The 55,106-nt window shown below is 68.0% G+C and carries 52 protein-coding genes, 1 tRNA gene, 1 pseudogene and 2 riboswitches (2 of these 56 running past the window's edge); of the genes and pseudogenes, 22 read left to right on the top strand and 32 right to left on the bottom strand.

All coding sequences use genetic code 11. The features are described 5' to 3' along the window. The 6 genes from ACSFBC_RS14135 to ACSFBC_RS14110 all read right to left on the bottom strand — a co-directional run. Window positions 1-247, bottom strand: partial view of an SDR family oxidoreductase gene (locus tag ACSFBC_RS14135; protein ID WP_435510954.1) — the beginning only. The gene continues 539 nt to the left of window position 1, outside the view; only the first 247 of its 786 coding nucleotides appear in the window; the start codon lies at window positions 245-247; the stop codon falls past the left edge of the window. A 43-nt stretch (window positions 248-290) separates the two neighbouring features. Beyond that, window positions 291-3,188, bottom strand: a complete 2,898-nt coding sequence (gene gcvP / locus ACSFBC_RS14130; RefSeq protein ID WP_435510953.1) for an aminomethyl-transferring glycine dehydrogenase — start codon at window positions 3,186-3,188, stop codon at window positions 291-293. A 41-nt stretch (window positions 3,189-3,229) separates the two neighbouring features. Then, window positions 3,230-3,601, bottom strand: a complete 372-nt coding sequence (gene gcvH, locus ACSFBC_RS14125; RefSeq protein WP_435510952.1) for a glycine cleavage system protein GcvH — start codon at window positions 3,599-3,601, stop codon at window positions 3,230-3,232. Between the two features lie 63 nt (window positions 3,602-3,664). Then, on the bottom strand, window positions 3,665-4,837 hold the full coding sequence (gene gcvT / locus ACSFBC_RS14120) for a glycine cleavage system aminomethyltransferase GcvT (protein WP_435511181.1): 1,173 nt from the start codon (window positions 4,835-4,837) through the stop codon (window positions 3,665-3,667). Window positions 4,838-4,884: 47 nt separating this feature from the next. Next, window positions 4,885-4,997: riboswitch (glycine riboswitch) on the bottom strand. 20 nt (window positions 4,998-5,017) lie between these two features. Continuing rightward, window positions 5,018-5,092: riboswitch (glycine riboswitch) on the bottom strand. 39 nt (window positions 5,093-5,131) lie between these two features. Next, the gene (locus tag ACSFBC_RS14115; protein WP_435510951.1) at window positions 5,132-5,644 is read right to left on the bottom strand and encodes a hypothetical protein; all 513 of its coding nucleotides are present in this window, start codon (window positions 5,642-5,644) and stop codon (window positions 5,132-5,134) included. 86 nt (window positions 5,645-5,730) lie between these two features. Continuing rightward, window positions 5,731-6,921, bottom strand: a complete 1,191-nt coding sequence (locus tag ACSFBC_RS14110) for an MFS transporter (RefSeq protein ID WP_435510950.1) — start codon at window positions 6,919-6,921, stop codon at window positions 5,731-5,733. A gap of 126 nt (window positions 6,922-7,047) precedes the next feature. On the opposite strand from ACSFBC_RS14110, the gene ACSFBC_RS14105 reads away from it, so the two are divergent. Beyond that, the gene (locus tag ACSFBC_RS14105; protein WP_435511180.1) at window positions 7,048-7,824 is read left to right on the top strand and encodes an AraC family transcriptional regulator; all 777 of its coding nucleotides are present in this window, start codon (window positions 7,048-7,050) and stop codon (window positions 7,822-7,824) included. Here ACSFBC_RS14105 and ACSFBC_RS14100 read toward each other — a convergent pair. The 5 genes from ACSFBC_RS14100 to yjgA all read right to left on the bottom strand — a co-directional run bounded on the left by ACSFBC_RS14100 (window position 7,812) and on the right by yjgA (window position 12,043). Continuing rightward, window positions 7,812-9,089, bottom strand: coding sequence for a TRAP transporter large permease (locus tag ACSFBC_RS14100; protein ID WP_435510949.1), 1,278 nt, complete (start codon window positions 9,087-9,089; stop codon window positions 7,812-7,814). The genes ACSFBC_RS14105 and ACSFBC_RS14100 overlap by 13 nt on opposite strands. Beyond that, window positions 9,086-9,580: a TRAP transporter small permease gene (locus tag ACSFBC_RS14095; RefSeq protein WP_435510948.1), complete on the bottom strand. Its 495-nt coding sequence runs from the start codon at window positions 9,578-9,580 to the stop codon at window positions 9,086-9,088. The genes ACSFBC_RS14100 and ACSFBC_RS14095 overlap by 4 nt, the downstream gene beginning before the upstream one ends. An 83-nt stretch (window positions 9,581-9,663) precedes the next feature. Then, on the bottom strand, window positions 9,664-10,635 hold the full coding sequence (locus ACSFBC_RS14090; RefSeq protein WP_435510947.1) for a TRAP transporter substrate-binding protein: 972 nt from the start codon (window positions 10,633-10,635) through the stop codon (window positions 9,664-9,666). A gap of 140 nt (window positions 10,636-10,775) precedes the next feature. Beyond that, window positions 10,776-11,390, bottom strand: coding sequence for a molybdopterin adenylyltransferase (gene mog / locus ACSFBC_RS14085; protein ID WP_435510946.1), 615 nt, complete (start codon window positions 11,388-11,390; stop codon window positions 10,776-10,778). Beyond that, window positions 11,387-12,043, bottom strand: coding sequence for a ribosome biogenesis factor YjgA (gene yjgA, locus ACSFBC_RS14080; RefSeq protein WP_435510945.1), 657 nt, complete (start codon window positions 12,041-12,043; stop codon window positions 11,387-11,389). Before yjgA ends, mog begins: the two co-directional genes overlap by 4 nt. Before the next feature lie 70 nt (window positions 12,044-12,113). Between yjgA and pmbA the strand changes: the two genes are divergently transcribed. The 5 genes from pmbA (at window position 12,114) to ACSFBC_RS14055 (ending at window position 17,775) form a co-directional block, all read left to right on the top strand. Then, window positions 12,114-13,484, top strand: coding sequence for a metalloprotease PmbA (gene pmbA, locus ACSFBC_RS14075; RefSeq protein WP_435510944.1), 1,371 nt, complete (start codon window positions 12,114-12,116; stop codon window positions 13,482-13,484). Window positions 13,485-13,711: 227 nt separating this feature from the next. Continuing rightward, complete coding sequence (locus tag ACSFBC_RS14070; RefSeq protein ID WP_435510943.1) at window positions 13,712-14,551, top strand: SDR family oxidoreductase; 840 nt, start codon at window positions 13,712-13,714, stop codon at window positions 14,549-14,551. Beyond that, window positions 14,551-15,879: a flavin-containing monooxygenase gene (locus tag ACSFBC_RS14065; protein WP_435510942.1), complete on the top strand. Its 1,329-nt coding sequence runs from the start codon at window positions 14,551-14,553 to the stop codon at window positions 15,877-15,879. The genes ACSFBC_RS14070 and ACSFBC_RS14065 overlap by 1 nt, the downstream gene beginning before the upstream one ends. A 4-nt stretch (window positions 15,880-15,883) precedes the next feature. Further along, window positions 15,884-16,786, top strand: a complete 903-nt coding sequence (locus ACSFBC_RS14060; RefSeq protein WP_435510941.1) for a bile acid:sodium symporter family protein — start codon at window positions 15,884-15,886, stop codon at window positions 16,784-16,786. After that, complete coding sequence (locus tag ACSFBC_RS14055; protein ID WP_435510940.1) at window positions 16,783-17,775, top strand: SDR family oxidoreductase; 993 nt, start codon at window positions 16,783-16,785, stop codon at window positions 17,773-17,775. The genes ACSFBC_RS14060 and ACSFBC_RS14055 overlap by 4 nt, the downstream gene beginning before the upstream one ends. On the opposite strand, the gene ACSFBC_RS14050 is transcribed toward ACSFBC_RS14055, so the two are convergent. Next, window positions 17,765-18,667, bottom strand: coding sequence for a LysR family transcriptional regulator (locus tag ACSFBC_RS14050; RefSeq protein WP_435510939.1), 903 nt, complete (start codon window positions 18,665-18,667; stop codon window positions 17,765-17,767). The genes ACSFBC_RS14055 and ACSFBC_RS14050 overlap by 11 nt on opposite strands. A 92-nt stretch (window positions 18,668-18,759) precedes the next feature. On the opposite strand from ACSFBC_RS14050, the gene ACSFBC_RS14045 reads away from it, so the two are divergent. Next, complete coding sequence (locus ACSFBC_RS14045) at window positions 18,760-19,518, top strand: sulfite exporter TauE/SafE family protein (RefSeq protein WP_435510938.1); 759 nt, start codon at window positions 18,760-18,762, stop codon at window positions 19,516-19,518. 6 nt (window positions 19,519-19,524) lie between these two features. Here ACSFBC_RS14045 and ACSFBC_RS14040 read toward each other — a convergent pair whose 3' ends face one another. The 11 genes from ACSFBC_RS14040 to ACSFBC_RS13990 all read right to left on the bottom strand — a co-directional run bounded on the left by ACSFBC_RS14040 (window position 19,525) and on the right by ACSFBC_RS13990 (window position 29,424). Beyond that, the gene (locus ACSFBC_RS14040) at window positions 19,525-19,989 is read right to left on the bottom strand and encodes an NUDIX domain-containing protein (RefSeq protein ID WP_435510937.1); all 465 of its coding nucleotides are present in this window, start codon (window positions 19,987-19,989) and stop codon (window positions 19,525-19,527) included. Window positions 19,990-19,991: 2 nt separating this feature from the next. After that, window positions 19,992-20,441: a GatB/YqeY domain-containing protein gene (locus ACSFBC_RS14035; RefSeq protein WP_435510936.1), complete on the bottom strand. Its 450-nt coding sequence runs from the start codon at window positions 20,439-20,441 to the stop codon at window positions 19,992-19,994. A 111-nt stretch (window positions 20,442-20,552) separates the two neighbouring features. Then, window positions 20,553-20,765, bottom strand: coding sequence for a 30S ribosomal protein S21 (gene rpsU, locus ACSFBC_RS14030; RefSeq protein ID WP_068628364.1), 213 nt, complete (start codon window positions 20,763-20,765; stop codon window positions 20,553-20,555). Between the two features lie 247 nt (window positions 20,766-21,012). Further along, window positions 21,013-22,218, bottom strand: a complete 1,206-nt coding sequence (locus ACSFBC_RS14025) for a BaiN/RdsA family NAD(P)/FAD-dependent oxidoreductase (RefSeq protein WP_435510935.1) — start codon at window positions 22,216-22,218, stop codon at window positions 21,013-21,015. Next, window positions 22,215-23,015, bottom strand: coding sequence for a YaeF family permuted papain-like enzyme (locus ACSFBC_RS14020; protein WP_435510934.1), 801 nt, complete (start codon window positions 23,013-23,015; stop codon window positions 22,215-22,217). The genes ACSFBC_RS14025 and ACSFBC_RS14020 overlap by 4 nt, the downstream gene beginning before the upstream one ends. Next, on the bottom strand, window positions 23,012-23,155 hold the full coding sequence (locus tag ACSFBC_RS14015; protein ID WP_435510933.1) for a hypothetical protein: 144 nt from the start codon (window positions 23,153-23,155) through the stop codon (window positions 23,012-23,014). Before ACSFBC_RS14015 ends, ACSFBC_RS14020 begins: the two co-directional genes overlap by 4 nt. Before the next feature lie 94 nt (window positions 23,156-23,249). Beyond that, window positions 23,250-24,062: a uroporphyrinogen-III C-methyltransferase gene (gene cobA, locus ACSFBC_RS14010; protein WP_435510932.1), complete on the bottom strand. Its 813-nt coding sequence runs from the start codon at window positions 24,060-24,062 to the stop codon at window positions 23,250-23,252. Between the two features lie 61 nt (window positions 24,063-24,123). Then, window positions 24,124-25,029, bottom strand: a complete 906-nt coding sequence (gene ybiB, locus ACSFBC_RS14005) for a DNA-binding protein YbiB (RefSeq protein ID WP_435510931.1) — start codon at window positions 25,027-25,029, stop codon at window positions 24,124-24,126. A 113-nt stretch (window positions 25,030-25,142) separates the two neighbouring features. Then, on the bottom strand, window positions 25,143-27,566 hold the full coding sequence (locus ACSFBC_RS14000) for a DUF6351 family protein (RefSeq protein WP_435510930.1): 2,424 nt from the start codon (window positions 27,564-27,566) through the stop codon (window positions 25,143-25,145). Between the two features lie 140 nt (window positions 27,567-27,706). Next, window positions 27,707-28,342: a response regulator gene (locus tag ACSFBC_RS13995; RefSeq protein WP_435510929.1), complete on the bottom strand. Its 636-nt coding sequence runs from the start codon at window positions 28,340-28,342 to the stop codon at window positions 27,707-27,709. After that, window positions 28,339-29,424 carry a PAS domain-containing sensor histidine kinase gene (locus ACSFBC_RS13990; RefSeq protein WP_435510928.1) on the bottom strand — a complete coding sequence of 362 codons (1,086 nt, stop codon included), beginning with the start codon at window positions 29,422-29,424 and terminating at the stop codon, window positions 28,339-28,341. Before ACSFBC_RS13990 ends, ACSFBC_RS13995 begins: the two co-directional genes overlap by 4 nt. Before the next feature lie 204 nt (window positions 29,425-29,628). Here ACSFBC_RS13990 and ACSFBC_RS13985 point away from each other — a divergent pair, with 204 nt between their 5' ends. Continuing rightward, window positions 29,629-31,908, top strand: coding sequence for a DUF6351 family protein (locus tag ACSFBC_RS13985; RefSeq protein ID WP_435510927.1), 2,280 nt, complete (start codon window positions 29,629-29,631; stop codon window positions 31,906-31,908). Here ACSFBC_RS13985 and ACSFBC_RS13980 read toward each other — a convergent pair. The 6 genes and pseudogenes from ACSFBC_RS13980 to ACSFBC_RS13955 form a co-directional block, all read right to left on the bottom strand. Further along, a complete protein-coding gene (locus tag ACSFBC_RS13980; RefSeq protein WP_435510926.1) occupies window positions 31,902-34,712 on the bottom strand; it encodes a nitrate reductase in 2,811 nt (936 codons plus the stop codon). The two genes, ACSFBC_RS13985 and ACSFBC_RS13980, sit on opposite strands and share 7 nt — an antisense overlap. Window positions 34,713-34,783: 71 nt before the next feature. Then, window positions 34,784-36,010, bottom strand: a pseudogene (locus tag ACSFBC_RS13975) (NAD(P)/FAD-dependent oxidoreductase); the annotation flags it as partial. Between the two features lie 5 nt (window positions 36,011-36,015). After that, window positions 36,016-36,864, bottom strand: coding sequence for an ABC transporter ATP-binding protein (locus ACSFBC_RS13970; RefSeq protein WP_435510925.1), 849 nt, complete (start codon window positions 36,862-36,864; stop codon window positions 36,016-36,018). After that, entirely contained in the window at window positions 36,861-37,793 is a 933-nt protein-coding gene (gene ntrB / locus ACSFBC_RS13965; RefSeq protein ID WP_435510924.1) for a nitrate ABC transporter permease, read from the bottom strand. The genes ACSFBC_RS13970 and ntrB overlap by 4 nt, the downstream gene beginning before the upstream one ends. A 10-nt stretch (window positions 37,794-37,803) precedes the next feature. Then, a complete protein-coding gene (locus ACSFBC_RS13960; RefSeq protein WP_435510923.1) occupies window positions 37,804-39,048 on the bottom strand; it encodes a CmpA/NrtA family ABC transporter substrate-binding protein in 1,245 nt (414 codons plus the stop codon). Window positions 39,049-39,353: 305 nt separating this feature from the next. After that, a complete protein-coding gene (locus ACSFBC_RS13955) occupies window positions 39,354-40,607 on the bottom strand; it encodes a nitrate- and nitrite sensing domain-containing protein (protein ID WP_435510922.1) in 1,254 nt (417 codons plus the stop codon). Between the two features lie 93 nt (window positions 40,608-40,700). Between ACSFBC_RS13955 and tsaD the strand changes: the two genes are divergently transcribed. Beyond that, window positions 40,701-41,753, top strand: coding sequence for a tRNA (adenosine(37)-N6)-threonylcarbamoyltransferase complex transferase subunit TsaD (gene tsaD / locus ACSFBC_RS13950; protein WP_435510921.1), 1,053 nt, complete (start codon window positions 40,701-40,703; stop codon window positions 41,751-41,753). Between the two features lie 13 nt (window positions 41,754-41,766). Here the strand turns inward: tsaD and ACSFBC_RS13945 are convergent, their stop codons facing one another. The 3 genes from ACSFBC_RS13945 to ACSFBC_RS13935 all read right to left on the bottom strand — a co-directional run bounded on the left by ACSFBC_RS13945 (window position 41,767) and on the right by ACSFBC_RS13935 (window position 43,767). Continuing rightward, window positions 41,767-42,372 (bottom strand): phospholipase D family nuclease, encoded by a 606-nt coding sequence (locus tag ACSFBC_RS13945; protein ID WP_435510920.1) that lies wholly within the window; start codon window positions 42,370-42,372, stop codon window positions 41,767-41,769. Between the two features lie 85 nt (window positions 42,373-42,457). Next, window positions 42,458-43,114 (bottom strand): alpha/beta fold hydrolase, encoded by a 657-nt coding sequence (locus ACSFBC_RS13940; protein ID WP_435510919.1) that lies wholly within the window; start codon window positions 43,112-43,114, stop codon window positions 42,458-42,460. A gap of 278 nt (window positions 43,115-43,392) precedes the next feature. Continuing rightward, the gene (locus tag ACSFBC_RS13935; protein ID WP_435510918.1) at window positions 43,393-43,767 is read right to left on the bottom strand and encodes an Hsp20/alpha crystallin family protein; all 375 of its coding nucleotides are present in this window, start codon (window positions 43,765-43,767) and stop codon (window positions 43,393-43,395) included. Between the two features lie 116 nt (window positions 43,768-43,883). Between ACSFBC_RS13935 and ACSFBC_RS13930 the strand changes: the two genes are divergently transcribed. From ACSFBC_RS13930 to nuoE, 13 genes are all read left to right on the top strand, one after another. Beyond that, window positions 43,884-45,167, top strand: coding sequence for a branched-chain amino acid ABC transporter substrate-binding protein (locus tag ACSFBC_RS13930; protein ID WP_435510917.1), 1,284 nt, complete (start codon window positions 43,884-43,886; stop codon window positions 45,165-45,167). A gap of 19 nt (window positions 45,168-45,186) precedes the next feature. Further along, window positions 45,187-46,350, top strand: coding sequence for a pyridoxal phosphate-dependent aminotransferase (locus ACSFBC_RS13925; RefSeq protein ID WP_435510916.1), 1,164 nt, complete (start codon window positions 45,187-45,189; stop codon window positions 46,348-46,350). Window positions 46,351-46,581: 231 nt separating this feature from the next. Next, on the top strand, window positions 46,582-46,848 hold the full coding sequence (gene rpsO, locus ACSFBC_RS13920) for a 30S ribosomal protein S15 (protein WP_435510915.1): 267 nt from the start codon (window positions 46,582-46,584) through the stop codon (window positions 46,846-46,848). Window positions 46,849-47,065: 217 nt separating this feature from the next. Beyond that, complete coding sequence (gene pnp, locus ACSFBC_RS13915) at window positions 47,066-49,396, top strand: polyribonucleotide nucleotidyltransferase (protein ID WP_435510914.1); 2,331 nt, start codon at window positions 47,066-47,068, stop codon at window positions 49,394-49,396. 96 nt (window positions 49,397-49,492) lie between these two features. After that, complete coding sequence (locus ACSFBC_RS13910) at window positions 49,493-50,491, top strand: NAD(P)H-quinone oxidoreductase (RefSeq protein ID WP_435510913.1); 999 nt, start codon at window positions 49,493-49,495, stop codon at window positions 50,489-50,491. A gap of 20 nt (window positions 50,492-50,511) precedes the next feature. Further along, window positions 50,512-51,261: a triose-phosphate isomerase gene (gene tpiA, locus ACSFBC_RS13905; protein WP_435510912.1), complete on the top strand. Its 750-nt coding sequence runs from the start codon at window positions 50,512-50,514 to the stop codon at window positions 51,259-51,261. Window positions 51,262-51,293: 32 nt separating this feature from the next. Continuing rightward, window positions 51,294-51,701, top strand: a complete 408-nt coding sequence (gene secG, locus ACSFBC_RS13900) for a preprotein translocase subunit SecG (RefSeq protein ID WP_435510911.1) — start codon at window positions 51,294-51,296, stop codon at window positions 51,699-51,701. Window positions 51,702-51,817: 116 nt separating this feature from the next. Continuing rightward, a tRNA-Leu gene (locus tag ACSFBC_RS13895) sits at window positions 51,818-51,902 on the top strand. A gap of 65 nt (window positions 51,903-51,967) precedes the next feature. Continuing rightward, window positions 51,968-52,327 carry an NADH-quinone oxidoreductase subunit A gene (locus ACSFBC_RS13890; RefSeq protein ID WP_435510910.1) on the top strand — a complete coding sequence of 120 codons (360 nt, stop codon included), beginning with the start codon at window positions 51,968-51,970 and terminating at the stop codon, window positions 52,325-52,327. A gap of 26 nt (window positions 52,328-52,353) precedes the next feature. After that, window positions 52,354-52,836, top strand: coding sequence for a NuoB/complex I 20 kDa subunit family protein (locus ACSFBC_RS13885; RefSeq protein WP_140839331.1), 483 nt, complete (start codon window positions 52,354-52,356; stop codon window positions 52,834-52,836). Window positions 52,837-52,846: 10 nt separating this feature from the next. After that, complete coding sequence (locus tag ACSFBC_RS13880) at window positions 52,847-53,458, top strand: NADH-quinone oxidoreductase subunit C (protein ID WP_435510909.1); 612 nt, start codon at window positions 52,847-52,849, stop codon at window positions 53,456-53,458. A gap of 9 nt (window positions 53,459-53,467) precedes the next feature. After that, window positions 53,468-54,721: an NADH-quinone oxidoreductase subunit D gene (locus ACSFBC_RS13875; RefSeq protein WP_183026587.1), complete on the top strand. Its 1,254-nt coding sequence runs from the start codon at window positions 53,468-53,470 to the stop codon at window positions 54,719-54,721. Between the two features lie 111 nt (window positions 54,722-54,832). Further along, window positions 54,833-55,106, top strand: partial view of an NADH-quinone oxidoreductase subunit NuoE gene (gene nuoE / locus ACSFBC_RS13870; RefSeq protein WP_435510908.1) — the 5' portion only. 251 nt of this gene lie beyond the right edge of the window; the window shows 274 of its 525 coding nt (coding positions 1-274); it begins with the start codon at window positions 54,833-54,835; its stop codon lies off the right edge, out of view.

Here is a 55,106-nt window from a genome sequence, read left to right as displayed (position 1 = left end):
CCGCCGCGACCTTGTCGACCGCAGGCCGGTCGCCCACGTCGAGCGGCATGGCGCTGATGCGACCGGGCGGCGCGCCCTTGGCTTCGGCCTCGGCCACCGCGGCCTCGAGCTTGCCGGCATCGCGCCCGGAGATCACGACGCGGCAACCCGCCTTCGCGAGGTCGATCGCGCCGGCCAGGCCGATGCCGCTGCCGCCGCCCGTGACCCAGGCGATCTGTCCGTCGAGGGGCTGGTTCGTTTGACTCATCGATGTCTCCGTGTGAAAGGGAACAGCGATTGTGCCGCCCGCCTCAATCGGCCGCGTACGCCTCCACGGGCAGGCAGCTGCAGAACAGGTTACGGTCGCCGTAGACGTTGTCGACCCGGCCGATCGGCGACCAGTACTTGGCTTGGCGCAGCGCGGCCAGCGGGTAGGCGCCGAGTTCGCGCGCGTAGGGCCGTGCCCACTCGGTCGCCATCAGGCTGGCCGCCGTGTGCGGCGCGTGCTTGAGCGGGTTGTCGTCCTGCGGCCAGACGCCTTCCTCGATGCGCCGGATCTCGCCGCGGATCGCGATCATCGCGTCGACGAAGCGGTCGAGTTCGGCCAGCGGCTCGCTCTCGGTCGGTTCGACCATCAGCGTGCCGGGCACCGGGAAGCTCAGCGTGGGCGCGTGGAAGCCGTAGTCGATCAGGCGCTTGGCCACGTCCTCGGCGGTCACGCCGCTGGTTTCCTTGAGCGGGCGCAGGTCGAGGATGCACTCGTGCGCGACGTGCCCGTTGGGGCTGGCGTAGAGCGTGGGGTAGTGGTCCTTCAGGCGCGCGCTGATGTAGTTGGCCGAGAGGATCGCGGTTTCGGTGGCAGCCTGCAGGCCGTCGGCGCCCATCATGCGGCAGTACATCCAGCTGATCGGCAGCACGGCGGCGTTGCCCAGCGGTGCGGCGGACACGGCGCCCGGGCCTTCGGAACCGATGCCCGCGGTCGCATGGCCGGGCAGGAAGGGCACGAGGTCGTCGACCACGCACACCGGACCCACGCCCGGCCCACCGCCGCCGTGCGGGATGCAGAAGGTCTTGTGCAGGTTCAGGTGGCTCACGTCGCCGCCGAACTCGCCCGGTGCGGCCACGCCCACCAGTGCATTCATGTTGGCGCCGTCGACGTACACCCGGCCGCCGTGCGAATGCACCAGCGCGCAGAGTTCCTTCACGCGAGTCTCGAACACGCCGTGCGTGCTGGGGTAGGTGATCATCACCGCGGCCAGATGCTCACTGTGTTTTTCGCAGGCGCGCTTCAGGTCGTCGAGGTCGACGTTGCCCTGTGCGTCGCAGGCGGTCACCACCACCTGCATGCCCACCATCTGCGCGCTGGCCGGGTTGGTGCCGTGGGCCGACGAGGGGATCAGGCAGATGTTGCGGCCGCCCTGGCCCTTGGAGGCATGGAAGGCCTTGATCGCGAGCAGGCCCGCGTACTCGCCCTGCGAGCCCGCGTTGGGCTGCAGGCTGATGCCCGCATAGCCCGTGGCTTCGCAGAGCCAGGCGCGCAGTTGTTCGTCGAGCTCGGCATAGCCCTGCAGCTGGTCGGCGGGCGCGAAGGGATGGATGTTCGCGAACTCGGGCCAGGTGATCGGGATCATCTCGCTGGTCGCGTTGAGCTTCATCGTGCAACTGCCCAGCGGGATCATGCTGCGGTCGAGCGCGAGGTCCTTGTCCGAGAGGCTGCGGATGTAGCGCAGCATCGCGGTCTCGCTCTTGTGGGTGTTGAACACCGGGTGCGTGAGGAAGGCGCTGGTTCGGCGCAGGTCTTGCGGAATGCGCACCTCGGCGGTCTCGGCCAGCGTGTCGAAGCGCGGCATCGGCGTGCCGGGACGCACGAACAGCGCCCAGAGCGTCTCGACGTCGGCGCGCGTGTGGGTCTCGTCGAGCGAGATGCCCAGGTGCTGCTGCAGCCGGTGGCGCAGGTTCACGCCCGCGCTGCGGGCGCGTTCGAGGATCGCCGAGGTGCCGTCGCCGCTCTTCACCGTGAGCGAATCGAAGGCCGTGGCGTGGGCCAGCTCGAAGCCCATCTGCTCCAGGCCCGCGGCCAGCACACCCGTGAGCGCGGCCACGCGCTGCGCGATGCGCAAGAGGCCCGCGGGGCCGTGGTAGACCGCATACATGCTGGCCACCACGGCCGGCAGCACCTGCGCCGTGCAGATGTTCGAGGTGGCCTTCTCGCGCCGGATGTGCTGCTCGCGCGTCTGCAGCGCGAGGCGGTAGGCGGGGGCGCCATGCACGTCGACGCTCACGCCGACCAGCCGGCCCGGCAGCGAGCGCTTGAACGCGTCGCGGCAGGCCAGGTAGGCCGCGTGCGGCCCGCCGTTGCACATCGGCATGCCGAAGCGCTGGGTGGTGCCGCAGACGATGTCGGCATCCCACTCGCCGGGCGGCGTGAGCAGCGTGAGCGCCAGCAGGTCGGCCGCGACGCACAGGGCCGCGCCGCAGGCGTGCGCATGGCCGGCCAGCGGGCGCAGGTCGTGGACCTGGCCGGTGGTGGCCGGGTACTGCGCGAGCACACCGAAGAATTCGCAGCTCGCCATCAGGTGCGGCAGGGTTTCGGAGGCGGTGCTGACCTTGATCTCGATGCCCAGCGGCGCCGCGCGCGTGCGCAGCACCTCGATGGTCTGCGGATGGCAGTCGCCCGCCACCAGGAAGATGTTGCTTTTGCTCTTGACGCTGCGTTTGGCGAGCGTCATGGCCTCGGCCGCCGCGGTGGCCTCGTCGAGCATCGAGGCGTTGGCGATCGCCATGCCGGTCAGGTCGCAGACCATGGTCTGGAAGTTGACCAGCGCCTCCATGCGGCCCTGCGAGATCTCGGCCTGGTAGGGCGTGTAGGCGGTGTACCAGGCCGGGTTCTCGAGGACGTTGCGCAGGATCACGCCGGGCGTGTGCGTGCCGTAGTAGCCCTGGCCGATGAAGTTGCGCGCCACCTTGTTCTTCGCCGCCATCTTCTTCAGTTCGGCCAGCGCATCGGCCTCGCTCACCGCGGGCGGCAGCTGCATCGGCTTCGAGCGGCGGATGGCCGCGGGCACGATGCCGTCGATCAGCGCCTGGCGCGTGGCCGAGCCGATGACCGGCAGCATGCGCGCCTCGTCCGCCGCTTCGATGCCGATGTGGCGGGCGATGAACTCGTCGGCGGTGTCAAGTTCGTGCAGGGTGGGGAAGGTGGTCGACATGGCGGTGAAGAAAAGACGGGGACGAAGAAGCAGAAGCGGGATCAGCTTTCGGAAGCGAACTTGTCGTAGTCGGCCGCTTCGAGCAGCGCATCGAGCTGCGCGGGCTCGCTCAGCTTGACCTTGAAGAACCAGCCGCTGGCCAGCGGGTCGCTGTTGGCCAGCGAGGGGTCGGCACGCAGCGCCTCGTTGACTTCGACGATCTCGCCCGACACGGGCATGAACACGTCGGCCGCGGCCTTGACCGACTCGACGACGCCGGCGACTTCGCCCTGCGCGAAGGTCTTGCCGACTTCGGGCAGGTCGACGAAGACCACGTCGCCCAGCGCGTCCTGCGCGTGCACGGTGATGCCGACGGTGGCGGCATCGCCTTCGGCCGCGACCCATTCGTGGTCCTTGGTGTACTTGATGCTCATGGTGAAGAAACTCCTCGTGGAAAAAATGTTCAGGGGTGCAGAGCCTAGCCGGCGCCGCGGGGTTCAGCCGCGGTAGTAATGCGTCGGAACGAAGGGCAGGGTCGAGACCTCCATCGGCACCGGCTTGCCGCGCACGAGGGCCTGCACGCGCGTGCCGGGTTCGGCGAAGGCGGTGGCGACATAGCCCATGGCGATGCAGCGGTCGGCCGTGGGGCCGAGCAGGCCGCTGGTGACGGTGCCGATGGCGTGGCCTTCGAAGGACTGCAGCAGCGTGCCGTCGCGCACCGGGATGCGTTCGAGCGCGACCAGGCCCACGCGCTTGCGCTTCAGGGTGTCGTGGTCGGTGTGGCCTGCGGCGCCGGTCGTCGCGGCGGCCAGCTGGGCCAGGACCTTGTCGGCGCCCGGGAAGCCGCCCGCGCGCGCACCGCCTGTGCGGCGCACCTTCTGGATCGCCCAGTTGAGCGAGGCCTCGACCGGCGTGGTCGTGGTGTCGATGTCGTTGCCGTAGAGGCACAGGCCGGCCTCGAGTCGCAGCGAGTTGCGCGCGCCCAGGCCGATGGGCTGGACCTCGGGCTGGGCCAGCAGCAGGCGGGCCAGCGCATCGGCGTCTTTCGCGGCCACCGAGATCTCGAAGCCGTCCTCGCCGGTGTAGCCGCTGCGCGTGACGAAGGCCGGAATGCCGCCGATCTGCACCGCGCCGCCGGTCATGAACACGAAGCGCTCGATGCCCGGCGACAGCCGTGCCAGCGTGGCCGCGGCCTGCGGGCCCTGCAACGCGAGCAGCGCGTGGTCGGGCAGAGGCTGCACTTCGCAGCGCGCGCCGATCTGCTGCCGGATGTGGGCGATGTCGGCCACCTTGCAGGCGCCGTTGACGATCACGAACAGCGAATCGTGGCCTTCGTTGAAGAACATCAGGTCGTCGAGGATGCCGCCCTCGTCGTTCAGCAGCAGGCCGTAGCGCTGCTTGCCGGGTGCCAGGTCGACGACGTCGACGGGCATCAGGGTCTCGAAGGCGGCCGCGGCGTCGGGGCCGACCAGGCGCAACTGGCCCATGTGCGAGATGTCGAACAGGCCGGCGGCGGTGCGCGTGTGTTTGTGTTCGGCCATCAGGCCGGTGGGGTACTGCACCGGCATCGAATAGCCGGCGAAGGGCACCATGCGGGCGCCGAGTTCGACGTGCAGGTCGTGCAGCGGGGTCTGGAGAAGTTCGGTAGCGGGGGCGGAAGAAGTCACCAGGCGGCACTCCAAAGGGGCAGTCGAAATCCATGGCTGCAATGCCACGGGCCACCCCTGCTGTCCGCTTTACCTGAGAGATTCGCCCCACGATCGGGGGTTGCTCCTTCGGTGGGCCGCTGCGTCGTTTCCGGTACGGCGGCCTCTCTCCAGCAAGGAAACGCCGGTGGTCACCGGCGCCTCGTCAGTCCTTTTGCCTGAGCGTTCGGGAATCCCCTGCGCCTTCGGCGGCCCCGTCGCGCGGGGCTCTCTCCTGACCCCGCAAGTGTAGTGGATCGCCGGGAGCAGGGCGGCGCGTCAGTGAACGATTTCAACGAGCGGCAGCAGCCGGTCGATGCGCTCGCGCAGCGCGTCGGCACGTTCCGGGCCGGCGCTTTTCTCGACCTCGGCGAGCATCAGCGCGGCGATCTCCAGCATCGGCTCGCGCTCGCGGGCTTCGCGCAGCGCATTGCGGATCTGCTGCGCGAGCCCCGGGTCGCGGCGCACGAACATGCGTTCGCAGATGTCGAACAGGAACATGCGCGTGGTGGCCAGCGAGCGCTTGCCGTCGAAGGTGTCGGCGGCCGTGCCGAGCGGCAGCGGCACGGCGGTCGGCGCCGCCGAGACGGTGCCCGCTGCCTCCAGATAGCCCCGCTGCATCAGCGTCTGGATCGCCTGCGCGGCTTCGTCCCGGTTGGCGAACAGCGGGCTGAAGTCGCTCAGCGAGCGCCGGCCGTCGGCCATGAGCAGCAGCGCACGCTCGCGCTGGCTCAGCGTGCGACGCCCGCCATGCAGTTCGTCGCGCGCCTTGTCGGTCTTGGAGGGAAACATGGCAACCACAGCCTTCGGGGATCGAGGGCCGGAGCATGGCGCAGCGCGATGACATCCTCATGATTTTTCGGTGACAGCCAAAGGGTTCAGGCCGCGGCCGCTTCCACCGCCGGGACCATCGGCTGCATCGACCGGTTGCGCATCCGCAAGGCCAGCACCGTTGCGACGCACAGCACGCCCAGCACCACCGTCAGCGTGACGCCGAGTCCGCGTGCGTCCGACAGCATGCCGAACAGCGGCGACACCAGTCCGCCGACCGACAGCGCCAGCCCCAGCGTGATGCCGCTGGCCGTGGCGGGATTGCGCGGCAGGTAGTCCTGCGCCAGCGTGACCTGCGCCGCGAAGGGCAGGAACATGCACAGGCCGAGCAGCGCCGTGCAGGCCATGGCCCAGCCCGCGCTGGGCGCGAGCACCAGGCCGGCCAGCGCAGGCAGGGCGAGCAGGTAGCCGGTGCGGATCGTGCCCATGCGGCCGATGCGGTCGCCCAGCCAGCCACCGAGCAGCGTGCCGACGGCGCCTGCGGCGGTGAAAGCCGTCAAGGCGGCTGCGCCCTGGAAGCTCGTGCCGTGCAGGTCGCGCGTGATGCGCAGCGACAGCATCGACAGCACCGTGACGTAGGGAATCGACCAGCCGACGATGGTGGCCACCAGCAGGCCGAAGGCGCGCCAGTCGTTGTGCGGCTTGAGCACTTCGCTGCGGGTCTGGCGCGCGGCGGCTGCGGTGGCCGCCGAGGCGGCGCCGCGGCCGGCGTTGGCGACCAGCCACACCACCCCCATCGCCAGCGCCGGCAAGCCCAGCAGGTAGCTGCGCGACAGGCCGCCGCCGCCGACCACCGTGGCGGCCAGCACCGGCGCGAACGAGGCGCCGATGGTGCCGCCCACCGAGAACACGCTCATCGCCTTCTGCGACGCGCCGCCGGCCGCGCGTGCGGCCACGGTGGCGGGCGGGTGGTAGGCCGCGATGCCCAGGCCGCACAGCGCGATCGCGATCCAGGTCAGCAGGTAGTCGTGGCTGATGCCCGCCAGCACCACGCCCAGCGCCGCCACCAGGAAGCCCGTGGGCACCAGCCAGCTGCGGGGATGGCGGTCGGCGTACAGGCCGAACAGCGGCTGCACCACGCTCGACAGGCCGGTGGCGGCCAGCATCAGGCCGGCGGCCGCGGTGTAGCTGTAGCCCCGTTCCAGCACCATGAAGGGCAGCAGGGCGGGCACGAGGCCCTGGTAGAGGTCATTGACGGCATGGGTGCCGGTGAGCAGCCCGAGTCGGCGCTTGTTCATTCGATCGCTTCTTTCATGTGTGCCTGGAGGAAAAAGGCATCGTAGGAAGCGATGGAAGGATCATCTCGCTATGAATCGGCAAGAATCGTCGCGAAATGGACAAAGAATGACAAACCGATCCCGCCGCTGAATTTGCGGCCCGAAGAGGGCGAGTCGACCCCGCGCGCCGTCGCGGTGCTGGCGACCGACCCCGAGGGCGATGCCTTCATTCCGCCGCACACGCATCGGCGCGGCCAGCTGATCCACGCGATTTCGGGCGTGATGATCGTGAGCGCCGCCGCCGGCAGCTGGGTGGTGCCGACGGGGCGCGGCGTGTGGGTGCCGGGCGGCATGGAACACCAGATCCGGATGGCGGGCGCGGTGCGCATGCGCACCGTCTTCGTCGAACCCGGCATGCGGGCGGACCTGGGCCGCCAATGCCGCGTGATCCAGGTCGGCGAGCTGCTTCGTGCGCTGATCGTCACGGCCGCCTCGCTGCCGCTGGACTACGCGCCGGGCGGCCGCGACGAGCGCGTGATGGAGCTGATGCTCGACGAGATCGAGGCCGCGCCCGTGCTGTCGCTGCATGTGCCGATGCCGCGCCATGCGCGCCTGGCCGCGCTGTGCGAAGCGCTGGTGCGCGACCCGTCGCTGCCCGCCGCGCTCGACGACTGGGCGCAGCGGCTGCACATGAACCCCCGCACGCTGGCACGGCTGTTCCAGCGCGAGACGGGCATGAATTTCGGCGCCTGGTGCCGTCAGGCGCGGCTGCTGCTGAGCTTGCCGAAACTGGCGGCCGGCGCGTCGATCCTGGAGGTGGCGCTGTCGCACGGCTACGAGAGCCCCAGCGCGTTCACGGCGATGTTCCGGCGCACGCTCGGCGTGCCGCCGAGCGTGTACCTGCGCCGCGACTACCTGGCGTAGACCAGGTCGCGCAGGGCCAGCGAGACCCAGGGCACGTAGGTGATCACCATCAGGCAGGCGAGGATCACCAGCACGAACGGAATCAGGTGCTTCACGATGCGGTCGAGCGAGATGCGCGCCACCGTGCAGGCCGCGAACAGGTTCACGCCGAAGGGCGGCGTGATCATGCCGAGGGCCAGGTTGACCACCATGATCAGCCCGAAGTGCACCGGGTCGATGCCGAAGTGCACCGCCACCGGCGCGAGGATCGGCGCCAGCACGATGATGGCCGCGCTGGTCTCGATGAACATGCCGATGACGAACAGCGCCGCGTTCACGCCCAGCAGGAACATCGCAGGCGACTTGAGCACCTCCTGCAGCCAGTGGCCGATGGCGTCGGGCACGCCCGCGCGCGTGATCAGGAACGCGAACAGCCCTGCGTTGGCGATGATGAACATGATCACCGCCGACGACAGCACCGACTTGCGCAGGATCACGTACAGATCCTTGGGCTTGATCTCGCGGTAGATCACCACGCCCACGATCAGCGCGTAGAACACCGCCACCGCCGAGGCTTCGGTCGGCGTGAAGATGCCGCCGTAGATGCCGCCCAGGATGATCACCGGCATCAGCAGGGCCCAGCCGGCCTGCCACAGCGCGCGGCCGAAGGGCATGCGGCCTTCGCCGTCGGTCTTGCCCCAGCCCTTCCATTTGCAGTAGACCCAGACGAACAGCATCAGCGCGAGGCTGATCAGGATGCCCGGGCCGAAGCCCGCGATGAACAGTTCGCCGATCGACACTTCGGCGCTCACGCCGTAGAGGATCATCGGGATCGACGGCGGAATGATCACGCCCAGCTCCGCGCTGGTGGCCTGCAGGGCCGCCGCGTACGAGCGCGGGTAGCCGTGCTTGATGAGCGCCGGGATCAGGATCGCGCCGATCGCGAAAGTGGTCGCCACCGACGAGCCCGAGACCGCTGCGAAGATCATGCAGGTCAGCACGCAGGTCATCGGCAGGCCGCCCTGCACACCCCCCACGATGCTCTTGGCGAACTCGACGAGCCGGCGCGAGATGCCGCCGGTTTCCATCAGGTTGCCCGCGAGGATGAAGAAGGGAATCGCCGCCAGCGGAAACTTGTTGATCGAGTTGAAGATCTCCTTGGCGGAGATCAGCATGTTGGCGCCCGTCACCTGGATGCCCACCATCGACGCCAGGCCGATGGACACCGCCACCGAAACCGACAGTGCGAAACACAGCACCATCGTCATCACCATCACTGGCGTCATTGCGCAGTCTCCAGCTCGAGCCGCTTCGGATCGAGGAAATTGCCGGCGATGCCGAACAGGGAAAAGACGGCGCCGACCGGCAGCGCGAGATAGGCCCAGACCATCGACAGGCTCTCGAGCCCGGCCATGGTCTGCACGCGGCCACGCATCGCGTAGTCCCAGCCGTACCAGAGGATGATCAGCATCAGCGTCAGGGCCGCGATGCTCACGACGGCGTCGAGCACGCGGCGAAAACGCGGTGGGCTCCAGCGGTAGAGCACGTCCACGCTCACCATCGCACCCTGGCGGAAGGCCATGGGGATGCCGAGGAAGACCATCCAGATCAGGCTGACCCGGATCAGGATCTCGCTCCATTCGGCGGGTTGTTCGAGCACGAAGCGGGTGACGATCTGGAACACGCCCAGCGCCGAGGCGATCACCAGCATCAGGCAGGCGAGCACCATCGACGCAGTCGTCGTCCAGCGCTCCAATCCAAGGAATTTTTCTTTCATCTCAAAGCCGTTCGAGAAAACAAAAAAGCCCGCCGGTTGCACGGCGGGCATCGGACCATCCCGCGGGGATGGCGGCCCGAGCGTTACTTGACGTCGCGGATCTTGTCGAGGTTGGCCTTGCCGAACTGCTTCTCGAAGTCGGCATTCACCGGGGCCAGCATCGCGACGAACTTGGCCTTGTCGATGGTATCGATCACGGTCATGCCCTGGGCGCGGAGTTCCTTCACGCCGTTGGCATCGTCCTGGTCGACGCGGTCGCGGTTGGCCTTGACGGCCACCTTGGCGGCTTCGAGGAAGGCGGTCTTGTCGGCGGCGCCGAGCTTGTCGAAGGCGGCCTTGTTCATCACGAAGATGCAGGGCGAGTAGACATGGCCGGTCAGCGTCAGGTGCTTCTGCACCTGCGAGAACTTGGCCGACATGATCACCGGCAGCGGGTTCTCCTGGCCGTCGACCGTGCCCTGCTGCAGCGCGGTGAAGACCTCGGGGAAGGCCATGGGCGTGGTGATGATGCCCAGGCCCTTGTAGGCGGCGATGTGCACCGGGTTCTCCATGGTGCGCATCTTCAGACCCTTGAGGTCCTCGGGCGCCTTCACGTCGCGCTTGCTGTTGGTCATGTGGCGGAAGCCGTTCTCGGCCCATGCCAGCGCCTTGAAACCCTTGGCGTCGAACTTGCCGAGCATCTCCTGGCCGATCGGGCCGTCGAGCACGGCGCGCGCATGTGCCTTGTCGCGGAACAGGAAGGGCACGTCGAGGATCTTGGTCTCGGGCACGAAGTTGGGCACCGGGCCGGTCGACGAGAAGGCCAGTTCCTGCGTGCCGAGCTGCACCGCCTCGATCGACTCGCGTTCACCGCCGAGCGAGCCGTTGTAGAAGGTCTCGACCTTGTAGCGGCCATTGGTGCGGGTCGCGACTTCCTTGGCGAAGGTGTCGATCGCCACGCCCTGGTGCGAGTTCTGTGCCGTCGAAATGCTGATCTTCATCGTGGTCTGCGCGAATGCGGCGCAGGCCATGCCCATTCCCAGAACCAGGCCGGCGGCCAGTCGGGTCAACTTCATGCGATGTCTCCTGTGATTGAAAGACTGCAGGACGGGCGTTCCCGTGTGCAGACAGGCAACGACTATGCCGCACGTTGCTGCACTGCAGCGTCGGGATTTGTACGGGGAGGAGACACCTTTGCAGGCGCCTCGGCGACAACTCAGGCCGCGTGCGCGGGCCGGAGCGCCGACTTGGGCCGGAAGGCCTTGCACACCGCGTCGTCGGTTTCCAGGTACGGGCCGCCGATCAGGTCGATGCAGTAGGGCACGGCCGCGAAGATGCCGGGCACGGCCTGCGAGCCGTCGGCGTTCTTCAGGCCCTCGAGCGTCTCGGCGATGGCCTTGGGCTGGCCGGGCAGGTTGAGGATCAGGCTGCGGTCGCGGACCACCGCCACCTGGCGCGAGAGGATCGCGGTCGGCACGAAGCGCAGGCCGATCTGGCGCATCTGCTCGCCGAAGCCCGGCATTTCCTTGTGCGCCACGGCCAGCGTGGCCTCGGGCGTGACGTCGCGCAGCGCGGGGCCGGTGCCGCCGGTGGTCAGCACCAGCGAACAGCCGGTGTCGACCAGTCCAATCAGTGTGGCGCTGATGCCGGCCTGTTCGTCGGGGATCAGGCGGGCTTCGAATTCGATCGGGTTGCGCAGCGCGCGGCTCAACCAGTCTTTCAGTGCGGGCAGGCCCTTGTCCTCGTAGACCCCGCTCGAGGCGCGGTCGCTCACCGAGACGATGCCGATGCGCACCGGGTCGAAGGTCGCGAAAGCCGCGCTTGGGGTCATGCGTCGCGCGCCTGCGATTCCTCGCCGGCTTCGGTGGCACGGTCGTCGCCGCCGTGGGACGAGAGCTGGGCGCGCACCAGCTGGAAGATCTCGCGGTAGGCCTTGCCCTGGCGCGGCGCCTCGCCGGGCTTGCCGGCCTTGAGGTCCTTGCGGGCCTGGCGCACCAGCGCGCGCAGCTGCTGGCTGTCGGTGTCGGGGTGGGTCTCGATCCAGCCGCCCAACGAATCGTCGTCGGCGATCAGCTGGTCGCGCCAGCGCTCGGCTTCGTGCAGCAGGGCGCTTTCCTCGGCCGGGCCGTGGTGCTGTTCGTCCAATGCGGCACGCACGGCGTCGAGCACGCCTTCGTCCTGCAGGCGCATCAGCTTGCCGATGAACTGCATCTGGCGGCGCTTGCCTTCGAAATTGGTGATGCGGCGGGCCTCGATGACGGCGTCGCGCAGCTTTTCGCCGATCGGGAGCTTGTCGAACAGGCCGGCGCGCAGGGCGAGCAGGTCTTCGCCGAGCTTCTGCAGCTCGGCGCTTTCACGCTTGAGGTCGGTCTTGCTGGCGTCGTCGGTGCCCTTGAGCTCGCGTTTGAGCTCGAGATCGAGCTCGCTGCCTTCTGCAACGAACTCGCCACGGACGAAATAGCCTTTTTTGGGTTTGCGGGACATGCGTGAATCCTGGGCCGCAAAGGACCGCGCGATAAGAAAACTGGGGGGCGACAAGTATCATAGCCAACACATGACGACATCCTCCACGCGCCCCGCGTCCGGCTTTGCCTACAGCCGCTCCTTCTTCGAAGACCTGGTCGACACGGCCTTGGCCCATGCCAAGAAGCTCGGCGCCACCAACGCGGGGGCGGAAGCTTCCGAAGGCTGCGGCCTGAGCGTCTCGGTGCGCAAGGGCGAACTCGAGAACGTCGAGCGCAACCGCGACAAGTCGCTGGGCATCACGGTGTACGTCGGCAACCGCCGCGGCAACGCCAGCACCTCCGACTTTTCCGGCGCGGCCATCGAGCAGACCGTCCAGGCCGCCTACGACATCGCACGCTTCACCGCCGAAGACCCGGTCGCCGGCCTGCCCGACGAAGCCGACATCGTGCGTGAACAGCCCGACCTCGACCTGTTCCACCCCTGGGACATCGACAGCGAGCGCGCGGCGACGCTGGCGCTCGAATGCGAGGCCGCCGCCCTGTCGACCGACAAGCGCATCACCAACAGCGAAGGTGCGGGCGTCTCTGCGCAGCAGAGCCACTTCTTCAGCGCCCACACCCACGGCTTCCGGGGCGGCTACGCCAGCTCGCGCCACTCGATCTCGGTGGCGCCGATCGCTGGCAAGGGCAACGACATGCAGCGCGATGCCTGGTACAGCTCGATGCGCTCGGCCGACGAACTGGCCAGCCCGCAGGCGGTGGGCCGCTATGCAGCCGAACGCGCGCTGTCGCGCCTCAAGTCGCGCAAGATCAAGACCACCGAGTGCCCGGTGCTGTTCGAATCGCCGCTCGCGGCCGGCCTGCTGGGTGGCCTGGTGCAGGCCACCAGCGGCGGTGCGCTCTACCGCAAGAGCACCTTCCTGCTCGATTCGCTCGGCAAGCCGGTGCTGCCCAAGCACATCGACGTGTCCGAAGACCCGCACCTGCTGCGCGGCAAGGGCAGCGCCCCCTTCGACGACGAAGGCGTGACCACGCGGGCGCGCAAGGTGGTCGATGCCGGCCGGCTCGAGGGCTATTTCCTCAGCACCTATTCGGCACGCAAGCTGGGCATGAAGACCACCGGCAACGCCGGCGGTTCGCACAACCTGGTGCTGAGTTCTCGCCTGACCAAGGCTGGCGACGACCTCGACGAGATGCTGCGCAAGCTGGGCACCGGCCTGTTCGTGATCGAACTCATGGGCCAGGGCGTGAACTATGTGACCGGCGACTACTCGCGCGGCGCCAGCGGCTTCTGGGTCGAGAAGGGCCGCATCGCGTTCCCGGTGCAGGAGATCACGATCGCCGGCAACCTCAAGGACATGCTGATGGGCATCCAGGCCGTCGGTGCCGACGCCTACAACTACGGCGCCAAGACCACGGGCTCGCTGCTGATCAACCGCATGAAGATCGCCGGCTCCTGAGCCGGGCCGGGCGCCCCCGCCGACACGGCGCGCCGGGCATGCGCCGCATCGCCTAAGCAAACGCGCTCGCGTTGTTTGCGCATGCGCGCATCCGTGGTTCCATACGGGCGCCGCGCGATTCGCCCGCTTTGACGGGATGCCAGCAAGGGGAAATGCCGGGGGAGGCACTGGGTTGCCGCGGCTAAAGTGTTTCGGTCTTTGCCACCCGGCGCCCGCGCCGCCCGCCTGTGATTTCGCCTTCGCCGTCGTTTCGCAACGTAGTCCTCACGGGGGCCTGTGGGGGCCTGGGCCAGGCCCTCGCGCGCGAACTGGTCGGTGGCGGTGCGCGAGTGGCGCTGGTGGGCCTCGACGCCGGGCGGCTCGCGGCCCTGGCCGCGCTGGCCCCCGAGCGCTGCGCGACCTACACGCCCGACGTGTCGCAGGGCGAGGCCATGCAGGCGATGGCCGCCGACTGGATGGGCCGCCACGGCGTGCCCGACCTGGTGATCGCCAATGCGGGCGTCGCGGGCGGCTACGACACCGCGGAGGCCGACGATCTGGCGGTGCTGCGCCGCATGCTCGAGATCAACCTGCTGGGCGCAGCCACCACCTTCCAGCCATTTGTGGCGGCGATGCGCATGCGGGCGCAGCGCGGCGCGCTGGTCGGCGTGGCCAGCATCGCGGGCTGGCGCGGCATGCCGGGCAACGGCGCCTACTGCGCGAGCAAGGCCGGCCTGATCCGTTATCTCGAGAGCCTGCGCGCCGAACTGCGGGGCACGGCTGTCTCGGTGCACACCATCAGCCCCGGCTACATCCGCACCGCGCTTACGGCCGGCAACCGCTTCGCGATGCCGGGCCTGCTCGAAGCCGATGTGGCCGCACGGCAGTTGCTGGCAGGCGTGCGCGCGGGCCGCGAGCAGATCGTGCTGCCGCGCCGCATCGGCTGGCTTTCGCGCGCGCTGGACCTGCTGCCCGACACCCTGCACGACCGCGTGCTGCACGGCCAGCCGCGCAAGCCCCGCGTGGGCGAAGCCGGCGCCACCGCCATTCCCGGTCTCCCTGGTTTCTCGAAGGAACCACCGCTCTGATGTCCGCCACCGAACCGACCCATGAACAGATCGCGCTGATCGGCGCCGGCCCCTCGGGGCTGGCCGGGGCACGCAACCTCCAGAAACACGGTGTGCCCTTCCAGGGCTTCGAGGCCCACAGCGACGTCGGCGGCCTCTGGGACATCGACAACCCGCGCTCCACCGTCTACCACTCGGCCCACCTGATCTCGAGCAAGCGCACCACCGAGTTCACCGAGTTCCCGATGGCCGACAGCGTGGCCGACTACCCGAGCCACCGCGAACTGCGGCGCTACTTCAGCGATTTCGCCGACCGCTTCGAATTGCGCGAGCACTTCCGCTTCAACACGCGCGTGCTCAACGTCGAGCCGGTGAGCGATGCACCCGACACCCGCTGGCGCGTGAGCATCGACGCGGGCGACGGCCGGGTCGAGAGCGCCGAGTACAAGGGCGTGGTGATCGCCAACGGCACGCTGGCCGAGCCCAAGCGGCCAAAGTTCGACGGGCACTTCGACGGCGCGCTGCTGCACACCAGTGACTACAAGCACCCCGAATTGTTCAAGGGCAAGCGCGTGCTGATCGTGGGTGCCGGCAACTCGGGTTGCGACATCGCGGTCGATGCGGTGCACTACGCGCAGAGCGTCGACCTCTCGGTGCGGCGCGGCTACTACTTCGTGCCCAAGTACGTGTTCGGCAAACCCGCCGACACGCTGGGCGGCAAGCGGCCGCTGCCCGCGTGGCTCAAGCAGAAGGTCGACGCGACCGTGCTCAAGTGGTTCACCGGCGACCCGGTGCGCTTCGGCTTTCCCAAGCCCGACTACAAGATGTACGAGTCGCATCCGGTGGTGAACTCGCTGGTGCTGCACCACGTGGGCCACGGCGACATCGGCGTTCGCGCCGACATCGCGCGGCTCGACGGCCGCACGGTGCACTTCAAGGACGGCAGCGCGCGCGACTACGACCTGATCCTCGCGGCCACGGGCTATGCGCTGCACTATCCCTTCATCAAGCGCGAACTGCTCAACTGGCAGGGCATGGCGCCCCGGCTGTACCTCAACATCTTCTCGCCGCGCTTCGAGAACATCGCGGTGCTCGGCATGATCGAGGCCAGCGGCATCGGCTGGCAGGGGCGCTACGAGCAGGCCGAGCTGGTCGCGCGCTGGTTCCGTGCCCGCGCCGCGGACTCGCCCAAGACCTGCGCGCTGCGCACGGCGGCGCAGGGGCCGCCGCCCGATCTGTCGGGCGGCTTCAAGTACCTGCAGCTCGAACGCATGGCCTATTACGTCCACAAGGACAGCTACCGCGCGGCCGTGCGTGATGCATCGGCGTCGCTCGCCCTGTCGGAGTGACGCCATGCTGCCCGTCGACGAGATCCGCCTGAACTTCAACCCCGCCTCGCTGGTGCTGCTCAACGCGGTGCTGGGCTTCCTGATGTTCGGCATCGCACTGGACACCCGCATCGAAGACTTCAAGCGCGTGGCGCGCATGCCCGGCGCTATGGCCGTGGGCATCGGCGCGCAGTTCATCGTGTTGCCGGCCGTGACCTTCGCGCTCACGCTGCTGCTCCGGCCCGCGCCGAGCATCGCTTTGGGGATGATCCTCGTGGCCTGCTGCCCGCCGGGCAACATCTCGCAGATCCTCACGCACCGCGCGGGCGGCAACGTGGCGCTGTCGGTGTCGATGACCGCGATTTCCAACGCGCTCTCGATCGTGCTGATGCCGCTCAACTTCGCGTTCTGGGGCGGCCTGCATCCCACGGCCTCGACGCTGCTCAAGACCATCGCGCTCGACCCCTTCGACATGCTGGGCCACATCGTGATGATCATCGGCATCCCCTTCGTGCTGGGCGTGGCCTGCGCGCACCGCTTTCCGGCGCTGACCGCGCGCATCAAGAAGCCGGCGCGAATCCTGAGCTTCCTGGCGCTGATCATGTTCATCGTCGGCGCGATCGCCGGCAACTGGCGCTACTTCCTCGACTACGTGGGGCTGGTGCTGCTGGCCGTGGTGATCCACGACGCGCTGGCCTTCGGCACCGGCTACCTGTGCGCGCGGTTCTCGGGGCTGGGCGACTACGACCGGCGCGCGGTGGCGATCGAGGTCGGCATCCGCAACGCGGGGCTCGGGCTGGTGCTGATCTTCAGCTTCTTCGGCGGCCTGGGCGGCATGGCCGTGGTGGCCGGCGTCTGGGGCTTCTGGGACATCATCGCGGGCCTGGCGCTCGCGAGCTGGTGGGGGCGCAAGCCGGTGAAGCCATGAGCGATGCACAAGGATGGATGGCGCGGCGCGTGCTCGTGACGGGCGGCGACGGCTTCCTCGGTCGCGGCGTGCTGGCTGCGTTGGCGGGGTCCTCGCTCGAACGGCTGGTGGCGCTGGACGTGCGCGAAGTGCCCGCCGAGCGGCGGTTGACGGGCGTGGTCTATCGCGAGCAGGACGTGCGCGATGCCGGCATCGCCGACACGCTGGCTGCGCACGCCATCGACACCGTGGTGCATCTCGCCTCCATCGTCACGCCGGGCAAGGGCTCGAACCGGGCCTTCGAGCATTCGGTCGACGTGGGCGGTACGCGCAACGTGCTCGCGGCCTGCGTGGCGCAGGGCGTGCGGCACCTGGTGGTGTCGTCGAGCGGCGCGGCCTACGGCTACCACGCGGACAACCCGAACTGGATCACCGAGTCGCAGCCCCTGCGCGGCAACGTGGTGTTCGCCTATGCCGACCACAAGCGGCAGGTCGAAGAGGTGCTGGCCGAGGCCCGCGCGCGGCACCCGGCGCTCGCCCAGACGGTGCTGCGCATCGGCACCATCCTGGGTGAGCGGGTCGACAACCAGATCACCGCGCTGTTCGAAAAGAAGCGGTTGATCGCGATCCGCGGCAGCGCGAGCCCCTTCGTCTTCATCTGGGACGAGGACGTGACCGGCGCCATCGCGCATGCACTGCGGGGCGCACCGCCCGGTTGCTACAACCTCGCGGGCGACGGTGCGCTCGCACTCCACGAGATCGCCGCGCGATTGGGCAAGCGAGCGATCGACTGGCCGGCCGGCGTGCTCCAGGCCGCACTGGCGGTGGGCTCGGCGCTGGGCGTGAGCCGCTACGGGCCCGAGCAACTCGACTTCCTGCGCTACCGGCCGGTGCTGCTCAACAGCGCGCTCAAGCAGCGCTTCGGCTACGTGCCGCGCAAGACCAGCAGCGAGGCCTTCGATGCCTTCGTGGCGGCGCGTGCGCACCAGGGGCGGCCGGTCACGGCGTAGCGGCCGGCGGCGGCGCGATCAGGTGTTCGAGCATGCGCCGCGCATTGAGCGGCAACTCGTGCGACGAGCGCACGCAGGCCATCAGCGTGCGCGCCGCCCAGGGCTCGGCCAGCGCGGCATGGGCGATCTTCATCGTGCGCGCGCAGCGTTCGGCCGCGGCCTGCGGCACGACGCCCACGCCGATGCCGTAGGCCACCATCCGGCACACCGCCTCGAAGTGGCCCACGCGCACCCGGTACGCCAGGTGCTTGCCGAGCGCGCGCGCATGCAGCGTGACCAGTTGCGTGAGTGCGCTGTCGGCGGGCAGGCCGACGAATTCGCTGTCGACCACCTCGGCGAGTTGCACGCGCTTGCGCCGCGCGAGCGCATGGCCGGGTGGCATCACCAGCACCAGGTCGTCCCGGCGGAAGGGGTGGCACTCGAGGCCCTCGGTGTCGATCGCGTCCGAGACGATGCCGATGTCGCACAGGCCCGCGCGCAGCCCGTCGACGGCGTCGGGGCTGGGGCGTTCCTCGAGGTCGACCGAGATGCGCGGATGCTGCGCGAGAAAGCGGCTCAGCAGCTCGGGCAGGTGCTCGGTGAGCGCCGAGGTGCCGCACATGAGGCGCACATGGCCCTTGAGGCCCTGGCCGTACTCGCCGAGTTCGCCGCGCAGCCGGGCCATCTGCTGCAGCACCACGCGTGCATGGTGCAGCAGCGTGCGGCCGGCCTCCGTGGGGCGCACGCCCTGCGCATGGCGGGTGAGCAGCGGCGTGCCGAGCACCGCTTCCATGCCGCGCACGCGCTGGCTGGCCGAGGCCAGGGTCATGTGCGAGCGCTCGGCGCCGGCCGTCAGGCTGCCGGCCTCGACCACATGAAGAAAGAGCTGCAGGTCGGTCAGATCGAATCGCATGGGGGCTCCGGAAAGGGCCTCAGTCTGTGCCTGAGGCCGGGTGCGCAAGAGCCGCATTTTCAACCGCGGCACTGACCGGCACACTGCGCGGCATGACGATTCCGAACGAACTGGCCCTGGGCCACTGGGCCGCCACCGCCGCCGTGTTCCTGCTGGCCGGCGCGATCAAGGGCGTGGTCGGGCTCGGGCTGCCGACCGTGGCGATGGCGCTGCTCGCGCTGTGGATGGCGCCGGTGCGCGCGGCGGCATTGCTGATCGTGCCTTCGCTGCTCACCAACCTCTGGCAGACCGGGCCGCGCGCGAGCTTCGGGTCGGTGTGGCGGCGCATCGCCGGCATGCAGGCGGGCGTGGTCGCGGGCACGCTGGGCGGATCGCTGTACTTCGGCGTGCCGGCCGGGGCGTGGGCCTCGCTGGCCCTGGGCGTGGCGCTGATGGTCTATGCGCTCTGGGGGCTCACGGGCCGGCAGCTGCATGTGAGCCCGGCGCAGGCGCGTTGGCTGGGACCGCTGGTGGGCATCGCCACGGGCGTGGTGACCTCGCTGACCGGCGTGTTCGCGGTGCCGGCCGTGCCCTATCTGCAGGCGCTGGGTTTCGAGCGCGATTCGCTGATCCAGGCGATGGGCATTTCCTTCAGCACCTCGACCGTGGTGCTGGCCATCGGGCTGGCGGGCAACGGCGGCCTGCCGGTGGCCGCGCTGGGTGGTTCGTTCGCAATGCTGGTGCCGGCCATCGTCGGCATGGTGCTGGGCACCTGGCTGCGCCAGCGCCTCTCGGTGGCACTGTTCAAGCGCTGCTTCCTGATCGGGCTGGCGCTGCTGGGGCTCTACATGGCGGTGCGCGCCCTGGCCTGAAGCGCTTCAGGCGGTCTGCTGCAGCGCGGCGCGCACGCGTTCGATGGTCTGGCGGTAGGGCAGGGCGAAGCGCTCGATCGCCTCGTCGGCCGCGAGCCAGCGAAACGCGAACACCAGACCGTCTTCCTCGGGGCTGCCGCTGGCCGTGTGCTCGAAGGTCTCGGGCAGGGCGTGTTCGGCGCGCATCAGGAACAGGTGCCAGAGTTGCGCGTGGCGGTGGGTGTTGCCCTCGACGCCCGCCTCGCAACGGCGCGCCAGCGTGCCCAGCGACTCCAGCGCACCCGTGTGGGCGATGCCCGATTCCTCAAGCAGTTCGCGCCGCACCGCGGCCTCGGGCGACTCGCCGGGCTCGATCGTGCCCTTGGGCAGCTGGAACTGGCCATCCTCGGGATGGCGGAACACCAGCAGCCGGCCCCCTGCATCGACCAGGCAGGCGCAGGCCTTGGGAATCGGGGCGCGGCGGCTGGGCATGCTCAGGCGCCGGACAGTGCGGCCTTGACCGCGGCGCTGACCTGGCCCATGTCGGCCTTGCCTGCGAGTTGCGTCTTCACGGCGCCCATCACCTTGCCCATGTCGCCCGGGCCCTTGGCACCGAGCTGGGAGACGATGGCCTGCACGGCGGCCGTGACTTCCTCGGCGCTCATGCGCTGCGGCAGGTAGACCTCGAGCACCTTGATCTCGGCGGCTTCCTTGTCGGCCAGGTCGATCCGGCCGCCGGTGGTGAACGCGGCGATCGAGTCCTTGCGCTGCTTGACCATCTTGTCGACGATGGCCACGACCATGGTGTCGTCGAGCTCGATGCGTTCGTCGACTTCCTTCTGCTTGAGGGCGGCGAGCAGCAGGCGGATGGTGGCCAGGCGTTCGGAGTCCTTGGCCCGCATCGCGGTCTTCATGTCTTCGGTGATCTGTTCCTTGAGGCTCATGGCGTTCTTCCTTCTTGTGCTTGGGATGCGTTCGTCGTTCGGCAAAACAAAAAGCCGCGGCAGGTTTCCCCGGCGCGGCTCGTGGCTGCTGGCGTGGCCAGCCAGCGCTGCTTAGAACAGCTTCTTGGGAAGCTGCATGCTGCGCACGCGCTTGTAGTGGCGCTTGACCGCAGCAGCCTTCTTGCGCTTGCGTTCGGCCGTCGGCTTCTCGTAGAACTCGCGAGCGCGCAGGTCGGTCAGCAGGCCGAGCTTTTCGATGGTGCGCTTGAAGCGACGCAGGGCAACGTCGAAGGGCTCGTTTTCTTTAACGCGAATTGTGGTCATGAATGAATCGTTGAACTGAAGTTGGCTCGGGGAGATCGAGGCCCAAAGCCGGGGTTCCTCAACTGAAAGTCTTTTGCGGCCGTTGAGGGAGGGCCAAAGTTAGCCAGAGATTATAGCACTCCCCCCAGGCTCCGCGCACTTCGTGTCGCTGCTCCTACCCCCTCGCCGGGGGCGACACCGGAGGACCGGCGGAGCCGGATCCTCGGTGTCCCTGGAATGGAGGCACGCCGGAGCGCTTTTCGGGGGCTCAGAGCGCTTCGGCGCAGGCGTTGGCGCTGGCCCAGGCCCACTGGAAGTTGTAACCGCCGAGCCAGCCGGTCACGTCGACGGTTTCGCCGATGAAATGCAGGCCGGGTTGCTTCGACTCCAGCGTCTGCGAGGACAGGTCGCGGGTGTCGACGCCGCCGGCCGTCACCTCGGCCTTCTTGTAGCCCTCGGTGCCGTTGGGCGTGATCTGCCAGCGCGCGATGCGCTCGGCCAGCTGGGCCAGTGAACGGTCGGTCGCCTCGTTGACCGGGCGTTGCAGCGCGGGATCGTCGCCGACCCAGGCGTCGGCCAGGCGCGAGGGCACGAGGGTGGCGAGTTCGTTGGCGATGCGTTTGCGCGAACGGGTCTTGGCTTCGCCCAGTGATGCGGCGATGTCGGTGCCCGGGGCGAAATCGATGCGCAGCGGCGCGCCTTCGCGCCAGTAGCTGGAGATCTGCAGCACCGCCGGCCCCGACAGGCCGCGGTGGGTGAACAGCAGGTCCTCGAGGAAGACCATGCGCTCCTTCTTGGCGCCGGTTTCGATCTGCACCGGCAGCGCCAGGCCCGCCAGCGAGGCGTAGGGCGCCCAGCCCTCGCCGGCAAATGTCAGCGGCACCAGCGCGGGCCGCGGATCGATCACGCGCAGGCCGAACTGGCGCGCGATCCGGTAGCCGAAGTCGCTCGCGCCCAGTTGCGGGATCGAGAGCCCGCCGGTCGCGATGACCAGGCGCGGTGCCTCGACCGGGCCGCGGTCGGTGTCCAGGCGGTAGCGACCGCCGTCGTCCGGTGTGTGGGTCACCGCCCGCACCGCGCAGGGCTGCCAGCGCGTGACGCCGCCGGCCGTGCATTCGGCCAGCAGCATGTCGATGATCTGCTGCGAGGGCCCGTCGCAGAACAGCTGGCCCTTGTGCTTCTCGTGGTACGCGATGCCGTGGCGTTCGACCAGCGCGACGAACTGCTGCGGCGTGTAGCGCGACAGCGCCGAGCGGCAGAAGTTGGGGTTCTCGCCCACGAAGTGCTTCTGCGGCGCGCGCGGGTCGAGGTCGCGGTTGGTGAAGTTGCAGCGGCCCCCGCCCGAGATGCGGATCTTCTCGGCCACGCGTTCGCTGTGGTCGATGAGCAGCACGCGGCGGCCGCGCTGGCCGGCCTGCGCGGCGCAGAAGAGCCCCGCGGCGCCGGCGCCGATGATGATGGCGTCGAAGTTCAACGGGAGTCGGCGCCGTCGGCGGTGATCACCGGCGGCGGGTTGTATTTGAGATGGCCCACGTAACGCAGCGGTTGGGTGGCGGGAATCGAAGGCACGTCGCCCTCGCGCATGTGCAGCAGGTCGGCCGGGCTGACCCAGCGCGGATCGGCCGTGGTCACGGGCAGGCCGGCCTGGTTGTAGGCCTCGAGCACGAACTGCGAGCAGAAGAACTGGTCGTTGCGGCTGACGCCGAGCTGCACCATCGCGAAGCCGCGCAGGCAGAACTCGCGCGCCGGGCCCGGGATCAGCGGCAGTTCGCAGATCCGGCGGTTCAGCACGAAGGGCGCATTGAGCATCACGCCGACGGTGTTGTATTCGGTGCCGACCTGGGTCAGCGCCCAGGCGCGCAGCCGCTCGGCATGCGCGGCGTCCATGCCCGGATGGCGGAAGGCGACCACCATCTGCTCCTCCGCCACCACCTCCTCGATGCGGCGCGAACGCACGCCGTCGCCCACGGCTTCGGCGATCTGGCCGTCGCCCAGGTAAACCACCGCATGGCTCACCGGCGAGAAGGTGCCCAGCCGGATGCCGAAGGAGCCCAGCGTGGCGACCGAGGTCAGCAGGATGTCGCCCGGCTCGAGCACGGCCGGCGTGATGAGTTCGCCGCCGTTGCCCGGCGCGATGGCCGAGCTCTGCACGTTGAGCCGCGGCAGGCCGCCGTCGGGCGAGGCCTCGAAGCGCGAGGCGCAGCCGGCCGTCAGCAGCGCGGCTCCGAGGGTGACGAGCGTGAGGAGTGCGCCGACGCGCCGCGAGATCACCGGCTCAGCCTTCCGAAGAGGGGGTCGAGGAAGGCGTAGTGCGCCGCATACAGCGCGATGGAGCCCGTGACCAGGCCGCGGCCACGCTGCAACTGGCCGTGGCTTTCGGTGAATTCATTGAGTTTGTCGAGCTCCAGCATCTCGCCCCCGGGATTTGTTGTTGTGGGAAGAGGGCGGATTCTAGGGCGGCCTGCTTTGGGTCAGCCTCGCGCCGGACGCCCCGGCCGGGCGGGTTCAGCCGGCGTTGCGGTGCGGAGCCGCGTCGCTCTTCGTGTCTGCGATGCCAGCGGCCTGCAGCCCCTGCAGCCCCTGCAGCACATCGCCCACCACGATCACCGCCGGGCTGCCCAGGCCCGCCTCGGCCATGTCGAGCGACAGCCGCTCGAGCGTGGTCACGATGTGACGCTGCTTCGGCAGGCTCGCATGCTGGATCACGGCCACCGGCGTGGTCGCCGGCAGGCCTTGCAGCAGTTCGCGCTCGATGTGCGCGGCGCCCGCCACACCCATGTAGATCACCAGCGTGAGCCGCGCGTTGTGCGCGGTCGCGGCCAGGCCGCGCCAGTCGGTCGGGTCGTGGGCGTCGAGGCCGGTCTTGGCATGCCCGGTGACGAAGACCACGCCCTGCGCGCGGTCGCGGTGCGTCAGCGGCACGCCCAGCGCGGTCACGGCCGCCAGGCCGGCCGTGATGCCGTTGACCACGGTGCATTCGATGCCCGCTTCGCGAAGGTGCTCCACCTCTTCGCCGCCCCGGCCGAAGATGAAGGGATCGCCGCCCTTGAGCCGCACCACGGTCTCGCCTTCGCGCACCGCCGTGATCATGAGCTTCTCGATGAAGGCCTGGGGCGTGCTCTTGCAGCCGCCGCGCTTGCCGACGTGCACGATGCGCGCGCCCGGTCGCGCATGCGCCAGGATCGCGTCGTTCACCAGATCGTCGACGAACAGCACGGTCGCGGCCTGGATCGCCTTGACGGCCTTGAGCGTCAGCAGGTCGGGATCGCCGGGGCCGGCGCCGACCAGCGTGCAGCGGCCGGTGAGAAAGGGGTTCATTCGACAACCTCCGCGCAACGCGCTGCGGTGCGATCTTGTGGGGGGCGGCCTGGCACGGCGCTCATGCGTGGGCTGCCAGTTTCTTGATGTGTTCGACCTGTACCGCGATCGCCTCGGGCAGCGGCAGTTCGCCCGCCAGCACGCGCTGCGTGTAGCGCACGGTCGTCTCGATGTCGATCTCGGCCGGCAGGCCCGGCACCTCGGTCAGCGTGCCCGGCTGCTGGGCCTGCAGTTCCTGGCGTTCGCCGCGCAGGTAGCCGTCGATCTGCGCGGTGCGGCGCGGGTCCGAGACCACTTCGCCTTCGAGCCCGCGCGAGAGCAGGGCGGTGGTGCCGGTGAGCGTGAAGGTCTCGCCCATCACCGTGGCATAGGCCGGATGGGTGTAGCTGGCCACCACCACGCAGGGGCCCGTCGTGGGCCGCATCAGCTTGACCACGCTGTGGCCCGGGTTGCGCAGGCCGACCACGCGGCGCACGTCGAGCAGCCGCTTGAGGGCAGGGTTGAGCAGCGCGGTCGGCGCGAAGGCGACTTCGCCGTCGGCGATCGGCCGCACCGTGTCGAGCGCGTGCACGTCGAGCCCGGCCAGCACGTTCGAGGCCAGCACCCGGCTCGATTCGCTGGCGCTGCCATGCACCAACACGGGCAGGCCTTCGCGCGCCAGCAGCAGGGCCAGCAGGGGCGTGAGCACCGGCAGCTTGCGCGCGCCGTTGTAGCTGGGCAGCACGACCAGCGCGCGGCCCGGCACCGGAAAATGGTCGAGCCGTGCATGGGTGGCATCGAGAAAACCCGCCATCTCCTCGGGCGTCTCGCCCTTGATGCGCATGGCCAGGCAGAAGCCGCCCAGTTCGAGGTCGGTGACCGTGCCGTCGAGCACCTGGCCGAACAGATCGGCCGATTGCTCGCGCGTGAGCGGCCGGGCGCCTCGCGCGCCGCGGCCGATTTCCTTGATGTAGTGGCTGATTCCCATGGGTGTGGGGATTGTCCAGCAAGACTTATGCCGGATGGCGCAGTTGCTTATGCCCTTGTGCCCATGAAAAAAGCCACCGCGAGCGGTGGCTTCGGGCGAGGTTCAGGCCCCAATCAGGACGGTGCGCCCTGACCGGGCTTGCCGAAGTCGCAGACGCCTTCGGGAAAGATGGTCTGCAACTTCTGGATTTCCGTGGGCGTCGGCGCCCAGCTGCCATAGGTGCCGTCGCGCAGCGCCGTGTCCACTGGCTTGAGCGCGCACTTGAAGATGCCGCCCTCGATCGGCCCGCCCGCGACGGTGCGCGAGGTGCCGTACATCGGGAAGGCCTGCGTGCAGGCGCCGCGCGGCTGGGTGTCGAGCACGCCGGCCCACACGCCCGTGCCCTTGGCCATCAGCGCGCCGTCCTTGTCGAAGCAGCTGTCGACCGCGCGCTCGGGCCGGCTGGCCGCGACGCTCCGAGTCGGGGTGGCGCGGATGCGGGCCATCCATTCGTCCATCACCTCCAGCGCCATCGGCGTCTGGTCGAAGGTCGCGCTCGCGTCGCGCGTCTCGGTGAACCAGATCGCCTGATGGTCCGCATTGCCCATCTTGTGGCGGATGCGCTGGCGGATCGCGAAGGACTGGTGCACGTTGTGCATGTCGAGCTTGTGCTCCAGGTACGGATGCCAGTCGATGGTCGGGATGTCGGTCTTGCCGGTGAACACCAGGCCCGAGCGCTGCAATGCCTGGATGGCTTCCAGGTCGCCGTGCGTGCGCGGTGCCGGCACCGCGGGCGTGGCCGGGTTCCAGCCGTTCATGTTGCGGCTGCCCCAGGGGTCGAAGTAGCTGGCGTCGTTGACCACCTTCATCTGCTCCGCACTGCCGGTGCCGTTGTAGGGGAAGCCTTCCGACACCATCTCGCTCATGCGCTTCCAGCCGCCGACCTTGAAGTTGAGGTCGACGAATTCGGCCGGCGTGATCTTGCCGTCCTTCATCGACTGCAGGCCGTATTGCACGCCCACGTTGTCCCAGGTCGAGCGCGGGTAGCCGTCGGCACCGATGCCGTAGACGTTGCGCACGTCGTCGAAGTGGCTGAACGGGATGGTGCCGAAGGCCGCCATGTTCATGCGCGCCGCGCCCTTGGCCATGATGCCGTCGGCATCGAACTTCGGGTTCATCGCGCCAGCGGTCAGGCCTTGCCAGGCCTTGCGGCACTCGGTGGAGCCGGTGGCCATCCGGACGTTGGGCAGATAGCCCTGCAGACCGAAGTACGGATTCTTGACGCTCTCTTCGGCGTTCATGCCGACCAACAAGGTACGGTTCTTGATGTCATCGGTCCACCTGTTGTTGGCGCGGTCCGTGACGTCCATGTAGTACTCGAGCAGTTCGCAGTCGCCCACGTGCGGGATCTGGCCCACCATGTCGGGATAGGGCTGCACCGCGATGGCCGCGTCGATCAGGCCCGGGTGGTTCTGTGGATAGAGGTACTGCTGGATGCCGCCGCCCGAGGCGCCCAGGCCCACCGTGTAGCTGGGCACGCCGTAGCGCTTGACGAAGCCTTCCTTGGTCATCAGCGCGGTCTCGCCGCCGAGGATCATGTCGTAGTGCTCTCCCGTGCGGTTGCCGGTGGAGTAGGCGATGGCATAGCCCTTGCCGATGGCATCGACCAGGCCGGCGCGCTTGTCGGGGCCGCCCTGGTAGTGGCCGAAGCCCACGCCGCCCTGGAAGTGGTAGACCAGCTTCCGGTTCCACAGCGTGGTGTCGGGCTTCGTCGGGTCTTCGCCGAAGGGCGCGAGCATCACGTACTGGTAGATGAAGCGGTTGATCGTGCCGCGTTCCCAGCGCACGACGAAGTCGACCGTGCGGCCGTCGGTCAGCGTGGTCTTGGCGATGTTGGCCGGGCGCGATCCGTCGGTCGGCAGCGGCAGGTAATGGCTGTGCGTGGTGCCGCCCACGGGCATGTAGTAGTACTGCACGTAGGAATCGATCGAGCAGTGCTGGCTGTAGCCGATGGTGGCGCCGCCTGCGTCCTTGACCGCGTAGTACTTGGGGTCGGCGGTGTCGACCCGCGGCTCCTTGCCGAGCTCGGTCAGCACCGAGCAGACGAAGGGTTCCTGCTTGGGGCCGGCGAACATCGGGCCGGTGATCGGGTGGTTGGTCAACGTGAGCGTGTCGAGCTTGCCGCGCGTCTTGTGGCGCAGCGACAGCGTGTTGGCGCCGAGCTGCAGGCCGCTGACCACGCCTTCGAGCCGGTCGGCGCTCGCGGTCAGCGTGGGGCTGATCAAGGCGTCGTTGAGCCACAGCTCGAGCTGGCCCTGGTCGGCTGTCGATGCGAGCACGGCGATGCGTGCGTCGCCGCCCGACACCTGCTCGGGCCGGCTCGACAGCAACTGCAGCGCGATCGTCGTTTCGGCCGGTGGCGTGGTGATGGGGGGTGTCGTCGTCGGTGGCGTCACTGCCGAGCCGCCGCCGCCGTTGCTGTCGTCACTTCCGCCGCCGCAGGCAGCGATCACGATCGCGCCCGCCGTGCAGACCGCGATCCGCTTCCAAGAACTCATGTCTGTCTCCTCGATTGTTGTGCTGACGGGGCGCGGCCCTCAAGCCTGCAACCCGCAGTCATGCTAGGGAGGAGGTGCCGCCGCCACAAGTCAGACACCCGGGCATCGACTGTCAGATATCGATGACGGACGACAGGGCCTCAGTCCACCAGTCGGTGGTGCACCGCGTACTGCACCAGTTGGGCGTTCGAGCCCAGCGCCATCTTCTCGAGCAGGCGTCGGCGGTAGGTGCTGACCGTCTTGACGTTGATCGCGAGCCGCTCGGCAATGGCCGTGAGCGAATCGCCGCCCACGATCATGCGCAGGATCTCCGACTCGCGCGACGAGAGCCGCTCGTGCGGGCGCGGGTCGGGCGCCAGGCCCTGCGCGGTGTCCATCAGCGCCCGGGTGATCGCAGGCGCGACGAACTGCCGGCCCCGGCTCACGATGCGGATGGCCGCGATCAGGTCGACCGCCTCCATGTCCTTGGCCACGTAGCCGTGTGCCCCGTTGCGCAGCGCGCGCACCGCGTACTGCGGCTCGGAGTACATGCTCAGCATGACGATGCGCAGCGACTTGAAGCGTTCGAGGATCGGTCCGATCAGGTCGAGCCCGCTGCAACCGGGCATGTTGATGTCGAGCAGCAGCACGTCGATCGGCTGCGCCTCGAGGCAGGCCATGCCGCCATGCCAGTCGCCGGCTTCGGCGATCGCCGTGATCTCCGGCGCATCCTGCAGTACCTTGCGCAGGCCCGCGCGGAACATCGCATGGTCGTCGATGATCAGCAGGCGGGTCATGTGCGTACCAGCGGGTTCGAGACGATGGGGGCGTGCAGCGTCACGCGGGTGCCGGCATGCGGTGCCGAATCGATGGTCAGCGTGCCGCCGAGTTCGTAGGCGCGCTCGCGCATCGAGATCAGGCCGAGCGACTTGCGCATCGACGCGAGGTCGGGCTCGTCGACGTTGAAGCCCGTGCCGTCGTCCTCGATCTCCAGCCAGAAATCATGCGTGTCGCGCCTGAAGCGGATGGCCACGCCGGTGGCGTGCGCATGGCGCGCCACGTTGGTCAGCGCCTCCTGGAAGATGCGGAACACGCCGATCGAGCGCCAGCGCGGCAGGTCGATGTCGAACTCCGGCGGCTCCAGGCTCACGCGCAGTTCGGAGCGTTCGCGAAAGCGCTGCACATGGCCAGCGATGGCCGCGCCCAGGCCCAGGTGATCGAGCGCCTGCGGCCGCATCGACTCCGACAGCTCCCGCACGTTGTCGATGGCCTCGACCAGCAGTGCATTCAGGTCGGCCGCGATGCCGCGGATCGCGGTCGAGCGCGAACGGCGCGCGATGCGGCCCACGTCGAGCTTCATCGAGGTCAGCAGGCCGCCCAGCACGTCGTGCACCTCGCGCGCGTACTCGGCGCGCTGCTGTTCGCGCATGGTGTTCAGGCGCGAGGCCAGCTCGCGGTACTCGTAGCGCGACTCCAGCAGTTCGGCGTCGCGCTTGATCTGCTCGGTCACGTTGACGCCCACGCCCACCACCGCCGGCCGGCCGCGGAACTGCATCGACTGGCCATGCACGTCGATGTGGACCACGCTGCCGTCGCGGTGCAGGCCGTGCGTGACGAAGTGCATGCTGCGGACCTCGCCGGAGATGCGCCGTCGGTAGCGGTCCATCACCTCACCGACGTAGTAGACGGGCACGCAGTCGCGCAGCGGCTTGCCCACCACCTCGTCGGTCGAGTAGCCGGCCATGCCCGAGAAGGTGGCGTTGGTGTACTGGAAGTGCTCGTCCTGCAGGATGTAGATGCCTGCGACCGACTGTTCCACGATGCCGCGGAACGGGACGGACTGCACGTCGAAAGGCGCGGTGTCGGAGGGTTGTCTCATCTTTGTCGGCCCGCTTGTATCGCGTCTGTGCGCACGGGCTCCGGCTGCTGCCAACGTGGGAATTATGACGATGCGATGACAGTGGAGGCGAAGGAAAGCGTGCTCCGGCATCCGTGTTTCCCCGATGGGCCGCACCCGTTTATCTGACAGATATCGCACTGCTTTTCCCTACAGTCGCGCCTTTGCGATCTGCTGGAGAGCCGAATGACACCTTGCGCGCGCCCCCCGAAACGCTTCCTGCGGCCGTGGGCCCTGAGCCTGGCGGCCTTGTTGCTCGTGAGTTGCGGCGGCGGCAGCGGCAACAGCGCCGCCCCCGGCGGGGTGGTGCCCGGCGACGGCAATGGGAGCGGCAACGGCGGCGACCCCGTGACGCCGCCCGTCGTGGCCGCCCTGACGCTGAGCAGCCTTTCGAGCCGCCCCGACATGGTGACCGGCGGCGACGCACTGGTCGAGGTCGCGCTGCCCGAGGGTGTGGCGGCGGGCGACGTGCGCGTGAGGCGCAACGGCGAAGACGTCAGCGCCGCTTTCACCGCGCAGGCCGGCGGGCGTTCGCTGCGCGGGCTGGTGGCGGGTCTGGCGCAAGGCGAGAACACGCTGGCCGCGAGCGCGGGCGACAAGGCCGCCGGCACGCTGGTCCTGGTCAACCACCCCGTCACAGGGCCGGTGTTCTCGGGCGAGCACCTCAAACCCTTCGAATGCCGCACGGTCGAGTCGGCACTGGGCGCACCGCAGGACGCCGACTGCTCGGTTGCCGCGCGCTACGACTGGTTCTACTTCGATGCAGCCGGCACGCGCAAGCCATTGGCCGATCCGCTGGGCCCGCGCCCGGTCGACCTGGCCACCACGACCACGCAGGACGGCAAGACCGTGCCCTTCATCGTGCGCGTGGAGTCGGGCACGATCAACCGCTCGATCTACCGCATCGGCGTGCTCGACGACCCGACCGAGGCCGGGCGCTGGAACCCGGCCGGCTGGAACGGACGCATCGTGTTCCGCTTCGGCGAATCGACCGCGGCGCAGTACAACCAGGGCTCGAACAGCCTGAACGAGGTGTTCAAGGCCGATGCGACCGACCGGCAGAGCCTCTACGCGCTGGGCAAGGGCTATGCCTATGTGCTCTCCACGCTCAACATCAACAAGGTCAACGTCAACGACGTGCTGGCAGCCGAGACCGCGATGATGCTGCGCGAGCACATCGCCAAGCGCTACGGCCTGCCGCGCTGGATGGTAGGCATGGGCGGCTCGGGCGGTGCGATCCAGCAGATGCTGATCGCGCAGAACTACCCGGGCATCCTCGACGGCCTGATGCCCGATGCGGCCTTCCCCGACGTCTTCAGCACCGCACTCGCGGTGTCGGACTGCCGCTTGCTCCATACCTACTTCAGCAACGCGGCGAGCCCAGGCTTCCCGTTCAGCGATGCCACGCGCAAGGCGGTCGAAGGGCATCTCAAGAACACCTGCGCGAACTGGAGTGCGGGCAATGGCGATGCGGTGCTGGCCACCAGCGGCTCGGTCTCGCCGGCCTGCGGCCTGATCGATTCGACCAAGGTCTACCACCCGGTGAGCAACCGCGGCGGTGCGCGCTGCACCGTGTACGACATCAACGCCAAATCGCTGGGCGTCGACCCGGCCACCGGCATCGCGCGCCGTCCGCTCGACAACGTGGGCGTGGCCTACGGTCTGGACGCGTTGAGGAAGGGCCAGATCTCGGTGACCGAGTTCCTGGACCTCAACGAGAAGGTCGGCGGCTTCGACGCCGACGGCAACCTTTCGGCGCAGCGCACCGTGGCCGATGCCGAGGGGCTGGCTCGGGCCTACACGCTGGGCCGCATCGGCAGCGGCGGCGGCGGGCTGGCGACCGTGCCGATGCTGGGCCTGCATCCCTATGCCGAGCCGGGTGCCGACATCCACACGATCTACAACGACCTCAAGATCCGCGCGCAGCTGCAGCAGGCCAACGGCCGTTCGGACAACCAGGTGATCTGGCTGTTCCCGAACCCGCAGCTCGCGGCGCTGATCGGCATGCCGGGCCAGGTCGCGCCGCTGGGTGCGCTGCTGCGCGACACGCTGTTCGCGCGGCTGGACCTGATGGCCCAGTGGCTCGATGCGATCGGCGTCGACACCGCGCCGCTCACGGCCGACAAGGTGGCACGCCTCAAACCGGCGCAAGCGGTCGACGCGTGCTGGGACGTGCGCAACAGCGCGCGCGTCAACGAGACCGCGACCTACGATGGCGCCGGCACCTGCAACACGCTCTATCCCAAGACGCCGGCACCGCGCATGGTCGCCGGCGGGCCGCTGGCGGACAACGTGGTCAAGTGCCAGCTCAAGCCGCTGCGCGACGATGATTTCCTGACGGCGCCGGCGGCGTTCAGCCCGACCGAGAAGCTGAGGCTCGAAGCCATCTTCCCCGAGGGCGTCTGCGACTTCTCGAAGCCGGGCGTCGGCCAGGCGGCATTGAAAGGGACCTGGCTGCGCTATTGAACGACTTCGGCCGCTGCGGTCGGCAGGTGGAGGCGCACCATGCGGCGCAGCTCGGGCATGCAGGAACCGCACTGCGTGCCGCATTTCAGCGTGGTCTGCAGATGGGCCAGCCGCGCGTCGCCGGCGCCGCTGCAGCGTGAGAGCTCGGCGTGGATCGCGAGGTCGCTGACGTCGAAACAGTTGCACACGGGCTTGCCGCGCGACGTCATCGCCATCGGCGGCGTGGCGCCGGGTGACAGCAGCAGGCGGCCGTGCTGCTGCGCGGGCAGTTCCTCGCGCAGCAGCGTGCCGATCCAGGCACCGGCGCGCGTGTCACCGCCGAGCAGGAAGGCTTCGAGGCCCGCGCTGCCGTCGGCGCGCGGCACGAGCCGAGCGGCGCGGCGCTGGCCGCGCTGGCGGTCGAGGTAGCGCAGCGTGCGCGGGTCCTGCAGGCCCATCAGCATTTCGATCCGGTCGAGCAGCCCATCGTCCGGTGCGTTCGCGGCTGCCGCGCGGAACAGCAGGCCGCTGCGCGCGGTGCCTGCGCCGAAGGGCACGCAGCTCGCGAACGCGAACTTCGCCATCAGGGGCATGAGCGCGCGTCGCGTCGACAGCGCGCTGTCGCCGGGCAGCCAGGCCATCGCCAGCAGCGACCACGGCAACTCCGCGCGGTCGATGCGCACGGCCGCGTGCTTGAGTTCGGGCTGCTTCGAATCGGGGCAGAAGGCCGGCGTGCTGAGCGCATTCACGCCGGCCAGCCGCCGGCCCTGGTCGTCGTGTCCGCTCAGGGCTTCCTCGCCCCAGTGCATTGCGATGAAGCTCTGGCCGAGGCCGATGTCTGCGCTGCCCTGCGCGGGCAACACGATGACGCCGCGCCGGGACGCGACCCGCACCAGTTCGCCTTCGCCGATGTGGCCACGCGCCATGTCCTGCGGATGCATCTGCACCGCGGGCTCGGGCGCATGGCCGTACAGCCGGCCCAGCGTGCCGGTGCGGCTCATGCCGTGCCACTGGTCGCGCAGGCGTCCGGTGTTGAGCGAGAAGGGGAAGGCTGCATCGGGGGCTTCGGCGACGGGCTGGTAGGCCGCGTCGAAGAAACGGGCGCGGCCGTCCGGGGTGGGGAACACGCCGTCTTCGTAGAGGCGTGCGAGGCCCGTCGACCGGCCTTCCGGCAGCGGCCATTGCTGCGGACCTTTTTCGTCGAGCATCGCCCAGCTCAGGCCGGTGATGTCGAGGTCGCGGCCGCGCGTGCTCTCGCGATGTTCGTTCCAGATCGCTTCGGCGCCCTCGGCGCTGTCGAGCGCGTAGGGGAAGAGGGCGCGTGCGCTGCGCGCGGGCAGGTGCGCTTCGAGCCGCTGCGCGAAGTCGACCACGGCCGACCAGTCGTGCCGCGTCGCGCCGGGCGCCGGCACGGCCGGGCGCACGCGCGAGATGCGGCGTTCGCTGTTGGTCACGGTGCCGACCTTCTCGCCCCAGGTGGTGGCCGGCAGCAGCAAGTCGGCGAAGGCGCAGGTCGCGGTGGTGGCGAAGGCTTCCTGCACGATGACGAATTCGCAGCGCTCCAATGCGCGCCGCACCGTGGCCTGGTCGGGCATCGACTGCGCGGGGTTGGTGCAGGCGATCCACAGCGCGCGGATCTCGCCGTCTGCCGCGGCCTGGAACATCTCGACCGCGGTCCGGCCCGGCGTGGCCGGCACGTCCGGCACGCCCCACAGTGCCGCGACCTCCGCACGGTGCGCCGGGTTCGCCAGATCGCGGTGCGCGCCCAGCAGGTTGGCCATGCCGCCGACCTCGCGGCCGCCCATCGCGTTGGGCTGGCCCGTGAGCGAGAAGGGGCCGGCGCCGGGCCGGCCGATCTGTGCCGTGGCCAGGTGCAGGTTGATCAGCGCCGCGTTCTTCGCGGTGCCCGAGGACGACTGGTTGAGCCCCTGGCAATACAGGCTCAGCGTCGCGGCCGAGGTGGCGAACAGGCGCGCGGTCTCGTGCAGGTCCTTCGCGTCGATGCCGCAGACCTGGGCGACGCGATCGGGCGTGCAGTCGCGCACCCTGCGTTCCAGCGCTTCGAAGCCCGTGGTGTGGGCGGCGATGTAGCGGGGTTGGGTCCAGCCCTCGCGCAGCATCAGGTGCAACAGGCCGTGGAACAGCATCACGTCGGTACCGGGCCGGATCGCGAGGTGCAGGTCGGCGAGCTCGCAGGTGTCGGTGCGGCGCGGGTCGACCACGACGATCTTCATCGCCGGGTTGGCACGCTTCGCATCCTCGATGCGGCGGAACGCGACGGGGTGGGCCCAGGCCGTGTTGCTGCCCACGATGAACAGGCACTGCGCCGCGTCGAAGTCCTCGTAGCAGGCGGGCGGCGCATCTGCGCCCAGTGTCTTCTTGTAGCCCGCGACCGCGCTGCTCATGCACAGGCGCGAGTTGGTGTCGATGTTGTTGGTGCCGATCAGGCCCTTGGCCAGCTTGTTGAAGACGTAGTAGTCCTCGGTCAGAAGCTGGCCCGAGATATAGAAGCCGACCGCGTCGGGGCCGTGGTCGCGGATGACTTGGGCGAACTTGTCGGCGGCCGTGGTCAGCGCTTCGTTCCAGCCGATGTTCGCGGGTGCTGCGTTGCGCCTTGCGCGTTGCATCGGCTTCAGCAGACGGGTCTGCACCGTGACTTCGGCGGTCGCGGTGAGATGCAGTGTCGAACCCTTGGTGCACAGGCGCCCGAAGTTGGCCGGATGCGTGGGGTCGCCGCGCACGCCGGTGATTTGCGCGCCCTCGGATTCGATGATCACGCCGCAGCCGACGCCGCAGTAGGGGCAGGTGGATCTGGTTTCAGCCATGTTGTCTTGACTCCCTCTCCCCTCGGGGAGAGGGAAAAGAAGAGGCGCGACTGCCCACGTCAGCCATGCACTTCCCCGAACATCAGCCGATCCCGGATCCCCTGCACATCGCTCGCCTCGCGCAGCAGCCGCAGGTACCAGCCGCCGTCCGCCGTGTCGCCGTAGAGGCAGGCGCCGACCAGCTTGTGGTCCTTGATCACCAGCTTCTTGTAGACGCCGCTCAAGGGGTCGCTCAGCACGATGGCCTCGGTGCCTTCGCCGCCCATGAAGTCGCCCGCGCTGAACAACTCGATGCCGGTCACCTTGAGCTTGGTGGAAACGAGCGAACCCATGTAGCGGCCGTAGCCCATCTCGGCCAGGTGGTTGGCGGCCACGCGCCCCTGCTCGAACAGCGGCGCGACCAGGCCGTAGGCGATGCCGCGGTGGGCTGCGCATTCGCCGACCGCGTAGATGCGCGCATCGGTCACGGTCTGCAGCGTGTCGGTCACCACGATGCCGCGATCGCAATGCAGGCGCATCGATTCGGCCAGCTGCACGTTGGGTCGGATGCCCACGGCCATCACCACCAGGTCGGCGGGCGCCTCGGTGCCGTCTTTGAAACGCACGGCCGTCACGCGGCCGTCGGCGTCGCCCACGAGCTCCTGCGTGTGGGCGTTGAGCCGGAACTTCAGGCCGCGGGCTTCCAGCGAGCGGCGCAGCAGGCCAGCCGCCACGTCGTCGAGCTGGCGGTCCATGAGCCACGCGTGGACATGCACCACCGTGACCTGCATGCCGCGCAGCATCAGGCCGTTGGCCGCTTCGAGCCCGAGCAGCCCGCCGCCGATCACGACCGCATGCGTGTGCGTCTTCGCGGTGTCGATCATGGCCTGGGTGTCGGCGATGTCGCGGTAGGCGATCACGCCGGCCAGATCCTTGCCCGGCACCGGCAGCATGAAGGGATGGGAGCCGGTGCACAGCAGCAGGCGGTCGTACGGCGCCTCGGTGCCGTCATCGGCACGCACGATGCGTTTCACGCGGTCGATCGCGACCACCTTGCGGCCCGCGTGCACGGTGATGCCGTTCGCCGCGTACCACGACCATGGGTTGAGCACGATCTCGTCGAGCGTCTGCTCGCCCGCGAGCACCGGCGACAGCATGATGCGGTTGTAGTTGGGATGGGGCTCGGCGCCGAACACCGTGATGTCGTAGAGCGACGGGTCGATCCTGATCAGCTCCTCGAGCGTTCGCACGCCGGCCATGCCGTTGCCGACAAGCACCAGCTTCTGCTTCTGCCTGGCGTTGGTCACGCGCATGTCCATGGTGTTCAGGCCGCCTTTTCGACGTGCGCCTGCCGCGTGTACAGAAAGTCGATCACCGCCTTGCGGTAGTGCACGTAGTCGCGGTCCTCGGCGAGCGCGACGCGGTTGCGCGGGCGCGGCAGCTTCACCGCCAGCACCTCGCCGATGGTGGCCGAGGGGCCGTTGGTCATCATCACGATCCTGTCGGCGAGCAGCACGGCCTCGTCGACGTCGTGCGTGACCATCACCACCGTGCTCTGCGTCTTCTGCACGATCGCCAGCAGCTCGTCCTGCAGCCGGGCGCGGGTCAACGCATCGAGCGCGCCGAAGGGCTCGTCCATCAAGAGCACCTTGGGCTCCATCGCGAGTGCCCGCGCGATGCCCACGCGCTGCTTCATGCCGCCCGAGATTTCGCCCGGCCGCTTGTGCGTGGCGGGCGTGAGGCCGACCAGCGCCAGCGCGGCATCGGTGCGCGCCTTGAGTTGCGCCTTCGATTCGGTGGCGGCGAACACGCGCTCCACGCCGAGGAAGACGTTCTCGTAGCAGGTGAGCCAGGGCAGCAGCGAGTGGTTCTGGAACACCACCGCACGCTCCGGGCCGGGGCCGGCGATTTCCTTGTTGGCGCACAGCAGCGTGCCTTGGGTCGGCTTCGTCAGGCCGGCGATCAGGTTGAGCAGCGTCGACTTGCCGCAGCCCGAGTGACCGATCAGCGCCACGAACTCGCCCTTGGCGACCGTGAGGTGGATGTCGCGCAGCGCCTGGAAGCTGCCCTTGGGCGTCTTGAAGGTTTGCTCGACATCGCTGATCTCGATGTACTTGGGAACAGCCCGATCGTCCTGAGCCTGTCGAAGGGCCTGAGCTTGTCGAACGATCATGACTTCACCTCTTCGAACGTGAATGCAGTGGCGACGCGGATCAGCGCGAACTCGAGCACCAGCCCGACCACACCGATCACGAAGATCGCGATGATGATGTTGGCGACGTTGAGGTTGTTCCACTCGTCCCAGACCCAGAAGCCGATGCCGACGCCGCCGGTGAGCATTTCGGCCGCGACGATCACCAGCCAGGCGGTGCCCACGGCCAGGCGCACGCCGGTCAGCATGTAGGGCAGCACGGCGGGGAACAGGATCTTGGTCAGGATCTTCCATTCGCTGAGGTTCAGCACACGGGCCACGTTCATGTAGTCGCTCGGCACGCGCTGCACGCCGACCGCGGTGTTGATCACCATCGGCCAGATCGAGCAGATGAAGATGGTCCAGATGGCGGCCGGGTTGGCACCCTTGAACACCAGCAGGCCGATCGGCAGCCAGGCCAGCGGCGAGACCGGCCGCAGCAGGCTGATCAGCGGGTTGAACATGCGCGCGAGGAACTCGAAGCGGCCGATCGCGAAACCCGCCGGGATGCCCACCAGTGCCGCGAGGCCGAAGCCCATGGCCACGCGCTGCAGCGACGACAGCACGTTCCAGCCCACGCCCTGGTCGTTCGGACCCTTGCTGTAGAACGGGTCGGCGAACACGGTCAGCGCCTGCTTGCCCGTGACCAGCGGCGAGGGAAAGCCGGTGGTGCTGTTCACGGCGATCAGCTCCCAGACCAGCAGCAGCAGGCCGAAGCCGACCAGCGGCGGCAGCACGCGCATCCAGAAGGCGCGCAGGTCGAGGGGAAGTTTCTGCGCCCTCTCCTTTTTGGGCAGGGGGCTGGGGTGAGGGGCAGCCTCGGCGCGGGACAGACCCTCGCCCCGGCCCTCTCCCGCACGCGGGAGAGGGAGAGACACATCGGTGGGCGAATGAAAGACGGCACTGACCATGGTGTTCTCCTCAGGCATGCAACTTGAACGATTCGGCGTACTTCTTCGGCTCCTTGCCGTCCCACACCACGCCGTCCATCAGCTTGCTGCTGCGCATCGGCGAGGCGGGCACGGGCGTCTTGCTGGCCGTGGCGGCCTGCTTGTAGATGTCGATGCGGTTGATGTCGGTGGCGACCTTGAGATAGTCCGGGTGTTCCTTGAGCAGGCCCCAGCGCTTGTGCTGCGTGAGGAACCACATGCCGTCCGACAGGTAGGGGAAGTTCACCGCGCCGTCGTTGTAGAACTTCATGTGGTTCGGGTCGTCCCAGTTCTTGCCCATGCCGTTGGTGTAGCGGCCCAGGATGCGCTGGTTGATGGCGTCGACGCTGGTGTTGACGTAGCTCTTGTCGGCGATCGTCTCGGCCATCTTGTTCTTGTTCTGCAGGCCGGTGTCGATCCACTTGCCGGCCTCGAGGATCGCGGCGGTCACGGCGCGTGCGGTGTTGGGGTACTTCTTCACGAAGTCGGCGGTGCAGCCCAGCACCTTCTCGGGGTGGTCCTTCCAGATGTCCTGCGTGGTGACGGCCGTCACCCCGATGCCGTCCATGATCGCGCGCTGGTTCCAGGGCTCGCCCACGCAGTAGCCGTCCATGTTGCCGATGCGCATGTTGGCCACCATCTGCGGCGGCGGCACCACGATGTTCTTCACGTCCTTGAACGGGTCGATGCCGGCCGAGGCCAGCCAGTAGTAGAGCCACATCGCATGGGTGCCGGTGGGGAAGGTCTGAGCGAAGGTGTAGTCGCCTTTTTCCTTGGCGATCAGCTTGGCCAGCGAGGGCGCGTCGACGGCGCCCTTGTCGGCCAGCTTCTTCGAGAGCGTGATCGCCTGGCCGTTGTTGTTCAGGGTCATGAGCACCGCCATGTCCTTCTTCGGACCGCTCACGCCCAGGTGCACGCCATAGACCAGGCCGTAGAGCACGTGGGCCATGTCGAGGTCGCCGTTGACCAGCTTGTCGCGCACGCCGGCCCAGCTGGCCTCCTTGCTCGGCACGATCTTCACGCCGTACTTTCTGTCGATGCCCAGCACCGAGGCCATCACCACGCTCGCGCAGTCGGTCAGCGGGATGAAGCCGATCTTCACTTCCTCCTTCTCCGGCTTGTCGGAGCCCTGGGCATAGGCCAGCGCACGCAGCGCCGGGTCGATGCCGGCGGCACCGAGTGCGGCGGCCTGCAACACGCGGCGGCGGCTCAACTTCGTTTTCAGCAGATCGGACATGGGGCGAACTCCGGAAGGAAGGAAGAAAGACAGAGACGAAAACAAAAAAGGCGTCCGCATCGCGCAGGGAAAGCTCGAAAAAACGAGCCCCTGCGGGATACGGACGCCTTTGTCCGAGACGGTGGGTGGCATCCGCCGTTGGGTGCCACCTGCCTGTAGACCCTGGGGTCTGTGTCCAATGCCACGCAAACGCCGTGCCAGGTGGTGTTCGCCGGTCTGCAGAGGGAGGCGGGGCTTGGGCGGCGCGCGGCCGCCATGGCGGCAGGCACGGTTCCAGTGCACTGCACCATTTCAGGGGGGGAGGCTCAGCCCTCCAGATACTCCGCCATGGCCAGCACCGACTCGGCCACGTCGATCAGCCGGCGGTTCTGGTTCATCGCGGTCTGGCGCAGCATCTTGTGCGCCTCTTCCTCGCTGAGCCGGCGGTGCGCCATCAGCAGGCCCTTGGCGCGCTCGATCACCTTGCGCTCGTTGAGCGAGGCACGCACGGTGTCGAGTTCGTCGCTCATGGCTTGCAACCGCTGCGACTGGTCCTGCACCATGTCGAGGATCGAGCGTTCGAGCTGGCGACCGTAGGCCGGCGCGCCCTCGGCCGTGCCGGCCGCCGCTTCGTCGAAGAAGGCGGTTGGAGGCAAGGGCGGCTGTGTCGAGAGCTGCGCCTGCAGCGTCTCGTGGGCCTGCAGTTCGGCGCGCGCATGGGCCGTCTTGGCATCGCACAGCTGGTGCAGGTCGGTGGTCAGTCGCTCCTCGACGGTCTGCATCGCGTCGATGCGCCGGGTGCAGCAGTCGAACCAGACGGCGCTCTGCTCCGGGTCCAGTGCCATGCCGGCCGGGGCCGCGCAGGCGATGCGGCGCAGCCGCTCCAGTTCGGCCGTCTGCGCGGGCGGCAGGCCGGCCAGCCACTGCGCCTCGAGTGCCGGGCCGGCGAAACCGGAGAACACCTGGAAGCAGCGTTCCTGGGAGTCGATCAGGTGCAGCCAGCGTTGCTGGCGCTCGGCCTCGTTGCGGCCCGATGCAAAGGCCGCGCCCCCGCAGGCGCGTTCCTGGCCCGCGAATTCCTTCCCCTGCATGAAATTGAACAGCGCCGCGAGCAGGCGCGAGATCTCGGGATCGGTGGCGCCGTCGGCGGCCTCGAACACCACGGCCAGCAGCCCTGCCACCAACTTGACGAAGGCGGCCGTGGCCTGTTCGGGCGAGAGCTTGAGGCTGCCGATGCGCTGGCGCAGGCCGGGCAGGGCGTCGAGCCCGGGCAGCACCGCGGCGATGCGGCTGAACAGGCGCGTGCCGTTGTTCAGGCGGCGCGGGTCGGCTTCGAGCAGGTCGAAACACGCGCGCACCTGTTGTTCCAACCGCTGGCATTCGGCCACCTGGGTCGACAGTTCGACGGCGAAGCGGCGCCCGCTCGAACCCAGCAGCACGTTGGACAGGCCCCGCTCGCGCTGAAGCGCGTGGACCAGCCGCGCGATCGCCGCGACCAGCGCGCTGGTGCGGCCGAGCTGGTCGAGCGCGTCGATCTCGCAACGCAGGGCGGCAATCAAGAAACTCAGTCCGGATTTCATCGTGGGCAGGGTCTGGGCGGTCGCAGGGAGGGTCTCGGAAGGGCATGCAGCAACAACCGTGCCTCGGATGCGGGCGCCCCCTACACTCGACCCATGCTCGTACTTGGAATCGAATCGTCCTGCGACGAAACCGGCGTGGCGCTGGTGGAAACGCAGGGAACCGCACTGCCGCGCCTCTGCGCCCACGCGCTGCACAGCCAGATCACCATGCACCAGGCCTATGGCGGCGTGGTGCCCGAACTGGCCAGCCGTGACCACATCCGGCGCGTGCTGCCGCTGGCGCAGAGCGTGTTCGACGAAGCCGGCAAGCGGCTGGCCGACGTCGACGTCGTGGCCTACACCCGCGGCCCCGGCCTGGCCGGTGCGCTGCTGGTCGGCGCGGGCGTGGCTTGCGCGCTGGGCGCGGCGCTGGGCAAGCCGGTGCTGGGCGTGCACCACCTCGAGGGGCATCTGCTGTCGCCCTTCCTGAGCGCCGATGCGCCCGAATTTCCCTTCGTGGCGCTGCTGGTGTCGGGCGGCCATACCCAACTGATGCGGGTCGACGGCGTCGGCCGCTACGAGATGCTCGGCGAAACCATCGACGACGCGGCCGGCGAGGCCTTCGACAAGTCGGCCAAGCTCATGGGCCTGCCGTATCCGGGCGGCCCCTGGCTCGCCAAGCTGGCGGAGCAGGGCGATCCCGCGGCCTTCAAGCTGCCGCGGCCGCTGCTGCACAGCGGCGACCTCGACTTCTCCTTTGCCGGCCTCAAGACCGCGGTGATGACGCAGGCCCGAAAGCTCGGCGACGACCTCGCGGCCCGCAAGGCCGATCTGGCCGCGGCGACGCAGGCCGCCATCGTCGAGGTGCTGCTGAAGAAGAGCATGGCGGCGCTCACGCAGACCGGTCTGAAGCGGCTGGTGGTGGCCGGCGGCGTGGGCGCCAACCGCGACCTGCGCGCGCAGTTGAACGCGGCCTGCGCCAGGCGCGGCGTGCGCGTGCACTACCCCGAACTGCACCTGTGCACCGACAACGGCGCCATGATCGCGATGGCCGCGGCGATGCGCTTGCAGTCCGGCATGCAGCAGCCGACCGAGGTCTATGCCTTCGACGTCAAGCCGCGCTGGCCGTTGGACAGCCTGGTGCGGGCGCCCGAAGCCGCCGTCTAGACGGACGCCGCCGTCACGGTTTGTCTTCGCCTTCTGCGCCGCTGCGCTTGTCGATGCGCATGCCGGGCCGGTAGCGTTCCGACTCCTGCTGCAGTCGCTCGAACTCTTGCGCGTAGGTGGCCGCGAGCTGCGGCCAGCGCCTGAAGAGATTGAAGTTCTCGGCGTTCTGCTGGGCGCCGGCGCGGGTGAAGTTCATCGAGCCGAAGCCCACGGTGTCGGCGTCGATCAGCACGAACTTGTGATGCATGACCGGGTAGCGCGCATTGATCCACAGCGGCACACCCTGGTTGTGGAAGTAGGTGGCGCTCGAGTACCTGAGCGTGACCTGCGAACTGTCGAGCAGCACCCGCACGTCGAGGCCGCGCGCATGGGCCTGGTCCACGGCCTTGGCGATGGTCGAGGAAGTGAAGAAGTAGCCGGCGATCCAGATCCGTCGGCGCGCCTCGCCCAAGGCACGCGCGATGGCGCGATCGGTTTGGGCGTCGGGCGAGAAGAAGACTTCGGCGCTCGCGCCGGAGGAGGGCGCGGGCAAGGGAATCGCGCTGCCCTTGGCATGGGCCGGCGCGGCCACTGCCGCTGCAAGAAGAAGGACCAGAGCGAGGCCTTGGAGGCGCTTCATTTTTTCGTTCCCTGAAAGGTGCGGCAGCACCTCTGCGCTGCCCGGCGTGCATTGTCGGGCAGACGCGCGCTGCGCGGCGGCAGGTTCAGGCGAACGCGGGCAGGGCTTCGATTTCTTCGTGCTGGGGGTGCTTGGGCAGTGGCAGCACGTCGAGCATGCTGCGCCACAGCCGCGACCACTGCGGCCAGTCGTGCCCGCCCTCGGTGGTGAACACCTGGCTCTGCGGCAGCACCTCGGCCAGCAACTGGTGGTTGGGCGCGAAGCGGTCGGCCAAGCCGTAGCCCAGGAAGAGCGGCGGCAGGGTGGCGGCGCGCTCGGGGGCGGCGTACTGCTGCAACCAGGGCCAGAGTTTGCGGTCGACTTCCTCGTCGGAAGGCGTCTCCGGCGCCTTCCAAACCTTGAGGCCGCCGGCCTTCTGGATCTCGGCGCCGATGGGGCGGCGCCCCAGGTAGGGGGCCAGCACGACGATGCCGTCGACCAGGCCGGGTTGCGCCAGTTCATGGGTCAGCGCGCCGAAACCGCCGATCGAGATGCCCACCAGCCATATCTTTCGGTAGCCGCCCTGGCGCGCTGGCGCGAGCACGTCATCGTGCAATCGCTGCACGAAGCTCTGGTCGTAGTAATAGGAAACGTTGGCATCGACCAGCATCACATCGGCCGCCACATCGTGGGCGCGCACGGCGCTCAGAAAGCCCTCTCGTTCGAACGCTTCCGGTTCGAGAAAGGCACCGGGCAGAAACACCAGAAGCGTGTCCGAGCGGCTGCCAGAGCGAGCGGCGTGCAAATGTGTGTCCAACAGTGACCCCTTGTATCGGGGTCCGCTGAAGGAAGGAGGTCAGCGGATCCGCGACTTCAAAATAGTAGAAAGGTTCTATAAAACATGCACTTACCGCGATGTTTTACATTCATTTCACATTGAAGCATAAAAAAAAGACCGCGAAATGCGGTCTTTTTGCGGAACGGCCTGAATCGTCTTTGGAGTGCCAGCTTGAACGCGTGCCCCCAAAGTGCCGAATGTCGTCAGTTGATGGTCAGCGAGTGCACATTGCGCACCGGAGCCAGCTTGCCGAGCTTGAGCGAGAGCACGCCGTTTTCGAGTTTGGCTTCGCTGGTGGCGGCATCGATTTCCTGCGGCAGTTCGTAGGCGGCCTTGAACTGGCGCTTGGCTTCGGCCTTGCTTTCGATGCGGACCACCGAGGCTTCGATGCCGATGCTGAGGTCGTCGCGCGACAGGCCGGGCACGTCGAGTGTGAGGGTCCAGCTGGTGTCGTCCTGCTCGACGTTGAGCGAGCGTTGCGGGCCGCTCACGAGCGCGTCGTTGACGAAGCGTTCGAAGTTGCGATCGAGGCTGCGCGGAACGAAGCGGGCGGTGCGGACGGCGGGTGCGAAGAACATGGTGAAACTCCTGATGTACACGACGGGACAAGAAGGTGTGTCCCTTACACTGCGCGGCCTTTGACATGCGTGCCGCTTGCTTCCCATCTAGGCATGGGGCCAGGCGTTTCAAGAGAATGAACTCGAGCTTTATTTGGCGCCGCCAGGCCTTGAAATTCGCCGCCTCGGCGCTATGCGCGGCGGCCCTGCCGTCGGTGGCCAGGACCGCGCCCGAGGGCCCGATCCGGCTGGCCCTGATCGAAAGCATGAGCGGGCCTTTCGCCAACACCGGCGAGGCCGTGTTCCGCAACATCCTCTGGGCGGTCGAGCGGGTGAACGCCCGCGGCGGCGTGAAGCTGCCAGGCGGCGCGCGCCTGCTGGAGCTGGTGCGCTACGACAGCAAGGGCCAAAACGAAGAGGCTTTGTCGGCCCTGCGTGCCGCGATCGACGACGGCGCGCGCATCGTGCTGCAGGGCAACTCCTCGGCCACGGCCGCGGCACTGGTGGACGCGATCGACAAGAACAACGAGCGCGACCCGAAACGTCGCGTGCTGTTCCTCAACTACTCGGCGGTCGATCCGGTGCTGACCAACGAGCGCTGCAGCTTCTGGCACTTCCGCTTCGATGCGCATGCCGACATGCGCGTGACGGCGCTGATGGATGTGGTGAAGGACGAGGCTTCGTTGCAGCGCGTCTACCTGATCGGGCAGGACTACAGCTTCGGCCAGGCGGTGCTGCGCGAATCGAGGCGCCAGCTCGGCCTGCTGCGCCCCGACGTGCAGATCGTCGGCGACGAGCTGCATCCGATGGGCCGGGTGAAGGACTTCGCTCCCTATGCCAGCAAGATCCTTGCAAGCGGCGCGCAGGCGGTGGTCACCGGCAACTGGGGCAACGACCTCACGCTGCTGGTCAAGGCCGCACGCGAGGCGGGCTTCAGCGGCAGCTTCTACACCTTCTACGGCAACGCGCTGGGCGCGCCCGCGGCCATCGGCGATGCGGGCATCGGCCGGGTGATCGCGGTGGCCGACTGGCTGCCGAACGTGCAGACCGCGGCTTCGGAGGATTTCTACCGGGCCTTCCGCCAACGCTTTCCCAAACCGGCCGAAGACTACGTCCACATGCGCATGCAGTTGCTGGTCGAGGCGCTGGCACAGGCCATCGAGCGCGCTGGCAGTGTCGAGACCGTCGCCGTGGCGCGGGCCATGGAACGCGCCGACGTGTCGCTGGCCGGCCAGCATGGCCGCATGCGCGCGGCCGACCACCAGTTCCAGCAGCAGCTGGTGGTGGGTGTGATGGACCGCCAGGGCGTGCCGGGCGTGAAGTTCGACGTCGAAGGTTCGGGCTACGGCTTTCGCGTGGTGAAGACCGTCGCGGCCGAGCGCGCCGAAATGCCTACCATCTGCAAGATGCAACGGCCCTGAAGGGCAGGAGAAACAAGACATGCGCCAAGCCATCCACGACCTCGAGGCCTCCAGGATCCGCGAGGTCGCCAACGCCGGCCTGGGCCGCGACGACGTGCTCGCCTTCTGGTTCGGCGAAAGCGACGAGGTCACGCCCGAGGTCGTGCGTCAGGCCGCGATCGACTCGCTGCAGAACGGCGAGACCTTCTACGCCCACAACCTGGGCCTGCCCGCGTTGCGCGAAGCCATCGCGCGCTACACCAGCAGCCTGCATCCCGCGGTGGGCGCCTCACGCATCGCCGTGACCTCGGGCGGCGTCAGCGCGCTGATGCTGGCGGTGCAGGCGCTGGTCGATGCCGGCGACGAGGTGGTGGCGGTCACGCCGGTGTGGCCCAACCTGGTCGCACAGCCCGCGATCATGGGCGCGACCGTGCGCACCGTGCCGCTCGAGCCGGTGGGCGGCGAGTGGACGCTGAACCTCGACACGCTGCGCGCCGCCATCACGCCGCGCACGAAGCTGCTGATCGTCAACGCGCCCAACAACCCGACCGGCTGGACGCTGACGCGCGACGAGCAGGCGGCCATCCTCGCGCACTGCCGCGACACCGGCACCTGGATCCTGGCCGACGAGGTCTATGAGCGCCTGTACTTCGAGCCGACCGCCAAGGCTTGCGCGCCCAGCTTCCTGGACGTGGCGACGCCCGACGACCGGCTGGTCGTGGCCCACAGCTTCTCCAAGAGCTTCCTCATGACCGGCTGGCGCCTGGGCTGGCTGGTGATGCCGCCGTCGATGGTCGAGGGCATGGGCAAGCTGATCGAGTTCAACACCTCCTGCACCAGCGTCTTCACGCAGCGCGCCGGTATCGCGGCCATCGAGCACGGCCCCGACATCACGCCCCGCGTCGTGGCCCACCTCAAGGCCTGCCGCGACGTGCTCGTGCCCCTGCTCGCCGAGATCCCCGGCGTGCAGGTGGTGGCGGCCAAGGGCGGCATGTACGCCTTCTTCAAGCTCGACGGCTTCGACGATTCCCTGGCGGTCGCCAAGCGCCTGGTCACCGAAGCCGGCCTCGGCCTGGCCCCCGGCAACGCCTTCGCCCCCGAAGCGCAAGGCTGGCTGCGCTGGTGTTTCGCGTCCAAGGACCCCCAGCGCCTGGTCGAAGGCGTCACCCGCCTCAAGACCTGGCTGCAAAAAAACCGCCCCTGACCCGGTCCCCATAGCGAGGCCGAAGGCGAGCGTCTGTTCGTGGGATGCCGCGGAACCGGCTCCGCCGGGCCGCAGGCATCGCCCCCGCGAGGGGGAGGGCAAGCGACACGAAGTGCGCGCCGCCTCGGGGGCGGGCTATAATCCCCCGGCTTTGCATGCCGCAAGGCGCACGGTGCGTGCAGTTCCAGCGCACACCGCAAGTCAAACATCCCGGAACACAAGGAAATCAACATGATCGCAGCCTCCATCAAGGCCGAAGTCGTCAAAGACAATGCCCGCGCCGCCAACGACACGGGCAGCCCGGAAGTGCAAGTTGCACTGCTGACCGCTCGCATCAACGAGCTGACCCCCCACTTCAAGACGCACGCCAAGGACCACCACGGTCGCCGCGGTCTGCTGCGCATGGTGAGCCGTCGCCGCAAGCTGCTGGACTACCTCAAGTCCCGCGATGCCGAACGCTACACCGCGCTGATCGCCAAGCTGGGTCTGCGCAAGTAATCCGGATCGCATGAAAAAAACGCCTGGGTTAGTCCGCTAGCTCAGGCGTTTTTTACTTCGCGATCAAGTTTCGGAGTGCCAAAACAGAGCGAAGCTGTGTCATTCCAATGGAGTTCGAAGCCGAACTTCACTGGAATGGCATCGTGTTCTGAGAGGCGCTCCAACCCTGCGGGTCCTGTCAATCCGACCGGTCGCCGCGCCACAACAGGAGCAAAACATGAGCCTCTTCAACAAAGTCACCAAGTCCTTCCAGTGGGGCGACAAGACCGTCGTCCTGGAAACCGGTGAGATCGCCCGCCAGGCCAGCGGTGCCGTCAAGGTCGACATCGACGGGACCGTCGTGCTCGCCACGGTCGTGGCTTCCAAGTCGGCCAAGGCCGGCCAGGACTTCTTCCCGCTGACCGTCGACTACATCGAGAAGACCTACGCCGCAGGCAAGATCCCCGGCAGCTTCTTCAAGCGCGAAGCCAAGCCCAGCGAACACGAAACCCTGACCAGCCGCCTGATCGACCGTCCGATCCGCCCGCTGTTCCCCGAAGGTTTCCTGAACGAAGTGCATGTGGTCATCCACACGCTGTCGCTCAACCCCGAAGTCGACGCCGACATCGCCGCCATGATCGGCGTGTCCGCCGCGCTGTCGGTGTCCGGCATTCCCTTCAGCGGCCCGATCGGTGCGGCCCGCGTGGGCTACATCAACGGCCAGTACGTGCTGAACCCGGGCCAGACCGCGCGCAAGGATTCGCAGATGGATCTGATCGTTGCCGGCACCGAAGCGGCCGTGCTGATGGTCGAGTCCGAAGCGCTGCAACTGTCCGAAGAAATCATGCTGGGTGGCGTGGTGTTCGGTCACGAACAAGCCAACGTCGCGATCAACGCCATTCACGACCTCGTGCGTGATGCCGGCAAGCCGGTGTGGGAATGGGCGGCACCTGCAGAAGACGAAGCCTTCGTCGCCAAGGTCAACGGCCTGGCCGAGGAAAAGCTGCGCGCGGTCTACCAGATCCGCAGCAAGCAAGCCCGCACCCAAGCCCTGCGCGAAGCCAATGCCAGCGTGATGGCAGCGCTGAAGGACAGCGGCGAGCCCTTCGACGCGGGCAAGGTCAGCGACCTGCTGTTCGCGATCGAATCGAAGATCGTGCGCAGCCAGATCCTCGAAGGCGAGCCCCGCATCGATGGCCGCGACACGCGCACCGTGCGCCCGATCGAGATCCGCAACTCGGTGCTGCCGCGCACCCACGGTTCGGCCCTGTTCACCCGTGGCGAAACCCAGGCGCTGGTCATCACCACGCTCGGCACCGAACGCGACGCACAGCGCATCGACGCGCTGGCCGGCGAGTACGAAGACCGCTTCCTGTTCCACTACAACATGCCTCCCTTCGCCACCGGTGAAGTGGGCCGCATGGGCTCGACCAAGCGCCGCGAGATCGGCCACGGCCGCCTGGCCAAGCGCGCGCTCGTCGCTGTGCTGCCGAGCAAGGAAGAATTCCCCTACACGATCCGTGTGGTGTCGGAAATCACCGAGTCGAACGGCTCCTCGTCGATGGCTTCGGTCTGCGGCGGCTGCCTGTCGATGATGGACGCCGGCGTGCCGATGAAGGCCCACGTGGCCGGCATCGCCATGGGCCTGATCAAGGAAGGCAACCGCTTCGCGGTGCTGACCGACATCCTGGGCGACGAAGATCACCTGGGTGACATGGACTTCAAGGTTGCGGGTACCACCAACGGCATCACCGCGCTGCAGATGGACATCAAGATCCAGGGCATCACCAAGGAAATCATGCAGGTCGCACTGGCGCAGGCCAAGGAAGCGCGCATGCACATCCTGGGCAAGATGCAGGAAGCCATGGGCGAAGCCAAGGCCGAAGTCTCCGACTTCGCACCGCGCCTGTTCACCATGAAGATCAATCCGGAAAAGATCCGCGACGTGATCGGCAAGGGCGGCTCGGTCATCCGTGCGCTGACCGAAGAAACCGGCTGCCAGATCAACATCGACGAAGACGGCACGATCACCATCGCGTCGACCGATCCGGAAAAGGCCGAGGCGGCCAAGCAACGCATCGCGCAGATCACGGCGGAAGTCGAAATCGGCAAGGTGTACGAAGGCCCGGTCACCAAGATCCTGGACTTCGGCGCACTGATCAACCTGCTGCCCGGCAAGGACGGCCTGCTGCATATCAGCCAGATCGCGCACGAACGCGTCGAGAAGGTGACCGACTATCTGAGCGAAGGCCAGATCGTCAAGGTCAAGGTGCTCGAGACCGACGAGAAGGGCCGCGTCAAGCTGTCCATGAAGGCCCTGACCGAGCGTCCGGCCGGCATGGAGTTCCAGGAACGCGCACCGCGCGAAGACCGTGGTGGTGATCGCGGCGACCGCGGCGGCGAGCGTCGTGACCGTGGCGGCGATCGCGCACCGCGTGGCGACGATCGCGCGCCGCGCGGCGACCGCGCACCGCGTTTTGAAGGCAACGGCGACCGCGGCGGCGAACCGCAGCAGCAGCAGCCCGAGCAGTCGTCGCAAGACGCCCCGCGCGGCGACCATCAAGGTTGATGCGGATGCGGACGGAGCGGCCTGTGCTGCTTCCGTCCTTTTTTCCACCGTGGCGCCCGACTCCTATGGAGGCGGGCGTTGCCGTCAGGAAGACCCATGAAAGCCATTGAAATCACATCCTTCGGCGCGCCGGACGTCCTGCGTGTCGTCGAGCGTCCCGATCCCGTCGCGGGCGAGGGCGAGCTGCTGATTCGGGTGGCCGCGAGCGGCGTGAACCGTCCCGACGTGCTGCAGCGCACCGGCAACTATCCGGTGCCGCCGGGTGCCTCCGATCTGCCGGGCCTCGAGGTGGCGGGCACGATCGTCTCGGGCGATGCCAAGGCCCTGGCCGAAGCCGGGCTGGCCGTGGGCGACCGCGTCTGCGCACTGGTGGCCGGCGGTGGCTATGCCGAGCTCTGCGTGGCGCCGGTCGCGCAATGCCTGCCGGTGCCCGAGGGCTGGAGCGACATCGAGGCGGCTTCGCTGCCCGAGACCTTCTTCACCGTCTGGAGCAATGTGTTCGAGCGCGGCCGCCTGCAAAAGGGCGAGACGCTGCTGATCCAGGGTGGCACCAGCGGCATCGGCGTGACCGCGATCCAGCTCGCCAAGGCGTTGGGCGCGACCGTGATCGCCACGGCCGGCAGCGACGAGAAGTGCGCGGCCTGCCTGAAGCTGGGCGCGGACCACGCCATCAACTACAAGACGGCCGACTTCGCCGCCGAGGTGAAGACGATCACCGGCGGCAAGGGTGTCGACGTGATCCTCGACATGGTCGCGGGTGCCTACGTGGCGCGCGAGATCGAATGCCTGGCCGAAGACGGTCGGCTGGTCATCATCGCGGTGCAGGGCGGCATCAAGGCCGAGATCAATGCCGGCCTGGTGCTGCGGCGCCGGCTGACGGTCACGGGCTCGACCCTGCGGCCCCGGCCGATCGCCTTCAAGGCGGCGATCGCGCAGGCACTGCATGCCAGGGTCTGGCCTCTGCTGGCCAGCGGCGCGGTCAAGCCGGTCATTCACAGCACCTTCGCGGCCGTGGGGGAACCCAGCGGCGCGGCGCAGGCGCATGTCCTGATGGAATCGAACCAGCACATCGGCAAGATCGTGCTGACCTGGTGAACGAACGAAACGAAACGACGATGACGAACAGGAAGCTGATCGCCGGCAATTGGAAGATGAATGGCAGCCTGGCTGCCAACGAGGCGCTGCTCGACGCGCTGCTGCAAGGCGTGGGCGCGCCGAGCTGCGACGTGGCCGTCTGCGTGCCGGCGCCTTATCTGGCGCAGGTGCAGGGCAAGGTCGCGGGTTCGCCGATCACGCTCGGCGCGCAGGATGTCTCCGCGCAGCCGCAGGGCGCCTTCACGGGCGAACAGTCGGCGGCGATGCTGAGCGAGTTCGGCGTGCGCTATGCGATCGTGGGTCATTCGGAGCGGCGCCAGTACCATGGCGAAACCGACGAGATGGTGGCGGCCAAGACCGCGGCTGCGCTGGCGCGTGGCATCACGCCGATCGTCTGCGTCGGCGAGACGCTGGCCGAGCGTGAAGCAGGGCGCACCGAGGAAGTGGTCAAGCGCCAGTTGGCGGCCGTGATCCACGTCAACGGCCACTGCATCAGCGAGATCGTCGTGGCCTACGAGCCCGTGTGGGCCATCGGCACCGGCAAGACGGCTTCGCCCGAGCAGGCGCAGGGCGTGCATGCGGTGTTGCGTGCGCAATTGCACCATGCAGCCAGCGAACACGCGGCCGGCATCCGCATCCTTTACGGCGGCAGCATGAACGCGGCCAATGCCGCGGAACTGCTGTCGCAGGCCGACATCGATGGCGGCCTGATCGGCGGCGCATCGCTCAAGGCCCCCGACTTTCTGCAAATCATTGCCGCCGCGCGCTGAGCGCACGGCGTTCCCTTAGGAGTAAACAAGATATGAACCTGGTCCTCAACATTCTCGTCGGCGTGCAGATGCTGACCGCGCTCGCGATGATCGGCCTGATCCTCGTGCAACACGGCAAGGGCGCCGACATGGGCGCGGCCTTCGGCAGCGGCAGTGCCGGCAGCCTGTTCGGTGCCAGCGGCAGCGCCAACTTCCTGTCGCGCACCACGGCCGTTCTGGCGGCGGTCTTCTTCGTGACGACCCTGCTGCTGGCCTACTTCAGCCATGCCCGTCCCTCGGCCGGCGGCAACAGCCTGCTGGAGCGTTCGGCAGTGGGTGCACCGGCGCCTGGCGCTTCGGGTTCGGCCTCGCAGATCCCGTCGGCATTGCCCGCGCCTGCAGCCCCGGCTTCGGCGCCTGCGGCCCCTGCGTCGGGCGCGGCTCAGATTCCCGGCAAATAATCTTTGTGACAATGCAGCCTCAAGTGAAAAAGGCTGCGTTTCAGGGTAAACTCTTAAGCTGCACCGGAAAGCCAAAACCCTCTGGGTTCCTCATGCCATCCGGGCAGCAAAAAACCGCGGTCGTGGTGAAATTGGTAGACACGCTATCTTGAGGGGGTAGTGGCGAAAGCTGTGCGAGTTCGAGTCTCGCCGACCGCACCAAATCTCATCGGCAGGAGTCAGCAAGATGCTGGTTTCTGTCGATGTCAAGCGGTGATAGAACCCTGATGAACCTCGATTCCTACCTCCCCGTCCTGTTGTTTATTCTGGTCGGTATCGGGGTAGGCATCGCCCCCCAGGTTCTCGGCTATATTCTTGGCCCGAACCGGCCCGACGCGGCCAAAAACTCCCCCTACGAATGCGGTTTCGAAGCCTTCGAAAACGCGCGCATGCAATTCGATGTCCGCTATTACCTGGTGGCCATCCTCTTCATCCTGTTCGACCTGGAAATCGCTTTCCTCTTCCCCTGGGCCGTGGCGCTCAAGGAAGTGGGTGTGGCGGGCTTCTGGGCGGTCGTGATCTTCCTGGCGATCCTCGTCGTGGGCTTTGCCTACGAATGGAAAAAGGGTGCGCTTGACTGGGAATAGCCGTACAACGGCAACAAGGTACAGCCATGGCCATTGAAGGCGTTTTCAAAGAAGGCTTCGTCACCACGTCCTACGATTCGGTGGTGAACTGGGCCAAGACCGGCTCGTTGTGGCCCATGACCTTCGGTCTGGCCTGCTGCGCGGTCGAAATGATGCATGCGGCCGCCGCGCGCTACGACATCGGTCGCTTCGGCGCCGAGGTGTTCCGCGCCAGTCCGCGCCAGTCCGATCTGATGATCGTGGCCGGCACGCTGTGCAACAAGATGGCGCCCGCGCTGCGCAAGGTCTACGACCAGATGGCCGAGCCGCGCTGGGTGCTGTCGATGGGCTCGTGCGCCAACGGCGGCGGCTACTACCACTACAGTTATTCCGTGGTGCGCGGCTGCGACCGCATCGTGCCGGTCGACGTCTATGTGCCCGGCTGCCCGCCGACGGCCGAAGCGCTGATCTACGGGATCATCCAGCTGCAGCAAAAGGTGCGCCGCACCAACACCATCGCCCGTGCCTGACGGGAACCCCATGACAGCTTTCGCGATCGATCCCGATGTCCTGAAGGACACCATTTCCTTGGCCCTGGGCGACAAGGTGAAACGTATCACCGTGGCGCTCGGCGAAGTCACGCTGGTGGTGAAGGCGGCCGACTATCTGGCCGCCATGCAGCTGCTGCGCGATGCGCCCGGCTGCAAGTTCGAGCAGCTGATCGACATCTGCGGACTCGACTACTCGACCTACCGCGACACCGAGTGGGACGGCCTGCGCTACTGCGCGGTCTCGCACCTGCTGTCGGTGAGCTTGAACCAGCGCGTGCGCGTCAAGACCTTCTGCGAAGACGACGACTTCCCCGTGCTGCCGTCGGTGATGCACCTCTGGAACTCGGCCAACTGGTTCGAACGCGAAGCCTTCGACCTGTACGGCATCGTGTTCGAGGGCCACGAAGACCTGCGCCGCATCCTGACCGACTACGGCTTCATCGGCCATCCGTTCCGCAAGGACTTCCCGTTGTCGGGCCACGTCGAGATGCGCTACGACGAAGAACTCAAGCGCGTGGTCTATCAGCCGGTGAGCATCGAGCCGCGTGAAGTCACGCCGCGCGTGATCCGCGAAGAGAACTACGGCGGCGGACTGCACTGACGCACTGACATGGCTGAAATCAAGAACTACACGCTCAACTTCGGGCCCCAGCATCCCGCCGCCCACGGCGTTCTGCGTCTCGTGCTCGAACTCGACGGCGAAGTCGTCCAGCGCGCCGACCCGCACATCGGCCTGCTGCACCGCGCGACCGAGAAGCTGGCCGAAGGCAAGACCTACATCCAGTCGCTGCCCTACATGGACCGCCTCGACTACGTGTCGATGATGTCCAACGAGCACGCCTACTGCCTCGCGATCGAGAAGCTGATGGGCATCGAGGTGCCGATCCGCGCACAGTACATCCGCGTGATGTTCGCCGAGATCACCCGCCTGCTGAACCACCTGATGTGGCTCGGATCGCACGGCAACGACTGCGGCAGCTCGACCATCCTGATCTACGCCTTCCGCGAACGCGAAGACCTGTTCGACATCTACGAAGCGGTGTCCGGCGCGCGCATGCACGCCGCGTACTTCCGGCCGGGCGGTGTGTACCGCGACCTGCCGGACACGATGCCGCAGTACAAGGTCAGCAAGATCAAGAACGCCAAGGCACTCGAGCGCATGAACGAGAACCGCCAGGGTTCGATGCTCGACTTCATCGATGACTTCACGAAGCGTTTCGTGAAGCACATGGAGGAGTACCACACACTCCTGACCGACAACCGCATCTGGAAACAGCGCACCGTCGGCATCGGCGTCATGACGCCCGAGCGCGCGCTGAGCCTGGGCCTGACCGGTCCGATGCTGCGCGGCTCCGGCATCGCCTGGGACCTGCGCAAGAAGCAGCCGTACGACGTGTACGACCGCATGGATTTCGACATCCCCGTGGGCAAGACCGGCGACTGCTACGACCGCTACCTGGTGCGCATGGAAGAGATGGTGCAGTCCAACCGCATCATCAAGCAGTGCGTCGACTGGCTGCGCGTGAACCCCGGCCCCGTCATCACCGACAACCACAAGGTGGCAGCACCTGCGCGCGAGTCGATGAAGGGCAACATGGAAGAGCTGATTCATCACTTCAAGCTCTTCACCGAAGGCTTCCACGTGCCCGAAGGCGAAGCCTATGCGGCCGTCGAGCACCCCAAGGGCGAGTTCGGCATCTACCTGGTGAGCGACGGCGCCAACAAGCCGTACCGCCTCAAAATCCGCGCGCCCGGCTTTGCACACCTGGCAGCGCTCGACGAAATGACGCGCGGCCACATGATCGCGGACACCGTGGCCGTGATCGGCACCCTGGACATCGTGTTCGGAGAAATCGATCGATGAACAGAGCCCACCCCCGAAGCGCCTGCGGCGCCTCCCCCTCGAGGGCGCGCCACCAGCAGCCCGGCAAAGCCGGTTCCGCGGTGGCCCTTGAACAGTCCGTGGAGAATCGAATTGAGTGATGCATCACCTCAAGGGCGGGGTCTTTCCGATCAAGCCCTGGAGCGCTTCGCGCGCGAAGTCGCCAAGTACCCGGCCGAGCAGGCGCAGTCCGCCGTGATGGCCTGCCTGGCCATCGTGCAGCAGGAGCAGGGCTTCGTGAGCCTCGAGAGCGAGAAGGTCGTCGCCGACTTCCTCGGCATGCCGCAGATCGCCGTGCACGAAGTCACGACCTTCTACAACATGTACAACCAGCAGCCGACCGGCCGCTTCAAGCTCAACGTCTGCA

The sequence above is a fragment of the Variovorax frigidus genome, from assembly GCF_051216515.1.
Taxonomy (GTDB): domain Bacteria; phylum Pseudomonadota; class Gammaproteobacteria; order Burkholderiales; family Burkholderiaceae_C; genus Variovorax.
This window is presented reverse-complemented; position numbering and strand designations above follow the sequence as displayed.

What these genes read in the sequence shown, in the direction of transcription:
- gcvH (WP_435510952.1), bottom strand. Translation starts at nt 3,601, where the DNA reads ATGAGCATCAAGTACACCAAGGACCACGAATGGGTCGCGGCCGAAGGC.
- ACSFBC_RS14000 (WP_435510930.1), bottom strand. Translation starts at nt 27,566, where the DNA reads ATGAGTTCTTGGAAGCGGATCGCGGTCTGCACGGCGGGCGCGATCGTG.
- rpsO (WP_435510915.1), top strand. Translation starts at nt 46,582, where the DNA reads ATGATCGCAGCCTCCATCAAGGCCGAAGTCGTCAAAGACAATGCCCGC.
- ACSFBC_RS13935 (WP_435510918.1), bottom strand. Translation starts at nt 43,767, where the DNA reads ATGTTCTTCGCACCCGCCGTCCGCACCGCCCGCTTCGTTCCGCGCAGC.
- secG (WP_435510911.1), top strand. Translation starts at nt 51,294, where the DNA reads ATGAACCTGGTCCTCAACATTCTCGTCGGCGTGCAGATGCTGACCGCG.
- tsaD (WP_435510921.1), top strand. Translation starts at nt 40,701, where the DNA reads ATGCTCGTACTTGGAATCGAATCGTCCTGCGACGAAACCGGCGTGGCG.
- ACSFBC_RS13960 (WP_435510923.1), bottom strand. Translation starts at nt 39,048, where the DNA reads ATGTCCGATCTGCTGAAAACGAAGTTGAGCCGCCGCCGCGTGTTGCAG.
- ACSFBC_RS13890 (WP_435510910.1), top strand. Translation starts at nt 51,968, where the DNA reads ATGAACCTCGATTCCTACCTCCCCGTCCTGTTGTTTATTCTGGTCGGT.
- gcvP (WP_435510953.1), bottom strand. Translation starts at nt 3,188, where the DNA reads ATGTCGACCACCTTCCCCACCCTGCACGAACTTGACACCGCCGACGAG.
- ybiB (WP_435510931.1), bottom strand. Translation starts at nt 25,029, where the DNA reads ATGGGAATCAGCCACTACATCAAGGAAATCGGCCGCGGCGCGCGAGGC.
- ACSFBC_RS14060 (WP_435510941.1), top strand. Translation starts at nt 15,884, where the DNA reads ATGCTGCCCGTCGACGAGATCCGCCTGAACTTCAACCCCGCCTCGCTG.
- ACSFBC_RS13990 (WP_435510928.1), bottom strand. Translation starts at nt 29,424, where the DNA reads ATGAGACAACCCTCCGACACCGCGCCTTTCGACGTGCAGTCCGTCCCG.
- pnp (WP_435510914.1), top strand. Translation starts at nt 47,066, where the DNA reads ATGAGCCTCTTCAACAAAGTCACCAAGTCCTTCCAGTGGGGCGACAAG.
- rpsU (WP_068628364.1), bottom strand. Translation starts at nt 20,765, where the DNA reads ATGACCACAATTCGCGTTAAAGAAAACGAGCCCTTCGACGTTGCCCTG.
- ACSFBC_RS14065 (WP_435510942.1), top strand. Translation starts at nt 14,551, where the DNA reads ATGTCCGCCACCGAACCGACCCATGAACAGATCGCGCTGATCGGCGCC.
- ntrB (WP_435510924.1), bottom strand. Translation starts at nt 37,793, where the DNA reads ATGGTCAGTGCCGTCTTTCATTCGCCCACCGATGTGTCTCTCCCTCTC.
- ACSFBC_RS14050 (WP_435510939.1), bottom strand. Translation starts at nt 18,667, where the DNA reads ATGCGATTCGATCTGACCGACCTGCAGCTCTTTCTTCATGTGGTCGAG.
- ACSFBC_RS14040 (WP_435510937.1), bottom strand. Translation starts at nt 19,989, where the DNA reads ATGCCCAGCCGCCGCGCCCCGATTCCCAAGGCCTGCGCCTGCCTGGTC.
- ACSFBC_RS13930 (WP_435510917.1), top strand. Translation starts at nt 43,884, where the DNA reads ATGAACTCGAGCTTTATTTGGCGCCGCCAGGCCTTGAAATTCGCCGCC.
- pmbA (WP_435510944.1), top strand. Translation starts at nt 12,114, where the DNA reads ATGACGACATCCTCCACGCGCCCCGCGTCCGGCTTTGCCTACAGCCGC.
- cobA (WP_435510932.1), bottom strand. Translation starts at nt 24,062, where the DNA reads ATGAACCCCTTTCTCACCGGCCGCTGCACGCTGGTCGGCGCCGGCCCC.
- ACSFBC_RS13985 (WP_435510927.1), top strand. Translation starts at nt 29,629, where the DNA reads ATGACACCTTGCGCGCGCCCCCCGAAACGCTTCCTGCGGCCGTGGGCC.
- ACSFBC_RS14015 (WP_435510933.1), bottom strand. Translation starts at nt 23,155, where the DNA reads ATGCTGGAGCTCGACAAACTCAATGAATTCACCGAAAGCCACGGCCAG.
- ACSFBC_RS14055 (WP_435510940.1), top strand. Translation starts at nt 16,783, where the DNA reads ATGAGCGATGCACAAGGATGGATGGCGCGGCGCGTGCTCGTGACGGGC.
- ACSFBC_RS13925 (WP_435510916.1), top strand. Translation starts at nt 45,187, where the DNA reads ATGCGCCAAGCCATCCACGACCTCGAGGCCTCCAGGATCCGCGAGGTC.
- ACSFBC_RS14090 (WP_435510947.1), bottom strand. Translation starts at nt 10,635, where the DNA reads ATGAAGTTGACCCGACTGGCCGCCGGCCTGGTTCTGGGAATGGGCATG.
- ACSFBC_RS13910 (WP_435510913.1), top strand. Translation starts at nt 49,493, where the DNA reads ATGAAAGCCATTGAAATCACATCCTTCGGCGCGCCGGACGTCCTGCGT.
- ACSFBC_RS13995 (WP_435510929.1), bottom strand. Translation starts at nt 28,342, where the DNA reads ATGACCCGCCTGCTGATCATCGACGACCATGCGATGTTCCGCGCGGGC.
- ACSFBC_RS13955 (WP_435510922.1), bottom strand. Translation starts at nt 40,607, where the DNA reads ATGAAATCCGGACTGAGTTTCTTGATTGCCGCCCTGCGTTGCGAGATC.
- mog (WP_435510946.1), bottom strand. Translation starts at nt 11,390, where the DNA reads ATGACCCCAAGCGCGGCTTTCGCGACCTTCGACCCGGTGCGCATCGGC.
- ACSFBC_RS14110 (WP_435510950.1), bottom strand. Translation starts at nt 6,921, where the DNA reads ATGAACAAGCGCCGACTCGGGCTGCTCACCGGCACCCATGCCGTCAAT.
- tpiA (WP_435510912.1), top strand. Translation starts at nt 50,512, where the DNA reads ATGACGAACAGGAAGCTGATCGCCGGCAATTGGAAGATGAATGGCAGC.
- ACSFBC_RS13970 (WP_435510925.1), bottom strand. Translation starts at nt 36,864, where the DNA reads ATGATCGTTCGACAAGCTCAGGCCCTTCGACAGGCTCAGGACGATCGG.
- ACSFBC_RS14115 (WP_435510951.1), bottom strand. Translation starts at nt 5,644, where the DNA reads ATGTTTCCCTCCAAGACCGACAAGGCGCGCGACGAACTGCATGGCGGG.
- ACSFBC_RS14095 (WP_435510948.1), bottom strand. Translation starts at nt 9,580, where the DNA reads ATGAAAGAAAAATTCCTTGGATTGGAGCGCTGGACGACGACTGCGTCG.
- ACSFBC_RS13980 (WP_435510926.1), bottom strand. Translation starts at nt 34,712, where the DNA reads ATGGCTGAAACCAGATCCACCTGCCCCTACTGCGGCGTCGGCTGCGGC.
- ACSFBC_RS14035 (WP_435510936.1), bottom strand. Translation starts at nt 20,441, where the DNA reads ATGAGCCTCAAGGAACAGATCACCGAAGACATGAAGACCGCGATGCGG.
- ACSFBC_RS13885 (WP_140839331.1), top strand. Translation starts at nt 52,354, where the DNA reads ATGGCCATTGAAGGCGTTTTCAAAGAAGGCTTCGTCACCACGTCCTAC.
- yjgA (WP_435510945.1), bottom strand. Translation starts at nt 12,043, where the DNA reads ATGTCCCGCAAACCCAAAAAAGGCTATTTCGTCCGTGGCGAGTTCGTT.
- ACSFBC_RS14045 (WP_435510938.1), top strand. Translation starts at nt 18,760, where the DNA reads ATGACGATTCCGAACGAACTGGCCCTGGGCCACTGGGCCGCCACCGCC.
- ACSFBC_RS13875 (WP_183026587.1), top strand. Translation starts at nt 53,468, where the DNA reads ATGGCTGAAATCAAGAACTACACGCTCAACTTCGGGCCCCAGCATCCC.
- ACSFBC_RS14100 (WP_435510949.1), bottom strand. Translation starts at nt 9,089, where the DNA reads ATGACGCCAGTGATGGTGATGACGATGGTGCTGTGTTTCGCACTGTCG.
- ACSFBC_RS13945 (WP_435510920.1), bottom strand. Translation starts at nt 42,372, where the DNA reads ATGAAGCGCCTCCAAGGCCTCGCTCTGGTCCTTCTTCTTGCAGCGGCA.
- ACSFBC_RS13880 (WP_435510909.1), top strand. Translation starts at nt 52,847, where the DNA reads ATGACAGCTTTCGCGATCGATCCCGATGTCCTGAAGGACACCATTTCC.